The following is a 49355-nucleotide window of genomic DNA, read 5'->3' on the forward strand; positions in this document are numbered from 1 at the left end:
GTCTGTCATGCAGCGGATCCTCTTTGGGGGGATACGATGTTCCATGGCCATCCCACAAGAAAGCAAAAAAAAGATTGACAGAACTCAACCGTCTTTCATAATGGAAAAAAGAAAATCTGCGAATCGTTTTGGATTCTTTTTCAGAAGACCGCTTTTCCTCTCATCCACAAAGCGGTCTTTTTTTACGTCCTGTCGGGTGCGGTTTCCGCCGCATCGGTTCGTTCACACACCGCTGTTTTATCCTGCTGAGTCGAGACAGGCGATTCCGAAGGGCTGATTTCTCCGAAAAGGTACTGAGCAACGGCCCGATAGTCGTCGGCCCCATGACAGGATGGTTCATATTCGAAGATGGTTTTGCCGTAACTGGGGGCCTCCGCGAGCTTGATGTTGCGGCGAATCTGAACAGGCACCACAGATGCTCCGGACCAGGGCGTTCGGTTCTGCCGAGCGGATTCGAGAAACCGCTCGATGTCATTCTTGACCTCCGCGGACAGACTGGTTCGGCTGTCATACATGCACATCAGAATCGCCTTGACCCGAAGGGCCGGATTGATTCGCTGATTGACCAGCCGAATCGTCTGAAGAAGTCGGCCGAATCCCTGCAGGGCCAGAAAATGCGGCTGGATGGGAATCAGTACTTCCTCCGCCGCCGCCAGGGCATTGAGCGTCAGCAGCCCCAGCGACGGGGGACAATCGATGAAAACATAATCAAACTGCTCGCGAAGCGGCTCGAGGGCGTTACGGAGAATCGTTTCCCGTCCGACCTCATTGACCAGCTCCGTTTCAGCTCCGACTAAATCAATCCCGGAACTGAGCAGCCAGAGATTAGGGCGGCTTTGAATCAGGGCTTCCTGAACACTCCGTGTGCCGGTCAGAACCGAATAGGAACCGGAGGGAGAGGTCTCGGCATCGGCCCCCAGATGAATCGTCAGGTGGGCCTGCGGGTCCAGGTCAATCACGAGTGTACGTTTGGCGGACTGAGCCAGGACCGCCGAGAGATTAGCGACCGTCGTCGTCTTGCCGACGCCGCCTTTCTGGTTCAGGACCGCCAGAATCCGGCAGGATGAAGAGGGACGGAGGGGGGCTTCAGGGCTGGACATGGCTGACCGTTCCTGATTCTTTCTTGCGACGGTACACGGCATCAAGTACCCCATTGACAAAACGGGGAGACTGGACGCCGCCGTATTTTTTGGCCAGTTCAATGGCCTCGTTGATGGCGACTTTTTCAGGGATATCCGGACAGAACAGCAGCTGATAAACCCCCAGGCGGAGGATGCTTCGGTCCACCATGGACAGCCGGTTCACGTTCCATTTTTCAGCCGAGGCGGCGATTTCCTCATCGCAGCGGCGCCAATGTTCCCAGGCCCCCCGCGTCCACTGTTCGGCCAAGTGCACAACAAGCTCGTCATCGCTGTTTTCCCGGAAAAAACGAGCCAGCAGAGGCAGGACCTGCTCGCCCTGCACATCCAGCTGGCAAATGGCCTGTATCGCTAATTCCCTGGCTCTGCTTCTGCGATCCACCGCTCATCCCTGAAAAAAATGTGAAAAGAACATTCTGATTTCCACGGCCTTTTAAAGGCGGCTGAGGAGGTCGGCCATCTCCATTGCCGCCATGGCGGCAGCAGCGCCGGCATTGCCCTGCTTGGTGCCCGCCCGTTCGATGGCCTGCTCGAGCGTCTCACAGGTGAGCACCCCGAAGATAGCCGGCGTTTTGCACTCAAAATTGATTTGCCCGACACCCCGGCTGATTTGCTGACAGACGAGGTCATAATGGGTGGTTTGTCCGCGGATAACGGCCCCCAGGCAGATGACGGCAGCGTATTTTCCGCTGTCGGCCAACCGGCGGGCCACCGGAGTAATTTCGACGGTCCCGGGAACCCAGACAACCGTTATCTGTTCATCTTTGGCTCCATGACGCTGCAGGCAGTCAATCGCCCCGCCGAGCAGACGGGAGGTAATGAATTCATTGAATCGGCTGACCACAATCGCATACTGGCCGCTGCCGGCTGTTAACTGACCTTTGATTTCCTGAATCATATGCTCTGCTCCCAACCCAAAGACTTCACCCTTTGTTTCCTGCGGTCTCCTGAAGCCGATTTTTTATCGGACGCCTTTTTGCACAAACCAGAACGGACCTGAAAAAAATCCGGACCGTGCTGTTTCTTAACTTATGCGATTATAAGGGCTTATCCGGAGTAAGGCCAGAAAAAAGTTTTTGCAATCCTCAAAAACGCCCTTGTCAGAAACCAACCCGCCGTTTGAGCCGATACAGAAACGGCAGACAGCCCGCCGCCGGGCAGCTGCGATGAGAAGAACAGCAAGGCCTTCAGGAGAAAGCACTTATGATAAATGAAAACTCGTTTCGCGACCCGGATGAGCACCCGTGGGACCAGGCCGACGTGATTGCCTGCGAGGCCTTTGAACTGTATGAAAAAGGGCAGATGCAGGAGGCCCTCGAAAAGCTCACAGAGGCCATCGAAATGAATCCGTCTTACGGGGCCTGGTATTTTAACAAAGGCCTGACGCTGGATGCACTGGAGCGGTATGAGGAGGCGATTGAGTGCTACCTTCGGGCGATTGAACTGTGCGGGGAGGATGTAGAGATTCTCAACTCCCTGGCGGTCGATTATACACGAACCTGCCAATATGACCTGGCGCTGGAGATTTTTGAAAAAATCGAGGAGATGGACCCGGGGTATGAGCCCTGCTACTGCAACCGGATTATTACCTATACAGAACTGGAACGATATGACAAGGCAGAGGAGATGTTTTATCTGGCTCAGCAGATTGAGCCGGATTGTCCCATCTGCTTTTACAATATCGGCAATGCCCTGTTCAGCCAGGGACGCTATGAGCGGGCGATTTGGTGCTGGCAGCGAACCGCCCATCTGGATGGGAATCATCCGCAGATTTATTATCGGATTGCCCAGGCGTGCTGGGCGGCCGGACGCCGGGAGGAGGCCCGTGAGTATTTTTTGAAGGAAATCCGCCGGGAGCCGGGGAATCTGGAGGTGATTCTGGACTTCGGGATTTTCCTGCTCCAGCAGGGGGATATCGAAGCGGCCAAAGAAAAATTCAATCGGCTGCTCGAACTGGAACCGGAGTATGCGCCGGCCTGGTTCTATAAGGGCGAACTGGTCCTGAATCTGGGCCGGCCGGAAGAGGCGATTGAGTATTATCAGCGGGCCCTCGGAGCAGACCGAAAACTGAAAGGCCCCCGTTTTCGTCTGGCTCAGCTTTGTGCAGAAAAAGAACCGGAGAAGGCGATTCAGTACCTGCATCAGGAGATAAGCACGGATTTGGATGAGCCGGATGTCCTGCTGGCAATGGGCTGGCTGAGCGCCCGGCTGGGGCAGCACGAGACGGCCTGCCGGTGTTTTCTGCGGGTGCTGGACCAGGACCGGATTGAACCGCTGGCGTTCTACGGACTGGCCCTGTGTCTGGCGGTGCGGCGGGAATACGATGCGGCCGAGCAGTGCCTCAAGCAGGCCGTGTCGCTCAAGCCCGACCTGCCGGCGTTTCATCTGGCAGGCGCCTGGCTGAGCCTTCAGCAGCAGCAGTGGGAACAGGCCCTCCGGCGGGCGGAACTGGCCCTCGAAATTGAGCCGAAAAATCGGGCCCTGCAGAAATCCTGTCGGCAAATCCGACGCGCAGTGCAGGCGGTAAAATACAGAACGAAAATTAATAATCTACTCTCCAAAGCCCGCCGGCTTGTCCGCTTCAAACACACCCAATCCCTCTGCGCCGGCAAACCGCCCCGATAAGGCCGCACGACCATCCTCCGTCCGAAGGAAACGCTCCTCCTCTCTTCTCTGATGACTGATAACTGACGACTGATAACTGACGACTGATAACTGACGACTGATAACTGATTTTTCATCCTCCCCCCTGACCGCCGGAGTCCGCTCCTTTCGGCAGGGCAATCGGGATCGTCAGCGAAAAGACTGAGCCCTTCCCCACTTCGCTTTCCACCTCCACCGTACCGGCCAACAGTTCCGCCAGCTGTTTGCAGATGGCCAGCCCCAGCCCTGTGCCCGGCTCTTTTCGGGTCAGGGAGCCGTCCAGCTGGCGAAACTTCTCAAAGATATGCTCCTGCTGGTCCTTCGGAATGCCCGGCCCGGTATCGGCAACCGAAATACGGACGCTTCGTTCATCCGGCCGGCTGACATGAATCTGGATGCGGCCCTCCTCCGGCGTAAACTTAACGGCATTGCTGAGCAGATTGTACAGAATCTGCTGGACCTTGCCCGGGTCCGTCTGAACCAGCGGCAGATTGTCCTCCATCAGAAGCCGAACCTTCAGCCGCTTCTGCTCCGTCAGCGGAGAAAAGAACGCCACCAGCCCCTCGCACAATTCCTTGATACTGGTTTTTTCGATGTGCAGAACCATTTTGCCGGATTCCGCCTTGGCCAAATCGAGCAGGTCATTGATGAGATTCAGCAGCGACCGACCGCTGGTGATGATGTTTTCCGCCCAGCGGCGGCACTTGTCCGGGTCTGAGGCCGGCTTCTCATAAAGCAGCTGCGCAAAGCCCAAAATGGCATTCAGCGGCGTGCGGAACTCATGCGACATATTCGCCAAAAACTCACTCTTGAGTTTGTTGGCCTTGTACAGCTCGATGTTCTTTTCCGACAGCTCGGCAATCTTGGCGTCCAGCTGCCGATTGGCTTCCTGCAGTTTCTGCTGCGACTGAAGCAGATTGTCCAGCATATGATTGAAGGCATCCGAAAGCCGTTCAAATTCATCACCGGTGCGGATGGCGCTGCGAATCTCCAGATTTCCCTCGGCAATATTGTTCACCAGTCCGCGCAGCTGCCGCACAGGGCGAAGAATCACCCGCTGGGTAATCATATAAAACGCGATGACCGCACCGGTCCCGGCAATCAGGCCGGCAAAAATCACACACAGCTGATTCATCAGGGCCGTGCGGGCCGTCTCACGGGGCAGCATCCGCACCACCAGCACCCCGATTTGCTGATTGAGGTTAAACGGGGCGGCCGAGCCGTCTTTGGAATGACACTGCAGGCAGGTATCTTTGGCCCGAACGAGCCGAAGATAATGATTGCGGGGCGGGCGGGCATGCTCTTCATACCAGGCGGCGTCCTGCACATGTTCATCCTCCAGCAGCTCCTCCAGCTTCTCCCGCTGCGCAGGGGTCAGGGCTTCCAGGGACTTCCGCTGCTGCTCCGTCTGGTCCAGACGAATCCAGCGAACCACATATTCATTCGGGTCCGCCGGATGGCCCAGCTCCGTCAGAAGCGGCCGTCCCCCCTCCCGCGCGGAGATTTGCTGGAAGTGCCGCTCAAAAATCAGTTCTGTGATGGCCCGCCCGGCATCCAGCACACTTTTCTGAGCGAGCTTTCCCATCCAGAAATAGGGAATGGAAAGAGCCAGGATCAGCGTCAGCAGCATCGCTCCCCCGAACAGCAGCCGGCACTTCTCCGCCAGGGACAGCGAACGAATCCGAACCGACCGGACGGCTTCCGCAGCCGCTCGAGACAGCCATGACCGCAGAGACTTCATTCGTTACTGCATTTCCGCCTGATTCTTGGGCTCCTGATGATGCCGCTGAACGCGAAGATTCAATTCCTGCAGCTGGGCGGGGTCCACATCGCTGGGCGCCCCAGTCAGCAGACACTGGCCCCGCTGGGTTTTCGGAAAGGCAATCACATCCCGAATATTATCCGTACCCGTCAGCAGCATGACCAGCCGGTCCAGACCGAAGGCAATCCCGCCGTGCGGCGGCGCCCCGTACTCGAGGGCCTTCAGGAAAAATCCGAACCGCTCTTCCGCCTGCTGACGCGTGATTTTCAGCAAATCAAACACCTTGGCCTGGACAGCCGGCTGGTGGATACGAATTGAGCCCCCGCCGACCTCCGAACCGTTGACAACCAAATCATAGGCCTGGGAGCGGATATGGGCCGGGTCGGTATCCAGTTTGGGCAAATCCTCCGGAACCGGAGCCGTAAAGGGGTGATGCATCGAATCATACCGCTTTTCCTCCTCATTCCACTCAAACAGAGGAAAATCCACCACCCAGGTAAACCGAAAATCATTCTCTTTAATCAGACCCAGCTCCTTGCCCAGCCGCACTCGAAGCGGCGCCAGGGCCTTGTTGACTATGGCCGGTTTGTCCGCCACCAATAGAATCAAGTCATCCGCTTTAGCCTCAAACCGTCTCAGAATCTCCTGCTGCTGCTCGGGCGTAAAGAACTTCACCAGATTGCTTTTCAGCTCCAGCCCATGTCCCGATTCTGAAGGGGCTACTTTAAACCAAGCCAGTCCTTTGGCCCCCAAATCAGTAACAAAATCCGTCAGGGTTTTTTCAATATCGCTTCGGGAATATTTGCCGCCTCCGGGTGCACAGAGACCCTTGACGATTCCGCCCTTCTGGACGGCATCCGTAAAGACTTTGAACGAACAGGCCGCCGCGATATCACTGATATCCTTCAGTTTCATCTCAAACCGCAAATCCGGCCGGTCGATGCCGTATTCCTCCATTGCCTGCTGGTAGGTCATCCGCGGCACCGGCAGCGGGACCTGAACCCCCAGAATCTCCTGGAAAATGCGGGCAATCAGCCGCTCATTGACCGTCATCACATCGTCCGCGGTCACAAAACTCATTTCGACATCAATCTGGGTAAACTCCGCCTGTCGGTCGGCCCGCGGGTCCTCATCCCGAAAACAGCGGACAATCTGGAAATAGCGTTCACAGCCGGCCACCATCAATATCTGCTTGAACAGCTGCGGCGACTGCGGCAGGGCATAAAACATCCCTTTGCACAGCCGGCTTGGAACCAGAAAATCCCGCGCCCCTTCCGGGGTGCTTTTGCCCAGCATGGGCGTTTCCACTTCCCAGAACCCCTGCTGGTCAAAATAGTCGCGGGCAATCTTGGCTACCCGGTGACGCACCTGCAGCCGCTTCTGCATCGAACGGCGGCGCAGGTCAATATACCGATACGCCAAACGCAGCTCTTCATTGACCTGCTCGGCGTTATCCGGGTCAAACGGCGGGGTCTTGGCGGTATTCAGGACCGTCAGCCGATGAATCACCACTTCAATCTGTCCGGTGTCCAGCTTCGGATTTTCCAGTCCGGCCCCGCGGGCGCGGACCTTGCCTTCGCAGGCAATCACCCATTCACAGCGAAGGGTCCTAGCCAGCTGGTGACTGTCCGCATCGCATTCCGGGTCAAATACAATCTGAACCAGACCGCTGCGGTCCCGCAAATCCACAAAAACGAGATTGCCATGATCGCGGTAGGAATTGACCCAGCCGCAGAGTGCCACTTCCTGACCAATATGCTCCGGCCGGAGCAGACCGCAATGATGTGTTCGTTTCAAATTGCCCACCTTTCCATACTCAACCAATTTGACAGTTCCTGCCGTTTGACAAACTGGGCAGGATAGCCCAAAAAGCCGCTTTCGTCAACGTCCATTCCGCAAATTTAGACCACAGCCCCCTTCCATATATTTGCCCTTTTGTCAAATCCGGCTGAGTTAAAAATCTCTGTATGCCGCCCAGCCGGCTCCTATACAAAATGTTCAGAAACCGTAAGATTTTTTCTTTTATCGGACCTCGCTGATTTTCCCTCCTAACCCCTTAAGATTTATTGATTTACCATTCTTTTTCGTGTAAAATGCAGCCATATACATACGGAGTCTTTATGCAGATTCTACCTCAATGGGGCCAGAAACATTTTAGGGAGAAATCCATGAACCGAGCTGGGAGGCCGAAAGTACACTGCCGCTTTTCTGTTCACAAACTTCAGACAGTCCATATCTCCGGACTGGCCTGCGGATTCCTGATTCTTCTTGCCGGCCTTCTGTCGGCCGCCAAAGAAGAGTTTGCTGAACCCGCCGTCAGCCCTGAACAGGAAATCCTCGAAAAAATTGCCGAACAGGAAAAAAAGACTGAAACCAAAACAACACAGGCCAAAGGAAGAATCTCTCCCGAAGCCCTCGTCGAGTTTCTGCCTGCGGATGACACGCCTCGTTATGCCGTCCGGCAGATTCAGATTCAGGGAAATCGGGTTCTGACAACGACAGAACTTCTCCAAGACATTCCGGTTGTTTTTGACAGCACCGGACGCTATCAGCTTCCTGCGGAGCCGGCTGCCCTCTATGATTTCCGGGACATTCGGCGTCTGATTGCCCAGCCCGGAGAAGCCGGAACCGTCTCGGCGCGGACCATTCAGGGGCTGACCCAATATCTCCTTCAGGTGTATCAGAAGCACAACTACGCGGGTATCTATGTCTATGTCCCCGCAGAGGCCTTCGGCCCGGACGGGGCGATTCGACAGGGAATCCTGCCGATTCAAATTCTCGAGGCCCGGGTTCAGACGGTCAGCCGTCAGTCATTCACGCCGGACCTGCAGCCCGCTTCCCGAACCTATCTGCGCGAAGGCCTGATGGAGGAGTGGTCCCCCGTCAAAAGCGGCACCGTGCTCAATCAGAAAAAACTCAACGACTTTCTTGGGGTGATGAATCTCAATCCGGACCGGTATGTATCCGCCCTGATCAGCAAAGGCACCGAGCCCAATGCACTGTCGGTCCAATACAATGTCTATGAAGCCAACCCCTGGCACTGGTTCCTTCAGGTGGACAATTCCGGAACCGACGACCGCAAATGGGCCCCGCGCATCGGCTTAATTCACACGAATGCTCTCGGGTTTGACGACCGGTTTACCGCCATTTATCAGGCCAAGCCCGAGCGCGGTTTCGAGGACGAATTCTCCGTGTACAGCAGCTACGACTTTCCGCTGCTGACGCCGTTCCTGAGGGCCAGTCTGTTCGGGGCCTACAGCGAATACAACAGCCAGGGCCTGGGTACATTTGATTTTCTGGGTCGCGGATATTTCTACGGCACGCAGCTGCGCTGGCATGCTCTCCAGCACAACGGCTGGTTCTTTGACGTGACCGGCACCCTCATTCAGGAGGAAAGCCGGACCAGTCCGCTGCTTGTGCAGACCTCCGAAGTCCGGATGGACCTGTGGGGCTGGGGCGTCGAACTGTACAAGACCGAAGACCGTGCCGAAACGTTTGTGAGCTTCTCCCAGCTGCAGTCGTTTGAAACGTCCGGCGATTTCCTGACCGTTCGCGGGTCCGGAGCCGCTGATGAGGATTTTGCTGTGTACACGGCCGCTGTACGTCACAGCCGATACCTGGATGCGGGCAAAGTGCACCGGCTCAGCGGGTCGTTCTCCTGGACGGGTTCCGACGGACGGATGGTGCCTTCGCGGATGTCCGCCTTCGGCGGGATGTACACCGTTCGCGGATACGACGAATACGAAGTCATTGCCGACGGCGGTATTCTGGCTTCGCTCCAATACGAATATGACCTTGTTCAGGCCGACCGGGTCCGCAGCGGAAATGACCGCTCCGCCGCGTCTGAGCCCAAACCGTTTCTGCGCAAACTGGCACCGGCGGTGTTTCTGGACTACGGCCAGGCCCGTATCAGAGATGCTTTGCCTTTTGAACAGACGGATACGGAGCTGTGCTCCATCGGCGGCGGACTCATCACCGAGCTGGGAACCCATCTGACCGGCACTGTGTATGCCGGCTATCCGCTGATTGCCACGGAAAACACTCGGGAAGGGAAAGGTCGGCTGCATGCCGGCATTTTGATACGCTGGTAAACCGTCAAAAAAAGATTCGAACGAACCAGAACAATCTTTCAAGAAAAAATAAATTGAGGGGAATACAATGAAAACTTTTGCTCAGTCTCTTTCGGCTCTCACGGTGCGTCAGGCCACTTCTCTTCTGCTGATTGTCTGCACGCTTCATCTGAACATCGCTCAGGTCCGGGCGATGAGCGGAGCGGAGCCGCAGACCGGCAATGTCTCTGTCGGTCCCATCGCCGCCGAGGGCGTAACCACCGTAACGGTCAATGCCGGTGCCGGTCCCGCCAAGGCCGTCATCAACTGGCAGGACCTGAACATCAGCGACAAGCAGACCCTGCAGTTTGTCCGGGACGGCGGAGCATTTGTCGTCCTCAACCGGGATTTGCAGTCGTCGGCCACCCGTATCGACGGCACCATTCTGGGCAATCAGGGACATATCATCATCGTTAATCAGAACGGCGTCGTCTTCGGCCCGACCGCTTCGGTTCAGGCCGCCAAGTTCACCGCCGGTGCGATGACCATCAGCGACCAGGACTTCCTGACTCAGGACACGCTGAAGTTTATCGTCACCGACGGAGCCGTCAAAAACCTCGGCACCATTACCGCCGAGCAGGTGGCCCTGATTGGACGGGAAGTCATCAACCGCGGAATCATCCAGACCCCGGCCGGCGGCTTTGTCCTGCTGGCCTCGGCGGATGAGGTCTATCTGGCCGAGAGTCAATCCAGCCCCGTGCGGGTCCGGCTGGCTTCCGCTCCGGAATCCTCCGCCCTTGTCGTCAATGAAGAGAACGGGAAAATCGAATCTCCGGCCGGCACCATTATTCTGGCCGCCGGCGACCTGTACGTACAGGCCCTTGATGACCTCAAAGGTCTGGGGGCCTCTGTGCAGACTGAAACAGGCCGCGTCGGCCAATTCGGCACGGTCTCGGCGGATGCTCAAGAAGGAAACGGAGGCCGGGTCGCCCTGACGGCGGGGGAAGCGGTCATTCTCGGTTCGGAGAGTGTTACCTCCGCTAACGCCGCCCAAAACGGCGACGGCGGACAGGTGATTGTCTTTTCACCGCAGACCGCTCTGTTCAGCCAGGGTGCTCAAATCCAGGCCAAAGGCGGTTCGGAATCCGGCAGCGGCGGTTTTGCCGAACTGTCCGGCAAAGCTTATACCGAAACGGCCGGCGATGTGGATTTGACGGCCGCCAACGGCCGCAAAGGAACCTTCCTCCTGGACCCCCGAAACATTAAAGTCGTCGCCTCCGGAACCGAAGAAGGCATCTTCTATAATTCCTCCGACATCTGGAAACCGCTGGACAGCGATTCCGGCGACAACCAGTATTCGCGCCTGCCGATTGAAAAACTCGAGCAGTATCTGTCCTACAGCTCGGTCATTCTTGAAACCGATTATTCGAGCCGCTGCGAATCCCAGACCGGATGGGTCTGGTTCGATGCCGGACGGGATGTTCAGAACAGCGCCGATACATCCCTGACCGTCAATGCCAAGAACTGGATTAAACTGGACAGCGGAATCCGCTTTACCGGCTCCGGCGATATTACGTTAAATGCCGACACCGACATTACAGTCAACTCGGCTGTTCAGACCGGCGGCACACTGAACCTGAACGCCGACCGCCATATCACCGTCAACGCCCCTCTGACCGCCGGCGGAAATATGAACCTGATTGCGGATAACAACCACGACGTCAACGGCGATTTGAAAACCTCTGCGGCGGCTCCGCTGACCGCCTCCGGCCATATTGACCTGAAAGGCAATGATATTGATCTGGGTGCGGCCGTGACGGCCGGCGGAAACCTGACTATCACAGGCCGGGATTGTCTGAATCCGGAACCGGTCTGGGGCAACATCCATGCCCGCAGCACCCTGACCGCCGGCGGCAATATTGAAATCTCCGTCACCGGCGAAGAAGAACTCTATCAGTGGGTTCCGACCGGCTACTACTCCGGCTATTATATCACAACAATCCGATACAACCCCGGCACGATTACGCTGGACGGCGACGTGACCGCCGGCGGAAACATCGCCCTGTACAATGACACCTATGCGACCAATGTGACCGGAAACGGCGTGACCCTGCAGGCCGGCGGCGATATCCTGCTGAAAAATGACGGAATCCCCAGCTCGGAAAAAGACAACTGCACCCTGCTGCAGGGCGAACACTATCTGGCCCTGATTGCCGGCGGTCAGATTCAGGCCGAAAACACCCTCATTCAGGTGACCGGCAGCACGCTCAAACTTCAGCAGACGCCGGACCTGAATCTGAAAAACTTCACCTTCGGCAATCAGAACAACACCGATCTGATTGCCAACAGCACAGGCGGCTCCGTCATCATAGTTGATGCCGCCAACGGCGGAAAAAACCAGAATGCCGCCGACCAGTGGAAATCCATCGAATCCACAGCTCAGCAAAACATCACCCTCCAGGGCAGCGGAGATATTCGAACCAAGACGCTGCGGGCCTATGAAGGCAGCATCCAGGTCACGTCCTCCAACGGCGACATTCTCGGCTCGGAAACGATTGCCGCTGACCGCGGGAATATTACCCTCCAGGCCAAAGACGACATCATTCTGGCCAAAGACGTCACCGCCGGCGGCAACATCAAAATGTCCGCCTCCGACTATACCATTTATCTGGGAGGCAACACGACGGCGGCCGGATATGTCTGGCTGACCGCCAATACGCGTCTGAACGGCACCGGCGACCAAAAAATTCAGGCCGGCACCTGGATGCGGGCGGACGGCTCTGTCCGCAAGACAACCGCCGGCGATTTGAATCTGGCCGGCGGCAGCGGAATCTACCTGGCCGACGATGTCAGCACCGTCTGGGGAGACCTGATTTTTGAAAATCCCGTCATCGCCTTTGGACTCGGGCATCAGACGTTTGATGCGGACGGCAGCGGGAAAAAACTGACTGCAAAGGGTTCTATTCAGAAAACAAGAGCCGGCGATTTGACGCTCGACGGCGGCTGGAACGCCGGATATGAGATTGAACTGGGCGGCGACGTGACGGTCAGCAGCGGCAGTCTGTATCTCGGCGAGAACGGCACCTTCCACGACAAAACGCTTGCCGCCGCCGGCAGCAGACTCCAGGCCGCTAAAGGCGATATCCGCGCCGCCAATACCCTGACCGGTCTGGGTGATCTGACGCTTCAGGCGGGGGATGATATTCTGGTTTACGGCGACCTGAACGCCGCCGGACATCTGGCGATGCAGTCGGGCATGGTTGCCGGCCAGGCCTCCGAGATGACGGTCTATGGAAATGTCACCGCCGCCGGTATGAATCTGCGGGCCGGAAACGGGGCACTGGACGGCTACCTTTTGGATACCATTACCATCCACGGCGACACCCAGGCCCTCCGCGGCAGCATCGATATGATTTCCGATGACCATATCCGGCTGGACGGACAGGTCTTTGCCGCCGGTCACATCGGACTGTATGCCAACGCCGACAAATCCAAAGGCGGGCAAATCGGTGATGTTCGGGTCGGCGGCGACCTGACTGCAGGCCGACACATTCAAATCGACGCTGCCGAGAACACGATTTATCTGGGCGGCAGCGCCTATGCGATTGACTATATTCACCTGATGGCCAATACAAAGCTGAACGGCTTCGGCGACCAGGTTCTTCATGCCGGCCGCTACATTCAGGCCGACGGGTACGTCCGCAAATGCACCGCCGGCGACCTCTGGCTGTGGGGACTGGGCTTCAATGAGCTGTTCCGCTCGATCGACCTGCGGCACCAGAACAGCGGGCCGGCCCTGAGCACCCATCAGGGCAATCTGTGGGTCCTCGGCAAACACGATATTCAGATTGCCGGCGACATCACCACCTTCGGGCCGGACGGTTCGGGCTGGACTCCCACGGCCGGCTGCTTCTACGGCGTCTGGCCGACCGGCGGCGTGCTGCTGTACTCGATGACCGGACGTATCTACTCCGGCACTTCGGAGGGGCTGAATGTGAATATTACCGGCAGCTCCGACCACAAAGCCGGATTGGGTGTGGTCAACCCGCTCTACTACTTCAAAAACGGCTCCCAGGTCGAGCAGTTCGACCGGCTGGCGATTGCGGTTATCAGCGAGGAGAACCTTGTTCTCGGCCCCTCCGGCTCTCTGAACGCCTTCGGCAGATACTACAGCGATGTGGATGACCGGGATACCCTTTTCCTGCTCGACAGTCCGGCGGAAATCGGCGGCTATGACCGCAACCCGGGTGTACCTTTTGATGCAGCCGTCTATCTGGCCAGCACGGCCGGCAATGTTCAAATGGATATGAAAACCCGGATTCGCTCTTGCGAAGACGCACCTGTTCTTCCCGTCGCCCTCGCGGATGAAAGCCCTGACGGAATGGTGCCGGTCGAAGAAACCGTGCAGCTTGTGTCCAAAGGTGCGATGGTTATCGACGCCTATGATTCTGTTCTTCCCTTCGGGACAGACTTCAGGATTTCGCTGGCCGGCAACGGCATCACCAGTGATGTCGGCGACCGCCTCGAGGTTGTCTCCCGCATCACCGAATGGCGGGCGGACGCCTATGGTCGTCTGCCGTATGCCGACCCGGCGGAAGGGGAAGGCCCGTTCCCGGCCGGATACAACTATGTCCTCCGCGGAGCCGGTCTGGAAAACCCGGAGATTACGGACGGTCGGGCCTGGGTTTTTGATGAGCCGGAAACGCCGGTGCCTGCCGGCGAAGTCGCTCCGCTCTATCGGCCGGAAGAACCGCGTCTGGGCGGCTGTCCGGTGGAGATGGACGCGGCGGCGGCGGAGCTGGGCATTCATTCCGACCAGCTCCAGGTGGCGATTGCCAACTCGCTGGCCCTGAACCCGACCCTAAACCCCTGCAGTGCCTGTGCTCAGCTGATTGGCGCTGCCAATATCCTCAAGGACAGCGAGCGGATGGCGGCTGTTGCAGCCGTTTTCGAGCAGATTGCCCCGGCGGATATGCCCTTCACGCCTGAAATGGGTGCGGTCATTGCTTCAGCCTTTGCCCAGCAGGCCCAAACCGACACACGGTACGCCTCTGCAATGGAGTTTGTGGATGCGTTTGTTCGGTACGTCACCATCCTCGATCGTCAGCTTCAGGCCCCCATCGGCGACCCGGTGGCCTTCGCCCTGAACCGATACGGCAGCTCGCTGATGAGCCGCAACAGCAACATTGCGGCCTATCTGCTGATGCAGATTCAGCAGTAAACGACCCCACCCTGAATGAAAAAGCCCTTCGGACCAAACCCCGAAGGGCTTTTTTCTTTAACCCCTGATTACCTGTCTTCTTGTATCCCTGTATTCCTTATTTTTGATACGCTATCGGCACCAGGCACAAAAACCGAGCAGGCATCGAAGAGGACAGATTCCGAAACTGATGCACCTCATTGGCCGCCACCAGCAAGGCATCGTGAATCTTTAAGGGCACTGCGCCATCTTCTCGAACAACGGCCACTTCCCCACTCAGCACCAAAACCTCATGTTCAAAATTATGCCGGTGATAAGGAGTATGCCCGCCGGGCTCCAGTTCAAACACCCGCATGGCAAACGTCGGGGCCTGCTCCTTCGGGCCGAAAACCACTCGCACCTTGACATCCTTCGCCCCTTCCATCTGAACGGGTTCTGCCGGCACACTCTCGATATTCTTGATAATCATTCATCTGTTCCTTTCTTTCCTTTTTTTGTCTGATTTAACCTGTCTGTCCTTCACTCTGTCCGAAAATCCGCTGTCTTCTTTATCGGACTATCCGCTCTGTTTTGGCTCTTTTTTTCATCGGGAATCGCCCTCGAGTTAAGCAGTTTGCCTATTTTGTCGTCCTCTCAAATGTTATGTAGATTTTACACAGGATGGCTAAAACAGGCAAAAGAAAGGATTCATTCATTTTATGAGAATGTCTGCCAATACATCCCGTTGGGTCAGTCTTTTGAGTTTTCTGCTCTTGTCCGCACCTCTATGGGCCTCTTTTCAATCAGACCAGCCCCTTTCTCGAAAACTCCGCGGCATCGCCCGCCTGTATATGGCCTACGGGGAGTATAATAAGGCCGAAGGGTATCTGCTGCGTGCCCTCCAGTCCAGCCGGTCCGATAAAGCCTCCGAGAGCGAAACAGCCGTTTGTATGGTTGATTTGGCGACGCTTTATTCGTATCAGGACCGATTAGCCGAATCTGAAGAGCTTTTTTGGAGGGGCTTGGCTGCTCAGCAGAAGGCCCTCGGGCCCGACCATCCTTACGTGGCCCATACCCTTCGGAACCTCACGGCCGTCTATATTCGCCGGCATCAGCTGGACCGAGCGGCGGAAACCCTCGAATGGGCCTTTGAGATTATTCTGAAACATCACACACCCGACAACCGAATCGTGACCCCTTTTTATATCGATCAGGCCGTTCTCCTGACCCGAATGGGGGTTTGGGATGAGGCGGAAGCAATCTTCCTCGATATGCTCGAAAGAGTCTGCGCTGATTTCGGCCAAAACCATCTTTATACTGCCCAGGTGCGGAAAGGACTGGCGGAACTTTATTTGGAAACCGGGCAATACAGCCTGGCCGCCGAACAGATGGAACAGGTTTTGACGATTCAGCAGAGTATTTACGGACAAACGCATCGCATGCTGCTGGATTCCTATCTGCTCGGGGCAAAAATCTGCCGGCTTCAGGGGGATTTGCAGCAAATGCAGGCCTATTTTGACAAAGCCCTGTCCGCGGTGCTCCCTTCCGGGGACATCATTGCAACAGCCCGTCTTTACGAACAAATGAATCATATTCGCTCTGCGGACTTTATCGCCGCCGCCGTCAAAAACGATACTCCCGCTGAATCCGCCGGATAATTGGCTTACTTTTTCTCGATTTCCCTCTTTTCTCGGACACCCTATATATTGTACGTTGTCTATTTCGCCCATTTCCCCAAAAACGGACAGCACTTCTTTTAAATTAGGACAGGTAAAAAACCAGATTTTAGACTTGCCGGATTGATTTTCTGATAAAAACAGGAGAAAATCGGAGCGAAATATCGCTTCTCAAAACTTGCTCTTTTTTTAAAGATTCGAACCGTATGACGCCGATAACAGCATAGTCAATGAGAAAAAACAGCCCGGACGCAGCAAGCAGACATACAATATATTGTGGTCTTCTGAAAATCAGAAGAAAACTCCTCAGAAAAAGGATTTGAGGGACCCGAAAAAACGGCTCCGGAAAGCCGGGAATCTTCAGGTCCGATAAGGAATGTCGGAGAAGAATTCCAAACGCTGTCAGGTATCACAATATGCAGAAAAAAAATCCTCAACCCCGTTCGACCAGCCGCCCCCTATCGGAAATGACCAATATGTCTGGACAGGAATGGATGAATCTCGACCTCGATGAGCTGCTTGGCGAGCCCACGCTGGAACATCTCCAGGCCAACCCCATCGGCCGTCTGCTGCAGCTGATTGCTTCCCTGCCGGAAGTCCGTCAGGAAAAAGTATTGCGTGCCCGAAGGGAAATTGCAGAAAACAACCTGGATATGGACCGTCGGCTGGATGCGGCCTTAGACCGCATTCTCGAAGAACTCATTATTGATGAATAGCCGATTGAACAGAATCAACGGCTATAAGCAGACAAACCTGTGTCCGCTGCAGTTTTTTTGTCGAAAGCCCGCCCCCCTTTTTCACATTCGAACGATTAATCCGGCTCCGGCGTATCCAAATCCACCGGCTGATACCCCGGCTGTTTGGATTTTTCTACTTCCTGATGATAAGCCGCGAGAATGGCATCCTGAATTTTTTTCCGGCAGGCCGCATTAATGGGGTGAGCAATATCCGCATGAAGCTTCATCCGTCCCTGCTGGTCCTGCTTGACGCGGTTGTCCTGCAGTTTAGCACCGCAATTGCTGCAGAATTTGGCCTTTAAGCTGTTTTTCCCGCCGCATTTGCCGCAGTGATCGGACATCTTCCGGGACGGCATCGCCACAAAAAGCCCCCCCGCTCCTTCAATAATTTTGATGTCCCGCACGACAAACTCATTATCGAGCGTCATCGAGCAGAACGCCTTCAGCCGATCGTCCTGATTGGCCACAAGTTTGACTCTGACTTCGCTGATTTCCATAAGGGTGCCTCACGAACAAATTACCATCTATTGTTGTTGACAATCCGGCAAAGGATGCCGAGATTCCTGTCAAGGAGTTGCCGGCAGGTTTGGATTTTGGCGTCGCAGTCTTTTTCAAAGAGCATAAACATCGCCGAACCGCTTCCGCTCAAACAGACCTTTCGTGCACAGAGCCGCTCAACCTCGCCCTTCAGGTCCGCCAGCTCCCTGTGCAGATGGAAACAGCTTGTCTGAAGCATATTTGCGCATATTTGGGCCAGAGAATCAATACTCTTTTTTGAAAGTGCCGCATTTATTTGCATACGAAGGGAGTCGAAAAGGGCCGGCTCATGTTTATAATTTTCATAAACCCTTTTTGTAGAAACACTTATGTTTGGAACAATCAAAAGAACCTGAAAATCCGGAAAATCAAGGATTTTTTTGATTTTTTCGCCCCTTCCGGTGCAGAAAGCCGTCGGCCCATTCAGAAAAAAGGCTACATCACTCCCAAGGCGACACGCCATATCGTGAATTACGGATTCCGGCAGATTCAGCTCAAAAAAACGATTGAGGCCCAGCAAAGCCGCCGCCGCATCACTGCTGCCGCTTCCCAGCCCCGTCCCTGCCGGGATATTCTTGCACAGCGTAATCCGCACAGGCAGCGGCCTTCCGATATGGCCGCAAACCTGCTGCCAGGCCTTCCAGACCAGATTGTCCGGCCCTTCCGGAACCGCATAAGCCCCTTGGCAAATCAATTCGATTCCATCACTGTCAGACGGCTCCAAGAGCAGTTCATCCATCCAGTCAATCTTGGCCATCACCGTTTCCAGCTCGTGATAGCCGTCCGCCCGTTTGCCGGCCACCAGCAGCGACAAATTGATTTTTGCGGGCGCCCGCACCAGAAGCCCATTTTCTTTTTGTTCGAACTGACCGTACTGCTCCGCCGCTGCATCCATCGTGTTCTCCTTGACTTTTCCGGAAGCAGTATATATCATCCCCGCAAAAAGAAAAGGGTTCAGCGGGAGCCGGCTTTGGAACAAACACAATCTGCATCAGCAAATCCGCCGTCTTTGCCCTGGTGGCACTGGCACCGCCGGCTTTATAACTGGGTGATTCACTTTGCCGAAACCCCGCACGGTGAGAAGGCCCTTTTTCTGCTGAGCCTGGCCGAATCAAGTTTTTTCCCGATTCCGCCGGATGTGCTTTTGGCCCCGCTGACCCTCGGAGCCCCCCGCAAATGGTTTCGATTTGCTCTGTCCTGCTCGATTGCCTCCGTCGTCGGCGGCATCCTCGGCTACGCCATCGGGATGTTTCTCTGGTCGGGCATCGGAAACTGGGTGATGACCCATTTGGCCCCGCTGGGATTTACGGAAGCCAACTTTGCCGCGTTTCAGAGATGGTATGACCGGTATGATTTCTGGATTGTCTTTACCTGCGGTTTTACCCCGCTGCCCTATAAGGTGTGCACGATTACGGCGGGTATTGCACAAATCAATTTTGCGGGGTTTGTGGTTGCCTCGCTGATAAGCCGTTCGGCCCGCTTTTTCCTGATTGCCGGGCTGTTCGGCTGGAAAGGTCAGGCTATCCGTCCCTTCATTGAAAAATATTTCAACTGGCTGTCTTTGGCCTTTATTGTCCTGCTGGCCGGCGGTTTTGCCGCTCTCAAACTCCTCCGCTGAATCACCGAACTTTTCCTTACCCCCCCCTGTAAGTCAATCCAATTGAGCGGGCTGCTGCCGACATAGGCGTACAGATTCATCCCATCGATGTACCCCGCCGGGTCAGGCTGAAGAAACCGGCCCAGCTGCGGCGAATAATCACGCATCCGGGAATAATACAGCTGTGCTGTACTGTCCCACCGCCGGCACAATTGAAAATTGAAAATCGGCAATTGACAATCTGAAGCCCCCGGCCCGTACGAAGCATATGCACAACTTTGCACAATCCGCCCCTGCCTATCGAGCAAGATCTGAACCGGACCGTATTCCCCGCTGGATTCCCGTAAAATCTGTCCTTTCTAAACAGACTCCGTCCCCGTGGGTGCAAGGAAAGGTAATTCTTCCAATGAAGGACTCCTTATCCGTCTGCCTTGGCCCTGATTTTCTCCTGCCTAATTGTTTACGACCGACCGCTTTGAGGCGTACTCTTGGAGCTCGTGATTAAAAGTACCACGCCCCCATCCGAATCCGTCAAGAAAAAAACAAAAATTTAAACTCTTCCTCCCCACCGGGCAGAGTGCAAACAAAAGGTCTGATGGGATAGTGTGTGTATTCAGGAAGGTTTTGCGGCTTCGACGGCCGGGCTCGGCAGACTTTCCGGGTGAAAATGCAGTCGAAGCAGGGCCGAAAGCATCATAAAATCCAGATAATAGTCCAGCGCTTCCGGGTCGGCCTGAAGCCATTTTTCCAGCCGTCGGATAAAACGCTCCTCCAAAAGGCCGTCCTGCAGCTTCAGCAGCAATATCCCCAGCCGCTCCAGCCGCGGCGACGGCGGCGGTACCGGTTCAATCACTTCCGAAAGCAGATTGTTCAGCTCGTCAATCTGCGACTGTATCGACTGAAGCTTTTCCGATTCTTTTTCCAACCCTTTTCCCCTTTTTTATAACTCGACGTCCGATTGATTTGGACGGATACTCTCCTTTATTATCGGCAAACGCCCCGCCCCGCTGAACCAAAAAGAGACCCCCAAACAAGAACCGGACAATATCAGTCGGCTTTACCCCTTTCTTCTTTCAGCCCTCCAGTGTCTTGCCGTCCAGCACTTTCCACGGCAGACCGTACCGGTTCAAATCCTCCATAAACGGGTCGGGGTCAAACTGCTCCATATTAAAGACCCCTGCTCCCTTCCATTTGCCCTCGAGCATCATCTTGGCTCCAATCATAGCGGGCACACCGGTTGTGTAGGACACCGCCTGCGCGCCGACTTCGCGGTAGCATTCCGCGTGGTCGCATACGTTGTAAATCATCATCTGCCGGCGCTTGCCGCCTTTGACCCCGTCAAAGATGCACCCGATGCACGTCTTGCCCTTGTATGTAACGCCCAGCGAGCCCGGGTCCGGCAAAACGGCCTTCAGAAACTGCAGCGGAATTATCTTGTGCCCTTCAAATTCCACCGGGTCTATCCGCGTCATTCCGACATTCTGCAGCACCCGCAGATGCGTCAAATACTGCTCGCCGAAGGTCATCCAGAACCGAATCCGCTTCAGGCCCCGAATGTGCTTGACCAGCGACTCCAGTTCCTCGTGATAAAGCAGATACGATGCCCGCGGCCCAACCTCCGGATAGTCAATATCCTTGCGGATGCTCATCGGCTCAATCTCAACCCACCGGCCGTTCTCCCAGTATTTGCCCTTCTGCGTAATCTCCCGAATATTAATCTCCGGATTGAAGTTGGTGGCAAACGGATGCCCGTGCTCGCCCGCATTGCAATCCACAATATCCACGTAGTGAATTTCATCATAGAAATGCTTCTGGGCATAGGCGCAGAATACATTTGTCACACCCGGGTCAAAACCGCTTCCCAGCAGAGCCATAATCCCCGCCTTCGCATAGCGGTCATGATAGGCCCACTGCCATTTGTACTCGAACTTCGCCTCGTCCTTGGGCTCATAGTTGGCCGTATCCAAATAATGGGTCCGCGTCGCCAGGCACGCCTCCATAATCGGCAAATCCTGATACGGCAGTGCGACGTTAATGACCAGCTCCGGTCGGTGCTTTTGAATCAGCGCAGCAACCTGTTTGGCGTCATCCGCATCTACCTGTTCGGTGACAATCGGACGGCTGACTTCCGAAGCAATCTTATCACATTTGGCTTTGGTCCGGCTGGCCAGCACAATTTCGCTGAAAACCTGCGGCACCTGGGCACATTTTTTTACGACTACATTCCCCACTCCGCCGGCACCGATAATCAACACTTTCGCCATAAAAACCTCTCAGTTTCTGAATTCATTTTTTCCCGGTCTGTTCATCCCGAAATATATCGTCTCGCTCCGAAAAAGCCAGAGTTTTTTCATCGGGCGTCCCTGCAGAAACTTTCCCGCCGCCCGATTATCCGGTTTCCCGTGAGAAACGGAGTTTGTTTGAGTTACTCTTTCAAAACCAATGCGGCGGCGCCGGTGATGCGGCTGTGTTTGACGGCCAGGAGGGCTTCATTGGCCTGCTCGAGGGGGAAGGCGGTGACTTCGGCCTTGAGGCCGATTTGGGCGGCGATGCGGAGGAATTCGCTGCCGTCGGCATAGGTGACGTTGGCGGTGCTTTGGATGGTGCGCTCGGACCAGAGCAGCTCGGCATAGTCCATCGGGGGGATGGGGTTGATTTTGCGGATGGCGTTGATGACGAGCTTGCCGCCTTTTTGGAGGTTTCGCAAAATCAGGGGGATGGCCTGGCCGATCGGCGTAAAATCGATGACTTTGTCCATTTTTTGCGGGGGATTGTCTTCAGTATGGCCCGCCCAGTCGGCGCCCAGGCGGAGGGCCTGCTGCTGATGCTCCCGGTCGCGGCTGAAGGCGAAGACCCGGCAGCGGGGATACAGGGCCCGCAGGACCTGGATGGTCAGGTGGGCGGAGGCCCCGAAGCCGAAGAGGCCGATGATTTGGCCATCTTCGATTTGACAGAGCCGCAGGGCGCGATAGCCGATGACGCCGGCGCACAAAAGCGGGGCTGTGTGCAGGTCATCCAGCGAGGGCGGCAGCGGATGGGCAAAGGCAGCCGGGACAGTCATCCGTTCGGTGTATCCGCCGTCGGCATCCAGACCGGTCCAGAGGGCTTTTTCGCAGAGATTTTCCAGTCCGCGGGTGCAGAAGGAGCAGGTGCGGCAGGATTTCCACAGCCAGGTGACGCCGACGCGGTCGCCGATTTGAAAGTTGCCGACGCGGGGGCCTTTCGCGATGACTCGGCCGACCACCTGATGGCCGAGAATGCGGGGAAGCCCAGATACCGGCAGGCGGCCTTCGATTTCATCCAGTTCGGTATGGCAGACGCCACAGACACTCACCTCCAGGAGCAGTTCGTCCTCCGCGGGCTGCGGGTCGGGCATTTCGAGCAGACGAACAGGCTTCTGCTCAACGGGGGCGATTTCAGTGAGGGCGGCGGCTTTCATCCTGCAGATCCTTTAAGGCGGCGGCGAAGGTCTCATAGGCAGGCCGGTCAAACAGGCAAAAAACGACCCGCTGAAGGGAGGTTTGGGAATTGTTTTGGAGGAAATCGCGGGCGGTTCGGAGCAGAATGCGGGCGCAGCGGTCGATGGGATAGCCGAAGATGCCGGTGCTGATGGCACAGAAAGCGATGCTTTGGAGACGGTGCGTGTCGGCCACCTTGAGGGAATTCAGGGCGGCCTGCTCGAGTTTGCGGTCTTCGTCCCCTTCGCCCATTCGGGGGCCGACGGCGTGGATGACATAGCGGGCTTTGAGATTGCCGGCCCCGGTCAGAACCGCCCCGCCGACGGGAATAGGGGCTTTCCGGTCGCATTCCTCCTGGATGGAGGGGCCGCCCTTTCGGCGGATGGCCCCTGCCACTCCCCCGCCTAAAACCAGCTGGGAGTTGGCGGCATTGACGATGGCATCGGTATCCTGCTCGGTGATGTCGCCCTGCACCAGTTCAATGGTTTTGTCAGCGAGCGTCCATTTCATATTCGCGTTCTCCTGTATGCCCCCTTCTCCCTGGGCTTTCCTTGCTTTTTTAAGGATAACGTTTTTCTTGCTTTTTGGCAAAAGGATTGAGTACAATCCTGTTTTTATCTGAAAAAGATGGGTTTCGGGGTGTAGCTCAGTTTGGCCAGAGCGCCTGGTTTGGGACCAGGAAGTCGCAGGTTCGAATCCTGTCACCCCGAGTCAATTCTCTGCTGCGGCACGTGTTTTGCAATCTCCTCTCCTGCGAAGGCTGTCCCAAGAGGGTTTTGGGGACTGAACAGAAACAATTTTGCAGCAAAATGTCATTTATTCTACAAAATTGTAGGGAAAGGTGAATATGATGCGGATTCGCTGTCTTCGCCATGTTCCGTTTGAAGACGCCGGAGCGATTGAGGATTGGGCTGTTCATCGGGGATTTCCGCTCTGTTATACCTGTCTGGATGAAAACGAAGGGCTGCCCAAACCGGAAAGCTTCGACCTTCTGGTCGTCTTGGGCGGGCCGATGAATATCTATGAAGAAGAGCAATACCCCTGGCTTGCAGAGGAGAAACAATTTTTGAAAGAATGTGTCCGGGCCCGAAAAAAAATTCTGGGTATCTGCCTGGGGGCGCAGCTGCTGGCGGATATCTTGGGAGGAAAAGTTTCTAAAAATCCCTTCAAAGAAATCGGGTGGCATCCTGTACATCTTTCCAAAACGGCCGAACAATCGCCTGTTTTGCTGCGGGTTTTTCCGAAACGTTTTACAGCGTTTCAGTGGCACGGCGACACGTTTCATATCCCGCCGGGCGGACTGCACTGGGCGGAAAGCAGCGCCTGCCGCAATCAGGCCTTTCAATATGGAAAGGACATCATCGGTCTTCAATTTCACCTTGAATACACGAAAAACAACATCGAGAATATGCTTTATTACTGCTCCGATGAAATTATCGATTCCCCTTTTATCCAAAAACCAGAGATTATACGGAAAAGATACGACTATATTTCCCACATGAATGCCATGCTGTTTCGGTTTCTGGACGAATGGCTCGCACAGCCCCCCGGGATATCCTGACTGACCCCCCAAAAAAATAAATCTTCCCGGCTGTATTTCATATCTCATTTACTATCAAACACTTGAAGACAAAAGATTTTTGTTTTTTTGATTTGACTTGACAAGGTTTTCAGACAAATGTAATATAAAGTAAACGTTTACTGGAAGTTCTATAAAATTGAAAAGAGCAAGGGATTATGCCTGAAAAACCAATGCAGGCATTTTTTTGAGCAGCCGCCAGTAAACGTTTACTGATAGAAGAGAGGGAAAGCGAGGGACATTCAAACCATGGCCAAAAAACGCACCTCCATCCCGACGGTCCGCGAGATAGCCAGCCACTGCGGAGTCAGCAACGCCACTGTCAGCCGGGTTCTGAACGGCAACTATTCCAACGGATTTTCCGTCCGTGAGGAAGTGCGCCAGCTGATTACCCAGATGGCCGAGGAGCTGGGATATCGGCCCAATCTGGCAGCCAAGAATCTGGTCAAGCGTCAAACCAAAATCATCAGCATCATCGGCTACAATACGGTATTCGGCTGGCCGAGCAATATTTACCAGCTGACAACGGAAGAAGCCGTCCGGATGCTTCAGGACCACCAGTACGATGTGTGCTCGACGGCCCCGAACCTGCTGCGGGACGACACGGAACTGCCCCCCTGGCGGGTGGACGGGATTATTGTGATTCAGGAATGCTCCCCCCGCACCATCGAGGAGATGGAAAAAATCCGCCTGCCGTATGTGGTCATCAACGGCCCGCGCGGCTCGCTGGGTTCCTCCGTGATTCCGGATGACCCCGAAGCCACCCGGGAGGCGATTCGGTACCTGTACGAACTGGGACATCGGCGGATTGCCTACGCCGGACCGACCCCGCAGCACCGCAGACATTTCAGCATCGAAGAACGTCATCGTACCTATCTGGAGGAGCTCAGGCAGCGCAAGCTGGTCTGCATCAGCGGACATGATAAAGTGTTCGAGGACGGCGTGGCATTTCTCAAGCGGGCCGTACTGGAGGAAAAAGCAACGGCGATTCTGGCCTATGACCATGTGGTCGCCCTGAAGATTCTGCACGATGCGCCGACGCTGAATATCACCATTCCGGACCATGTCAGTCTGATGTGCTTCAATGATGAATACCTGTGCGATATCGTCAAGCCGGCCCTGACCACCATCGGCGCGCCGTCGCGAGAGATGGGCAAACTGGCGGCTCAGCTGCTGCTGCGTCAGATTGAGCTGCCGCCGGAGGAACGGAGCGGACAGACCGTCAAGCTCCAGCAGCATCTGATTATCCGTTCTTCGACCGGCCGTCCTTTCGGGTTTAAGGCATCCGAAGAAGTCAGCGGCACTGGCAGACGGCTGAGCGGCTACGATGAGGAAGTGCTGCCGGCACAGCGACAGTAACCCTGTGCCGTTGCAATACGAATCTTAGGGTCTGCGGAATATGGAAGACCTTTGCAGGGAAGCAGGGGCGGAAGACGGGTGACAGGGAAGAAAACGGGAAGAAAAGAGACAACAAAACTGGAGGCATTTTATGAAGAAGAAGAGAAGAGACTGTATCTTGTTCCTCTTGTGTCTGGTCCTGTCGGGGGCGGCCGGGGCGATTGAAATGATCAACATTGACATCAACAATTACAACAACGACACCGCCTACTCAGGCGCCGGCGCCTTCCCGGGCCGGACGGACTGGATTGTCTTCTACGGCGGCTGGGGCGTCGCGGTCGGCTCGCAGCGCTCGGCAGACCTCGTCAATCAGGGAGCCGGAAGAGCCCCGAGCACCTATGCCGCCCAGGTCTGGATTGGTGACGACGGACTGGGCCACGGCTACATCGGCTCCGGCGGAACCCTTCTGGAAGACGGATTTGTCAACAACAACCCGCGTGCTTCCGGCGCCACCCTCAAGGACCCGAACCTGGCTTTTATGGGACAAGGGGCTTACGGCGGCAATTTTGATGTGTACGTGTACGGACGCGAGGCCGGCGAGTTTATGATTGCCGACGGAAATGATGTCCTGGCCCGCCAGACCATCACCGGCGGACCGGCCCCGTTTGCTGAAGGGGTCAACTACGTCGTCTTTGAAAACGTGCCGCTGGGCAATCCGAATATGATTCGCCTGTATTATACCAATCAAATCAACGGCCTTCAGCTGGTCAGCCGCAAAAGGCCGTTTACCGTCATCCCGTCCAGCGACCCCAATGACAACTGGATTGACGCCCGCAACTATGATGTAGCCCGCGACACAAATGCCCGGGAGGGTGAAATGAACATCTACGGGCCGGATTTGGGCTCCTATGTGCACTATCTGGATACGGGCGAGTACATGATTTATGACATCTATGTCAGTCCGCAGGCTCAGGGTCTGTACAATCTGTCGGCCGACTTTGTGACGAACTGGGGAGCCGCCGGCCTTCAGATGTATCTGAACGATGCTTTGCTGGGCACGCTGACCCAGGTTCAATACCAGGGCGACAACAGTGTTTACCCCTCTCTGGAAACGCTGCCGGTCAATTTGTTCGCCGGCACGCACCAGCTGAAATGGATGAATACGCAAAACTATTTTGACGTAGTTCGGCTCCGCCTGACCTATGTAGGGCCCATCACGCTGGCCACCTGCGAGGACGTGTATCTGTACAAGATGCAGCCGGCGGGTGATGTCAACCGGGACTGCCGGGTGGACCTGACCGACCTGGCGGCCGTCGCGGCCGACTGGCTGAGGGATTACAATCCGCGGCCTCAGTAATTACGGGAACAGTCCAGAAACGATTCATCCATTTGAAAACGAGGAGATGATACGATGAGTAAGACAATAAAAACCATTCTGAACGCGTGTATTCCCCTGTTTCTGTTCGCCGCCGGCCTTTCGTATGCGACGACCGTCATCGGCAGCTGGGAAGGAACGGCAGACGGCTGGATTGACTGGGGCAACAAGGAATCCATTGATTCGACGGCCAATATGCCGTCCAAATACCAATACGCAACGATTGGAGCTACCCGAGGCAGCCAGAGTTTAAAAGTCATTCAATCCGGATGGGGACAGAGTCTGGCGATTCAGCTGACTCCTGAGCAGCGAACCGTCTTCATGAACAGCACAACCTTTTCGATCGATGTGACGGTTGCTGCCAGCAACGGCCTGATCACTCAGGGATATTCCCAAATCAGCGAAGTCGTGATGAATGCCCCCGGCGCCGGCTGGACCGTTGTAGCCGGGAACAACCCGGTCAACTTTTACTGGTGGGCAGACGCTCCGCAGCGGACGCAGACCCTGACCATCGAATATTCTGATTTCCGAAACAGGATTACTACTCCGGACTACATCGAGATTATTTTTGCCCTGAATACCGGCGGCGGGGCTCCGCCGGAGATGTACTTTGACAACGCCCGGCTGACCGGCTCCACACGGCCTTATCGGGATTTGGTAATGGAGCTGAACCCGAGACTGTATCTGCGATTTGAAGGCCCGACGCTGGCAGACTCATCCACCTTTAACCGCTGGGTGCAGCAGCGTCCCGGCGCTTCCTTTGTCCAGAAGACCGGAATGGGCAACTGCATGTATTTCGACGGCAGCAGCAACGGCTGTGTCGCCGCTTCCGTTATCAGCAATCCGAGCTGGGGCGGTGTGTACGGCGACCAGTACGCGTTTGCCAAAGGACAGATTTCGTTTGAATTCTGGGCCAAGATTGAATCCATGTCTCAGTACGGAATGTTCTTCCAGCAAATCGGCCCCTGGGAACGGGAAGATTTCGCTCCGGGCATGGGGCAGATAGCAGAATCCGCCAATACGCTGGGCAATCTTCGAATCCTGAACGGCACAACGGATGCCAATGATTTGGATTTCTGGTATCCGGGTGTGGCCGTACCGACAGACGGACGGTGGCATCACTATGTCGTCACTTACCATGAGCAGTACGGCGGCGATCCGGACCTGATGCAGATTCAGCTGTTTGTGGATGGTTCGCTGGCCGGCTCGACCGTTGTCGGGCAGCCCGGATTGCCGGCCAAGCTGGGGCCGGAATTGGACCATCTGGTCATCGGCGGAGAAAACAACCGGGGATATGTCTATAACACCTTCAAAGGGTGGATGGACGAGTTTGCCATATATCCGATTGTGCTGGATGCCGACCGCGTAGCCCTGCACTATGCCCGCGGACGAATGGAAATTGAGCCGCAGAACTGTGAACAGGTCTTTCTGGTTGGACAGGGTCTGGCGGCGGACTTTAACCGGGACTGCGTGATTGACCTGAATGACCTGGCGTATGTCGTTCAGTCCTGGCTGGTGTGCAATGACCCGGCGCTCTTCGGCATCGACCCGAAATGCGGACCGACCTGGTAACGTGAGCAAACGGGAGCCGGTCTTTTCGCCGGCTCCCCTTGAAAAAACGGAAAGCGTGTGAGTGTGTGTGATTTGTACAACCGAGCCCTGAGGCGCAGGGCAAAAGAGAATGAGAACAAGAAACTGTTTTTGGAGGAAGGAAAATGAACAAGTGGATTGCCTTGGTTTTAGTGGGACTGATGCTCGGTGTTCAGGCCCCGGCTCTGGTTATCGGCAACTGGGAAGCTATGCCCAATTCCGGAGACGGGTGGATTGACTGGGGTCAGGGACAGGTTCCGATTGAGACCCTGCCGGCTAAATACAGCGTGGGAACCGTCGGGGTCACGCTGGGCAGCCAGAGTCTCCGCGTGGACCAGTCGGGCTGGGCTCAGGCGCTGGCCATCAAGCTGGATGCGGCTCAGCGGGCGGCCTTCATGAGCAGCTCCATTTTTGAGATTGATGTGAGTGTGCGGGCCAATGACGGTTCGATTTCCGGCGGATACAGCCAGATTTACATGGTGTATATGAATGCCCAGGGTGCCGGCTGGCAGGCGGTAACTGATACGGTACCGCTGAATTTTTACTGGTGGCCGGGCTCGCCGCAGCGGACCCAGACGCTCAGCGTGGATTACAGCGCGTATCGGGCTCAGGTTACGCCGAATCCCGGCTGGGTTGAAATCATTCTGGCGCTGAATACCGGCGGCGGCGCTCCGACGGATATGTACTTTGACAACGCCCGTCTGCTGGTTCCGGAACCGGCCACGCTGGCTCTGCTGGCAGCGGGTGCCCTGCTGAGCATCCGGAAACGGAAATAAGCAGGTCAGGAATTGAAACAGAACGGCGGCCCGGAGCAGCGGGAGGGCCGAATTCCGGGCCGCCGTCTTGAAATCAGGAAAATGCAGGTCCGCTCGAAGGACCTGAACGGCCATAGGGTGCCGAAACCAAAGAGAAGAGACGCAAGAAGAGAAGAGAGAGCGGATTATGAAGACAAAAAAGGCCTTTACATTAATTGAACTGCTGGTGGTCATTGCCATCATCGGGCTGCTGCTGGCTATCGTGATGCCTGCCCTCCGGCGTGCCAAAGAGATGGGGATGCGCATCCTGTGCACCAACAACCTCAAATCCATTGGGACGGCCAATCAGGTCTATGCGAACGAATACAAGGGTGCGTATGTCCCCCTGTGCTACCGAACCGCTTCCAGCAGCTGGCGTGTGGACTGGATTCGCAATGAGGCTTTTCGCGCCATTCTGGACATCGAAAGCCTGCGAAGCAGCGAAGAGCCCCGCTACTACGGCATTCCGAGAAAACTGATGTGCCCGGCGGATAAAATCAGCAAAGACATCCGCAATGTCAGCACCCAGGGGGTATTGACCAGCTACGCCATGAACTCGACCGAATGGGGCGGTTTTGATTACATCAACAATCTGACGTTCAACTCGTATATGGGCCATACCCTTCGAACGATGACTCTGCCGGCGGAACGAATGGCGTTTGTCGATGGAATAGACTGGTGGACCCACTGGTATTCCGCAGACCCTGCCAGAGGGTGGAATTTGGCCGGTCAGTTGTCCATTGAGGAATACAAGAGCCAATACAATCTGCATGGACCGGTGATTTACCGACACAGCGAAGGGGCCAACGTGGCCTTTTACGACGGCCATGCCGCATTCTTCCGGAAGGATGATTTGTTTGTTCGCGCCGATTACGAGAAAAAGCCCCAGCGCCCGGGTATGTGGGTGATGAATCTGCAGATGTTTTATGAACGCCACCACGGGTCGAAGTAAGCCGACCGACAAACCGGTCTTTTAAGGAAAGGCCTGTTTCGACGGCTGCGTCTCTTCGACGGTATCCTATGGCGAAATGCTGAGGGCCTGTGAAAAACAGGCCCTTTTTTTTAAAATTGGGAGATTGAAAAAAGATGCGAAGAGGAAAACGGACGTTTTGGCTTGCGGTTATCGGATGGATACTGACGGGCTCCTGCGCCCGGGCGGAGGACGGCAGCCGACTGTGGCTGCGGTATGACCTGCTCGAAGAGCCGCTGCGGCATTCTTATCAGGAACGGATTCGGGAGCTGGTCATCCCTTCATCGGAAGCATTTGCGGTTGTGCGGGAGGAGCTGCTGGAGGGGCTGACGGGTCTGCTGGGGCAAGTTCCAGCCGTCAGAGAATCCGTTTCACAAAACGGGGCTGTTTGGGTGGGGACGGCGCAAACCCTTCGGACGGACGCCTGTCCTGTCGATTTGTCCGAACTGAAGGAACTGGGCGAGGAAGGATTTCTTATCCGCTCCGTCAAAATAAACTCCAAGGATGTCGTCATTATTGCAGGCCAAACGGAACGAGGCGCTTTGTACGGCACCTTCTGTTTCCTCCGACTTCTGCAGACCGGCCGGCCGATTGACAATCTGGCTATCCGGGAAAAACCGCGGATTGCCCGCCGCCTCCTGAATCACTGGGACAACCTGGACGGCAGTGTCGAGCGCGGCTACGCCGGACGCTCTATCTGGAAATGGCAGGACCTTCCGGAACGGATAGACCCCCGCTATAAGGTCTATGCCAGAGCCAACGCCTCTCTCGGCATCAACGGAACCGTTCTGAACAACGTGAACGCTCAGCCCCAGATTCTGACAGCCGAGTATCTGAAGAAGACGGCGGCGATTGCGCAGGTGCTCCGTCCGTACGGCATTCGTGTGTATCTGAGCATCAAGTTTACGGCCCCGATGGAAATCGGCGGCCTTTCGACCTGCGACCCGCTGGAACCGGCTGTGCGGGACTGGTGGAAGGAAAAAGCCAAAGAAATCTATGCCCTGATTCCGGACTTTGGAGGATTTCTGGTCAAGGCGTATTCAGAAGGACAGCCCGGACCGCAGATGTACGGGCGAACCCATGCGGACGGTGCCAATCTGCTTGCGGAGGCGCTGGCACCGTTCCATGGGATTGTCATGTGGCGGTCGTTTGTATATGACCTGACCATTGATGAAGACCGAGCCAAATGCGCCTACCTGGAATTTGTACCGCTGGACGGGAAATTCGCTCCGAATGTACTGGTCCAGACCAAAAACGGCCCCGTGGATTTCCAGCCGCGCGAGCCGATTAATCCGCTCTTTGGAGCAATGCCGAAAACGCCGCTGGTGCTTGAACTTCAGATTACGCAGGAATACACAGGCCAGGCCAAACATCTGGTGTATCTGGGGCCGCAGTGGAAAGAGGTTCTGGAGGCCGACACCTACGCCTACGGCCCCGGAACCACGGTCGCCAGGATTGTGGACGGCTCGGCGGAGGGGCATACGCTCAGCGGAATCGCCGGGGTGTCGGGCATTGGGACGGATGCCAACTGGACGGGACATCCCTTCTCGCAGGCCAACTGGTATGCGTTCGGCCGGCTGGCCTGGGATTATACACTCTCGGCGGACGCCATCGCCCGGGAGTGGATTCAGATGACCCTCACACGCGACCCGAAGACACTCAACGTCATTGCTGAAATGATGGCGGGCTCATGGGAGGCCTGCGTGGATTATATGACGCCGCTCGGCCTGGCTCATCTGATGGCGGAAGGACACCACTACGGGCCGGCGCCGGATTATGTCCATCCGGTACGGCATGACTGGAGCTCCACCTATTATCATCGGGCCTCCAAAACCGGAATCGGTTTTGACCGAAGCTCCAAAGGAAGCAATGCCGTCAGCCAGTATCATCCGCCGCTGCGGGACCTTCTCGATGACCCGAAAACCTGTCCGGAAAAATATCTGCTGTGGTTTCATCATCTGCCGTGGGACTGGCGGATGAGCTCCGGACGGACGCTCTGGGAAGAACTGCAGGCCCGCTATCAGCGCGGCGTAGAATATGTGGAAGGGATGCAGCGGACCTGGAAAACACTGGAAGGCAAAATCGACCGGCCGATTTTTGAGGAAGTCAGCCGCCGGCTGGCCCTGCAGGCGGACAATGCCCGGCAGTGGCGGGATGTCTGCTTAAACTATTTCGGGCAGTTTGCAGCCGCATCCATTGAAAAAAAGGACGCACAACAGTAAAGTCATAGAGCCGAAAACAGCACAGGAGACTTTTATGGAAAACGGAGTGAAAAAACTTTCAATCGGCGAAAAAATCGGCTACGGTCTGGGCGATGCGGCCTCCAATCTTTTTTTCCAGATTTTCATCATTTACCTTTCCTATTTTTACACAGACGTCTTCGGGATTCCTGCAGCGGCGCTGGGAACCATGATGCTGGTGACTCGAATCTGGGACGCCGTGAATGACCCGATTATGGGGATGATTGCCGACCGGACTAATTCGCGATGGGGAAAATTCCGCCCGTGGCTGCTCTGGTGTGCGGTGCCGTTCGGCGTGCTGGGGGTATTGATGTTTACCACGCCGAATCTGGGACCGACGGGCAAACTGATTTGGGCGTATGTGACCTATACGGCGATGACGATGATTTATACAGCCATCAATGTGCCGTACTCCGCCCTCATGGGGGTCATCACGCCGGACTCGATGGACCGCACAGTGGTGTCCTCCTTCCGGTTTGCCCTGGCTTTTGTGGGGACCTTCAGCGTTCAGCTGCTTCTGACAAGGATGGTGCGGTTCTTCGGCCAAGGCAATGAAACCGTCGGTTGGCAATGGGCGGCGGTCGTTTTCTCCTGCGCAGCCGTCATTTTATTCCTGTTTACCTTCGCCACAACCCGGGAACGAGTGCAGCCGCCCAAGGGGAAAAATCCGATTCTTCACGATTTAAGAGATTTGTTTACCAATATCCCCTGGCTCCTGATCGGCGGAGCAACCGTCTTTCAGCTGGCCTTTATCGTCATGCGCGGCAGCTGCATCCCCTACTTTTTCAAATACTATATTCAGGATAGAGAAATCAGTCTGTTCGGGATGACCAAAACCATTCCTTATGACGACCTGTTTTCTTACTATCTGATGGCCGGCACAGTATTTACGCTGGCGGGGGCGGTCCTGTCCAAATGGTTCAGCCTGCGGTTGGGCAAACCCCAGACCTATTTATTCTTTTTAACCCTCTGCGGTCTGTCCACAGCGGCCGTTTATTTTCTGGATCGCGATAACCTCGGGCTGCTGCTGATTCTGCAGCTGATTGCCTCCTTTTCGGTCGGACCGGTCTCCGTGCTGCAATGGGCGATTTATACAGATACCGCCGATTATTCGGAATGGAAGAACGGCCGGCGTGCGACGGCTTTGATTATGGCCGCCTCGCTCTTTGCCCTGAAGATGGGGGTGGCTATCGGCGGGGCCCTGCTGGCATGGATTCTGGCGGCTTACGGATACAACGCCGAAAATGCGGAGCAGACTCCGACAGCCCTGACAGGCATTCGGATGAGCATGAGTCTGTATCCTTCGGTTTTCGCCTTTCTCGGTGCAGCCCTGATGCTCTTTTATCCGCTGAGCAATCAACGGATGAAGCAGATAGAAAGCGACCTGATTGCACGTCGAAAAGAATACGAAGGTCAATCAATCCAGTAATTTTTGTATGGAAAGGAATCAACAGATGAAGCAGGGGAAATGGAGCATTCTCGTAACGGCAGCCGTTTTGCTGGTTCACACCGTTCAGGCATCCGAAAAACAGGAGCCGGCTTTAAAAGACGTCTTTGCCGGCAAATTCCGAATCGGAACAGCCCTGAATGCCGAGCATATCCGGGGACGAATTCCTTCTGATACCGCCCTGGTTCTCAAACATTGCAACACCATCACAGCGGAAAATGAGATGAAATGGGAGCGGATCCATCCCAATCCGAATGAGTTTTCCTTCGAGCTGGCCGACAAGTTTGTAGAATTCGGACAGAAAAACAACATGTTTATTGTCGGCCATACCCTTGTCTGGCACAGCCAGACTCCGCGCTGGGTCTTTCAGAATCCTGAAGGCGGCCCGGCGAACAGACAGCTGCTCCTGCAGCGGATGAAAGAACATATCGAAACCGTAGTCGGCCGCTACAAGGGACGTGTCCACGCCTGGGATGTGGTCAATGAGGCCATCGAAGCGGACGGCAGTATGCGCAAGAGCCCGTGGCTGCAAATCATCGGACCGGACTACATCGCCCGGGCGTTCGAGTTTGCTCATGCGGCCGACCCGGAAGCGGAACTGTACTACAATGATTATGACGAGTGGAAGCCCGGCAAGCGGCAAACCATCGTCAGCCTGGTCAATGAACTGCGGGAGAAGGGAATCCGGATTGACGGAATCGGGATGCAGGGGCATTGGGGACTGGATTATCCGGAACTGGAAGAGGCCGAAAAAAGCATCGAAACCTTTGCCGCCCTTGGTCTGAAGGTGATGATTACGGAACTGGATGTGACGGTGCTGCCGCACCCCAGCCGACAAACCGGAGCTGATATTTCCCAGAATTACGAACTTCGAAGAGAGCTGAACCCCTGGCCGGATGGTCTGCCCGATGAAATGCAGGAAAAACTGGCCAAACGGTACGCGGATATTTTCGCCCTGTTCTGCAAACACGCAGACAAAATCGACCGGGTAACCTTCTGGAACGTCCATGACGGCAACTCCTGGCGAAACAACTGGCCCGTACGCGGACGGTCCGATTATCCGCTTCTGTTTGACCGCCAGGGCAAACCCAAGCCGGCCTTTTATGCCGTCGTAAAGGTTGCCGAGGAATGCAAATAACCAGCCGATGTATCCGGTGTTGAAATAAGAAAACCGCCTCTTGATAGGGGGTTAGGAAGCAGCGAAAAACTTCGTCCAAACTGGGGAAACATTTGACAAAAAGCCCTCCTCTGGCGGATAATTGATTTTAGAGAGAAGGGAGTTTGGAAAAAGGTGAAAAACCCAGAAAAGGGAGTTTCACCCATGAGTGAGTTTTTTTTCTTAATAACTGTCATACTGGAGAAAGAACAGCCAAAATGAAAACAGCTTCCAAGAGCAAACCATCCTATCTAAACTCTTCTCTGCCTGTGGAAAAAAGGGTCCAGGACCTTCTCTCGCGAATGACCCTCGAGGAAAAAGTGGCCCAGATGCTCTGTGTCTGGAATGAGAAAAAAACCACTCTGCTGAACGAAAAAGGGGAATTTGACCCGGACAAGGCCAAAGCCAGCTATCGAGAGGGTTTTGGTCTGGGGCAGGTGGGACGTCCGAGCGATGCCGGAGGCGGGACAACCCCGCGGCAGACCGCGGAACTGACCAACGCCATCCAGAAATTTTTTATCGAAAACAGCCGGCTGGGGATTCCGGTGGTTTTCCATGAAGAATGTCTGCACGGCCATGCGGCGCCGGAGGCCACCAGTTTTCCGCAGCCGATTGGGCTGGCGTCCACGTTTGACCCGGAACTGGCCGAGCGGCTGTATGCAATGACGGCCTATGAAGCCCGGGTGCGGGGAACGCATCAGGCCCTCACGCCGGTGGTGGATGTGGCACGAGACCCGCGCTGGGGACGCGTGGAGGAAACCTTCGGCGAAGACCCCTATTTGGCGGCGTGCATGGGGGCGGCGGCGGTTCGGGGATTTCAGGGAGACCGCAATTTCAAGGACAAAAAGCATCTGATTGCCACGCTCAAGCACTTTGCCGCCCACGGCCAGCCGGAATCAGGCACCAACTGCGCCCCGGTCAATGTGTCGATGCGAATTCTGCGCGAGGTGTTTTTGTACCCGTTCAAGAAATGCGTCGAGGCGGGGGTAGTGAGCGTGATGGCCTCCTACAACGAAATCGACGGCGTGCCCTCCCACGCCAACCGATGGCTGCTGCGGGAGGTGCTGCGGAAAGAATGGGGCTTTAAAGGATACGTAGTTTCCGATTACTATGCCGTCCGGGAACTGTATGACCGGCCCGGGCTTTTCGGCCATCACGTAGCGGCCAGTCAGAAAGAGGCCGCGGTGCTGGCGGCCAAGGCAGGCGTCAATATCGAGCTGCCGGAGCCGGACTGTTATCCGCATCTGGTCGAGGCGGTGCGGGAAGGCCTGATTGAGGAATCGGTACTGGATGAACTCATTGCCCCGATGCTCGAATGGAAGTTTCGGATGGGGCTTTTTGAAGACCCGTACGTGGACCCGGACGAAGCTGAAAAAGTCGTGGGATGCCCGGCCCATGCGCAGCTGGCCCTGGAGGCGGCCCGCAAGACAATTACACTCCTGAAAAACGAAGGCGGCCTTGCTCCGCTGGATTTGAAGAAAATCCGGACGATTGCCGTCATCGGCCCCAACGCCGACCGTGTGCTGTTGGGCGGATACAGCAGCACCCCCAAACATTTCGTGACAGTCCTGCAGGGCATCCGAGACTATGTCGGCGGACAGGCGGATGTGCTCTATCACGAAGGATGCAAGATTACGGTCGGCGGCTCCTGGGCACAGGATGAAGTGGTGCTCAGCGACCCGGCTGAAGACCGCAAGTCGATTGCCGAAGCGGTCCAGGTCGCCCGGCGGGCGGATGTCATCATTTTGGCCATCGGCGGCAATGAGCAGACCTCCCGCGAGGCCTATGAGAAGAACCATCTGGGCGACCGGGCCAGTCTGGAGATGGTTGGTCTGCAGGATGAGCTGGTTAACGCACTGGCGGAAACCGGCAAGCCCATTATCGCCCTGCTGTTCAACGGCCGGCCTTTGTCCGTCCGCAATCTGGCCGCCAAGGTGCCGGTGATTTTTGAGTGCTGGTATCTGGGGCAGGAAGCTGGACGGGCCGTTGCCGAGGTCCTGTTCGGACAGGTCAATCCGAGCGGAAAACTGCCGATTACAATTCCCCGTTCGGTGGGACATATTCCCGCCTATTACAACTACAAGCCGTCCGCCCGCCGGGGGTATCTCTTCGACGAAATCAGCCCGCTGTTTGCGTTCGGCTACGGGCTCAGCTATACGACGTTCCGATTCCAGAATCTGCGTCTGGAGAAAAGCACGATTCGCTCCGACCAGTCCACACGCGTTTTGGTGGATGTGACCAATACCGGCACGCGTGCCGGAGACGAAATCGTCCAGATGTACATTCGGGACTGTGTCAGTTCCGTAACGCGGCCGGTCAAGGAGCTGAAAGGATTCAAACGCATTACCCTGCAGCCCGGACAAACCCAAACCGTCGCCCTGCCGATTGAACCGGAGCATCTGGCGTTTTACGACATCCATATGAATTACACAGTGGAGCCGGGCGAGTTTGAAATCATGGTGGGCAGCTCCTCCCGAGACGAAGACCTGCAGAAGGTGATTCTGACGGTTCAGAAATAATCGAAAAACAACACGTCGAATAGAACAGACAGAAGAGAAGGGAGACACTCTATGCAGACACGCTGCGTTTTGTGGAGCTGGCTGCTCTGGACGGGGGCAATTTTTGCGGCGGACATCCCGCACCTGCGGCGAATCGGAGAGCAGTTTCATCTGTTCGTCGAGAACAAGCCGTTTCTGATGCTGGCCGGGGAGGTCGGCAATTCGGCGGCGACGGAGCTGTCTTATCTGGAACCCGCCTGGCCTCGATTTCAAAAAATGAATATGAACACCGTGCTGGTGCCGGTGTACTGGGACCTATTAGAGCCGGAGGAGGGCCGCTTTGATTTTTCGCAGGTGGACGGCCTGATTGAACAGGCACGGGCCCACCAAATGCGGCTGGTGCTGCTGTGGTTTGGGACCTGGAAAAACAGCATGTCCTGCTATGCGCCGGCGTGGGTCAAGCAGGACTGGCGGCGGTTCGAGCGCGTGCGGCTCAAAGACGGGCGGACACTGGAAATCTTGTCAGCCTTCTGTCCGGAGAATCTGCGGGCGGATGCGGCGGCGTTCCGCGCCCTGATGCGGCACCTTCGCCAAATGGATGAAAAACAGCAGACCGTCCTGATGGTGCAGGTGGAAAACGAAGTCGGAATGCTGGAGGACGCAAGGGAATGGGGGCGGGCGGCCAATGAGGCCTTCGCCGGCCCTGTCCCGAAGGAGTTAATGGACTATCTGGCCAGCCGAAAAGAAACACTGCATCCGACCCTGCAGGCCCTCTGGGCCAAGCGGGGCTTTCGCACCGAAGGCACCTGGCAGGAGGTCTTCGGCAGAGGGCTCGAAACGGATGAGATTTTTACGGCCTGGCACTACGGGCGGTATGTGCAGGCGGTCGCAGCAGCGGGCAAGGCGGAGTATCCGCTGCCGATGTTTGTCAATGCGGCCCTGAATCGTCCGAATAAAAAGCCGGGCGAGTACCCCAGCGGAGGCCCCCTGCCGCATCTGATGGACATCTGGAAGGCGGCGGCCAAAGACATTGATTTTCTGGCGCCCGATATTTATTTCCCGAATATAGCGTACTGGTGTGAATCGTACACCCGAACAGATAATCCGCTGTTTATTCCGGAAATCCGCAAGGGACCAGAATGCGGCGTACAGGTCTTTTATGCCGTCGGAAAACACCGGGCCATCGGCTTTAGCCCCTTTGCGATTGACACAGTCGATGAGAAGACGGCGGCGGCCCTCGGGCAGGCGTATGCAATTCTGGGGGGACTGTTCGGGGAACTGACATCGTCAAAAGAACCGCCGGCGATGTACGGGGTGCTTTTGGATAACGAGAAACCGGAAGAAACCATTCAACTGGGCTCATACCGAATCCGCCTCCGGCACGACTACACCTGGGAGTGGTCCGGCGGTGACTCAAAGGCCTATTCGTGGCCGCAAAAGGCCTATTCATGGCCGCCGGCGGGCGGCTTGGTTGCTCAGATCGGACCAGACACCTTTTGGGCCGCCGGACAGGGAATTATCCTGACCTTTCAATCCGCCAATCCAAACGAAAACGCCGGGATTTTATGGATTGAAGAGGGACAGTTCCGCAACGGGCAATGGGTGCGGACACGTTGGCTGAGCGGTGATGAAAGCCATCAGGGCCGTCACGTTCGCCTGCCGATGGGCGAATTCGGCGTGCAGCGGTTCCGCCTCTACGGCTATCAGTAAGACAGCAGCCAGTTGGCGGCAAATTCCGCCAGTTCCGTCAGGTCAATCCAGCAGTCGTCATTGATGTCGGCCGGCCCGCAGTCCTCACTCATCCACAGCCAGGCCAGCTCGGACAGGTCCGCCATATCCACGGAACCGCTCTGGAGAAAATCGCCGTACAGCCAGTTGATTGCCGCCGCCTGCACGACGAAGCCGAGAATAACCTGACGATTCACATTGGAGTGAGTCAAACTGGGAATTTCGGCCGCGCCGGTCGCTGATTTGTGCCCGACCACACCGTCAGCGGACGAAATTGTCAATTCCATTGCTTTTGTAAAGCCGTTGTTGACAGTGTAGGTTCCTTCATTCCCGCACGTTCCGGCCACAATCACCAAATCGCCTGCTTCCGTCGCCAAAGCGGAAGTGGTGATTGTACCGGAATTCGAGGCGTTGGAGGCTTTGGGGCCAATCGGCACTGCCTGATTGACGCCGGTCAGGAAAAGACTCGCATAGCCGGCACCGCTGCTGGGATTGGCGCTCCAGGAAGGCACAAAGGTATTGCCCGAGGCGGCGGCAATGCCCGCCTCATCGAGAACGAATACCGCCGCGTAGGCTCGTGACATCGTCCCAACACTTTGTTCAAGAATTTTGGTCATTGGCCGGCCGCCGTAGGTGACGCTGTTGAGCGTAATGGCCGATGAATGCTCTGCATGGGCTGTAAAAATCAGCAGCCGACTGCTTCCCGGCTCCGGAGCTCGACTCAGACCGCTTTGCCAGCCCGTCCCCAAGGGACTGACCGTCACACGGGGCAGCTGGGTTCGGGCCGAGCGAACATCCGACCAGTCCGTTTCATTCCGTCGGCTCGTATTGTCGCGTGCCTTGACGCGGAAGCGATAAAGCGTCAGCGGGGACAACCCCTGGGCCGTATAGGTAGTACCGGTCTGCCAGCCGCTGCTGGCGGAGGCATCCGTCGTGCACTCAAAGAAATACTCCACCGGCGGATTGTCGTCAGTGCAGGCCGCTGCCGTCATTGTAATGCGGTTGGCCCCAACCGCCGTCGGAGGCGTCAGCCACGCCGGAGTCGGTGTCGGCGGCAGCTCATCCAAAGCAAATGTGGCCGTAACGGTATAATCTCCATCCACAAGAACTGTCGTAGATGCGGCAGCGGGCTCGGCCACTTTGCCCGCATCCACAGCGGTTCCGGTCCAGCCCGTAAACCGATAATCCGCCGCCGCAGAGGCCGTCAAAGACACCTGTGTTCCATTTCCGTAGGAAAAGGTGCCTGTGCCGGGAGAAATGACCGTACCGCCCGGCGTGGACGAAACAATCAGCGTGCGGGAAGGCCCTGTATAGCCGGTCAGGGCCAGCGTCGTGACGGATTTGGGCGGGAGAGAAAGAGGCCCGCCGCTGTAAGAACCAAGGTTCACACAGTTTTGCGTCTGCGTGGTGCGATAGAGGGTTCCGCCGGTAACGGTGTATCCGGGAAACGCCGCTGATGCGTTTACTGTTGTGCTGTCGCTGGTGTTGATCAGGACGGCGGTCAGATTCTGACCGTCGGGGCTGATATAAGCAGATATCCGTATCATGGGCGCGCTGGAGGACGCCTCAATACGCTGCCAGCCGGAATGAATAAAGGCCGAAAAGTGCTTAAAACCCCAGTAGTCGGAGTTGATGGTGTAAGTAGAAGTGGAGTTAAGCGTAATCAGGCCTCCTTCATTGCCCCAGAATAAATCCCAATACAAATAGGCGCTGACCTGCTCGACAGTAAGGGCATTGTGCAAAAGCAAAGCGAGGTTGTAGGCATCGGGCCAGCTGCCGGCGGCCTTTTCGTATTCCGTCTGAAAGAGCGGCTTGGTGCCCCATTGAGCCCGGAAATTCTGCATCGCCGTCAGATAGGCATCGGGATTATCTCCGGCGTTGATATTGTAAAGATGATGAGCATACCCGTACACCTGGTCCTGATTGAACAACGCCGAGATGTAGGCCGAGGGACTGCTGCCGGCGGCACCGTACAAACCGGTGGTCTCCGGAGCCAGCATTTTGGGCATTGCCGTGCCGAAGCGGGCATACAGTTTATTGTAAACGGCCTGAAAGGCCTTGTTGTAGCCGGCATAGGTTGAAGTTTCGCTCGGTTCATACCGACAGGTATCCCAGGAGGCAGTCCAATCCGGCTCGTTCTGGATGCTGAGATAATCAATGTTCACTCCGAGATTGTTCCAGGCGGTAATGCTGTCGGCAAACCAGTCGGCCAGCTGGTCATAGGCATAATTGGAGGGGCCGCCGATGAGTGTTCCGCCGTTGGCGGTCTCTCCGTTGCTTTTGAGGTAGGCCGGCGGCGACCAGCAGGAAAGCAGAACCTTCAAAGGCCGCCCTAACGCAGCCTGGCCGGCGGAAATGATTTGGGCGGTGCGGCTCATATAATCCGCCCCGCCGGACTGGTTATAGGCATTGCGAACGCGGTATATATCCAGACCGAGGTCGCGGAACAGGAGGTTATACAGGGTCGCCTTCTGGGTATGTCCGGTGAGCATGCCCTCATACCAGGCGCCGGCGGCCCCAAACCCCTCAATCATTTGGTAGCGGGTCGTCGGGGAAATCTGAAGGGAGGCCTCATTGCTGACCGTCGGACCGTAAACAGAGGCATCGTCCACGAACAAATCGACGCCGGATGCAGGGCCTTCAAAATAGACCCACAGCTCCGTAAGCGTGCCGCTGACTGTGACGGTATAATTGCCGGACAGATACACCCAGCCGGTATTGTTGGCGGTGCCGCTTGCCACATTGGTGTAGGTTGTCCCGTTCCCGTCCGTCTTTTGGATAGAAACGATTACTGGAGCACTGGCCGTGCTGACGCGCACATAGCCGGAAATCTGATAGGTCTGCCCCACAACCACTTTGTCCATCAGGGTTTGCTGGATGCCCTGCCAGGTTGCCGTTCGTCCCGTTGCGCGGGCACTGTATGTGCCGGAACGGACCGGAGAGGTGACGGCACTGATGGTGCAGCCCCGGGCGGTCCAGCCGGCGGTGCCGCTTTCAAAACCGGGGTTGACAAGGACATTGGCGTTAGCCCACAGCGGCGAAGAAAAACACAGAACAAAGGCGGTCATAAAAGGAATGTGTTTGGGGCGCATCATTCATCACCTCTTCAGATAGCGGAATACAGCAGAAAACCCGACAATAAAAGACGGGAACAGGGATACACAATGCAGGCAGGCAATTTTTCCCATCTCTCTTCTCCCGGAACTTTTACTGAATCGAACGGCTGCCCCCGACGGCCTCCCCATGGCTCTGTTCAGTAAACGTTTACTTCTTCATTATCTATTTTCCGGTATGTCCTGTCAAGTCCAAAAGCCGAAAAGAACGATAAAATCCTTAATTTCCAAAAAAACGATTCATTTTGTGTCCAACTGCCCTGCCCGGCGGTATTACTAAAGGAGGAAACATCAAAATGCAGGAAAACGAATCAAAACAAACAATGTCAAATACCCAAAAACCCAAAGAAGAACTGTTTTTTCATCTGTTTATGACATATCAGAGGAATTTTTACGCCTATATCCTTTCCTCTGTCCATAACTACGCGGATGCCAATGACTTGCTTCAGGAAACCGCCGCCGTAATGTGGAGAAAATTTGACGAGTTTCAACAAGGAAGCAGTTTTTTAGCCTGGGGAATCACCATCGCGCAAAATTTGGTTTTAAAATTCTTTAACGAACATAAAAGGTCCAGAATCCAGTTTGATGATGCTCTGCTCAAAGACCTGGCCGATACGACCCTGGATGAAATGAAAGACGCCAATGCGCTGACCGAAGCCCTGCGGCAGTGCTTTCAGAAACTGAATGAAACAAACCAAAAACTGCTTCGGCTCCGTTATCAGGACGGTATGACTATCAAAGCAATCGCCGCCCTCGTTGGCAAGCCGGTTTTCGGAATGTACAAGGCCTTTGCCCGCCTTCAGGATGCCCTTCAGGTCTGCATTGAAAATACACTTCGCCGGGAGGGAGCGGTCGAATGAATGAGTCGATTCGGAAAGAACTGGCTGAACTGATTCAAATGGAGCTGGACGGAACACTGACCGACGAGCAGTTCAACCGGCTCTGCTTTCTTTTGAAAAGCTCTCCGGAGGCGCGGCGATATTACGGACGCACGATTTCCATTATTGCCATCTTTCACGAGCCCAGCGGGATTCAGCCGGCGCACACCGAAACAATGGCAGACCCGTCCGGCAGCTCTCTGGATGCAGCCTTCTGGAGAGAACTGGCCCTGAATGAACAAACCGCCGCTCCGGTTCCCATTGAAAAAACAGAGAAAACAGCGGACAGTCCCCCTGCCGCCGACAGAGCCGCAGGGCCTTCTTACAGGGTCAGCAGGCTTTCCTTGTATTCCCTGCTCGTTTCTTCCGCAGCGCTGATTCTGCTGATTTCTTACGCCCTGCTCGGGTCTGCCGGACGCGGCGTGGAAGTGGCAACACTCTCAGAGACTCTGAACGCGCAATGGGCCTCGCCTGAACGGGGACTTCGCGAAGGAAGCCGTCTGTGTACCCATACAAAACCGCTGCGGCTGGGAGGAGGAATCGCCGTGATTCAGTTTGACAACGGAAGCCGAGTGGTGCTGGAAGGTCCCGCCGAATTTACCCTGCTGACCGATGACCAGATTCAGCTTCGTACCGGCCGGCTATTTGCCTCCATCCCCAAAACAGCCGTCGGGTTTACCGTCAGTACACCTTTTTCCAAAATTATCGATTTGGGGACGGAATTCGGCATCAAAACCGACCTGGACGGAATGGAAGTTCACGTGATAGCCGGCAAAACCATGATGATTTCGGGCCCGGCCAAAGAATCCAAGAACCAATATGAAATCAAGGAAGGGTTTGCCAAGGCCGTCAATGCCGCCGGTGCCGTGCTGGATATCGCCCTGAAAAAAGAGGCCTTCGTGCGGCGAGTGAATCCGCAGACGCAGTTTGTCTGGAGGGGACAAAATGTAAATCTGGCGGATATTGTCGGCGGAGGCAGCGGCTTCGGAACCGGACGCATCGAGGCGGGCATTGACCCGCTCAACGGCCAGAAAGTGGAAAAAATCACCCCCCGCTACAGCATCAAAGGCAGCGGACGCTATGAACTCGTTCCGTGGAATCCCTTTGTGGACGGCGTTTTTGTGCCTGACCCGAGCTCCAAACCCGTCGTCGTCAGCTCTCGCGGCGATCTCTTTGACGAGTGTCCGGCAACCAACGGGGAATTCTGGACGGAAATTACCAACGGCGGGCAGTTGTCCGATCCGGTGGAATTGTCCAGTCCGCAGTTTCGGCTGAACGGCCAGGTCTATGGAACGGCGGACAATCCGGCCATTTTTATGCATGCCAATCTGGGAATTACATTTGATTTGCAGGCCATTCGCCGAACGCTCCCGAAACTGAAAATCAGCCGCTTTACGGCCCTGGCGGGCATCAGCGAAAACGGCCCGCGGCGAAGTCCCTATGCAGACTTTTGGGTGCTGGTGGACGGCAAAGTTCGGTTCTGCCGGCGAGGAGCAGACGGGACGGAGGTTTATTCGATTGAGGTAGACTTAAAAGAAAGTGACCGGTTCCTGACACTGGCCGTCACCGACGGCGGCCGTGAAAAATGTCTCTGGATTGACGGACAGCCCTATGTGCTGGACGGAGACTGGGGGCTGTTTGCTCTGCCCCAGCTGCATCTGCAGGCCGAATAAATAATCGCATGCTCGAAAAGCGTGTGAAGTGTGGAGTGTGTGATAGAGCAAAGAGGCAGCAAAATTTTTTTGGAGGAAAGGACCGATGAAAACAACATGGAAACTGGTCTTCTGTACACTCATCCTTGCCCTGACGGCCGTCGTTTGGGCGGATGAGCACAACTTCTGGATTCAGGGGAATCAAGGTTCGTGGAATGACCCTGCCAACTGGTCCAGAGGGGTGGTTCCGGATACCCTTCCGGCCGGTGACGGCGGAGGCAAATGTGTCGGGTTTGCCGGCAGCACATCCATCGCGAATGTAGGGGTCGGAGAGCTGGCGGAATTCGGCAGCAGCGCCTTCTGGTCCGATTTCTGGGGCCCGGAATGGGGTGCCACACTGAACATCAACGGCGGACGCTTTATTCATCGCGGATTTGTCGCGGCCCCGATCGGTGCGGCGGATGCTCCGTCCAACATCAATGTCTCCAACGGCGGATACTTCGAAGTCGGAGAACTGGCCCTGGGCGACAACTGGTGGTTCTGGGATGCACCGTATGCGAATCTGAATGTGTACGATTCGAGCACAGCCAGAGCCCGCGGCTGGATGTGGCTGGGCGGCAGGGTCAACCTGTATGACAATGCCGTTCTGACCATCGGCGGACTGGTGAATATGGCGGCTCATGGGAGCACGTATGCCCGCATCGACATCTGGAACAACGCCATGATGCTCATTCAGGGTTCCGCCGCCGGACGGGACCCCTACCAGGAAGCCCTCGGCTGGATTGCCAACGGTCAATTGATTGCTTTCGGCGGGGCCGGGCAGGTTATCGTGTCCCAAACCCCCAACGGCGTTCAGATTACCGCGATGATTCCCGAACCGGCTACGGTGCTTCTGCTGGGTCTGGGCGGACTGACGATGCTCCGCAAAAAAGGATAAAGGATAATAAGGATAATTGAAATCAAAGGGGTGCCGGTGCCTTTCAGCCGGCATCGGCCCCTTTTGGGCTGGATTTCAGAAGGATATCCAATAGGGACGTAAAGCAGTTTCTGCTTTTCAGGCGGCAGGGTCAAAAAAAATAGGGAAAGGCAAAAACAGAAAGACTGGATTTGCGCCTTTCTCCTTCGCTGAAGCTTCGGAGAACAAGTCGCGGGAATGATTAAAAACCAGTTGGTCAAAAAGCGGCGTACGAAAGCGAACGGAAATAATCGTACTATCGAACAGTCATAACATTTTTTGGAGGACGCAGTTATGAAAAGCTTCATTTCCTTTTTCCTTCTGTCGGCCGTGCTGGTGATACCGGCGCTGGCCGCGGATACCAACTGGACGGGTGCAGCCGGCGATGGGCTGTGGGTTACACCGGGCAACTGGTCCAACGGTGTTCCGCCGTCCAATCCAACCGTAACCGGAAACATCAATATCGGATATATTGCCGCCTCACCCGTGGTCACGATTCGGGCGCAGGACAATATTGTCTGCGGCAGCACCACCGTGCGCCCGACAGACCTGCACGGACCGAACTGGGGCGCCACACTGAACATCGACGGCGGAACCCTCACCCATCTGGGATTTGTGATGGCTCCGGTTGCCACCAGCGAAGCTGCCCGTTCGGTCATCAATGTCCGCAACGGCGGACGCCTCAGTGCAGTCAACCTTTGTCTGGGCGATAACTGGTGGTTTGTAGCGCCCTACGTGACAATGAACGTGTACGAAAACAGCACCGTCACCGTCAGCGATTATCTGTGGCTGGGCGGATATCTGAACCTGTACAGCGGGACGATTGATATTAGCAACGGGATGAATATGGCGGCCAATACCGCCTCGTACGGCGTGACGTGCCTGGACATCTGGGACGGAACCCTGATTCTTCGGGGCCAGGACCAGAGCGCGAATATCCCGACATGGATTGCCAACGGCTATCTGAAGGCCTATGGGACCACGCCGGGCAGCCGCGGCGGCGGAACCATTGTGGTCGATACGCAAACAATTCCGGGCGGAATGATTCTGACGGCGATTCCCCCGCTGTGTGCACGAGACCCGAACCCCCTGCCGCAAAATGCAGACGGCTCGGTCGGAACGCTCATCAATCCGACCCAGACGCAGGTGCAGCTGAACTGGAAAGCCGGCGTTGACCCCAACAATTTTTACCCGGTCAACCCGAAGATTCGGACGCACTATATCTGGATGGGCGAAAGCGAAACTTCCCTCAGCTATGTCGGCCAGGTTCCCCATACGGACTGGAACAATCCGAACGTTTCTTACACAATCACACTGGCGGAAGGACGCACGTACTACTGGAGCATTGAAGAGGGACTGGACAACGGCACAGGAAATGCCTATCCGTCGGGTGACCCCAATAACATTTTGGGGCCGATCTGGTCGTTTACAGCCAAGGGCGCAACGCCCCTGATTCTGGTTGACCCGGTGAATACGGTCGCTTCGCCGAATGCAGTCCTTTCTATCGTTGCCAATGACGTTGCCAGCACGTATCAGTGGTTCAAGGTGGGCACACCGGATATTCCGCTGACAGACAACAGCGTTTATTCGGGCACAACAACCACCACCCTGACGATTACAGCTCCCACCGTCGCCCACGAAGGACAATATTACTGCATTGCCTATAACGGCCTGACCCCGTCGGCTCCTTCGAAGGCGGCCTGGGTGTGGACAAAACGGCTGATGGGACACTGGAAGTTTGACGGCAACCTGCTGGATTCGGTCTCGGCCAGTGTGCCCGGCGCTCCGGCACATCACGGAACGATGGCCGGCGGCGGAACCGGCGTGGACACCTACGGAGCCGGCATCAACGGCAATGCCATCGTCTTTGCCAACACGGCGGATTATGTGGAAATTGACAATCCTGAATTCTTCAACTTCTACCCGCTCGGCTTTACCATCAGCTTCTGGTATAAAGAAAACAGCGCAGTCGGCTGGCGGCTTCCGGTTTCCAAGCTGGATGCAGGCACGGCGGGCTGGCTGTTTGGCGTGGACAAGGCCTGGCGCAATCAGGCAGTCTTCTTCTTTGATTCCAACAACAATCCGGCCTTCTGGGCGGACGGCAATCCGAACGTCGCTTTGGATGACGGACAATGGCACATGATTACGGCCGTTTACGACCCGCAGACAACCTCGTACACCATCTACACCGACGGCGACAAAAACGAGACAATTGTGCTGGATATTTCCGCAGCCCCGCTGGCGGCGGCCCCCTTGTCCATCGGCGGCCGAGCCACGGAATTGTCGGTTGACGGGGCTATTGACGACGTGCGGATTTACAGTTATCCTCTGACACCGGTTCAAATCGCTCAGCTGTATGTGGATTTCGAACCGAGCAAGTTCGTGTGTATGGAAGATGAGGAAGACCCGCTGACGGCGTTTGATTTGAACAGCGACTGCAAAGTGGATTTGGCTGATTTCGCCTTGTTTGCGGCCAAATGGCTGCAATGTCAGCGTTATCCGCAATCCGCCTGCGATTGATGTGAATTGCAGGGCGGCAACCCCAACCACACACTCCGGCACTTCGAGGCCGGAGTGTGTTTTTTTATTCAGACCGAAACCAGCGACGGCAGGGTTCGAACCGGAGTCTGTCGGACGGCCTGGGCAAAGTCGGCCTCTTCTTCAAGCGATTCAAAACCGATGGTGACGGCATCCACACAGCCCAGATTGAACACAAAATCAATGGTTTCGGCGCGTTTTTCGGGACTGTTTCGGAAGGCCCCTTCGCCGATCAGTTTCATCCCAATCAGCCCCTTGCCGTTTTCATGCGCCTGCCGAAGAACCGGAACCACAGCATCCGGCGAGCCGTCCATCTGGACGCCGAATGGATTGATGCGGGCGTGAATCGACTCCACCCACGGATGTTCAGCCGCTCTCTGCAGAGCCGCCAGCGAATGACAGGAAACGCCGTGTGCGCGCAGAAGGCCCTTTTCCTTCAGACGCCCCAGCACCTCCATTTCCTTCTCATACCGCGACGGCCAGTCCGGTTCAACCAGGCAATGAAGCAGAAGCAAATCGATATAGTCCGTTTGAAGCTCCTGCAGAAACCGATGCACAACCTGTTCCGTATCCGTCGGCTGTCCTTCCGGAAGTCCTCTGGTCCGAAGCCAGATTTTGGAAACCAGAACATACCGATCCCGCGGAACCCCCCGGAGGGCCTCGGCCAGATAAGAATGGCTGCCGTACAGGTCCGCCGCATCAAACCACGAAATCCCCCGGTCCAGAC

The 49355-nt window shown here is 55.9% G+C and carries 35 protein-coding genes and 1 tRNA gene; 22 read left to right on the forward strand and 14 right to left on the reverse strand.

Annotated features, from left to right (window positions below):
• Positions 1 to 182: 182 nt before the first annotated feature.
• From WHS88_10570 to ribH, 3 genes are read right to left on the reverse strand one after another with little or no spacing between them, the layout of a single operon-like run.
• On the reverse strand, positions 183 to 1100 hold the full coding sequence (locus tag WHS88_10570; GenBank protein ID MEJ5260619.1) for an AAA family ATPase: 918 nt from the start codon (positions 1098 to 1100) through the stop codon (positions 183 to 185).
• The gene (nusB, locus tag WHS88_10575) at positions 1087 to 1521 is read right to left on the reverse strand and encodes a transcription antitermination factor NusB (protein ID MEJ5260620.1); all 435 of its coding nucleotides are present in this window, start codon (positions 1519 to 1521) and stop codon (positions 1087 to 1089) included. The genes WHS88_10570 and nusB overlap by 14 nt, the downstream gene beginning before the upstream one ends.
• 51 nt (positions 1522 to 1572) lie before the next feature.
• Complete coding sequence (gene ribH, locus WHS88_10580; GenBank protein ID MEJ5260621.1) at positions 1573 to 2037, reverse strand: 6,7-dimethyl-8-ribityllumazine synthase; 465 nt, start codon at positions 2035 to 2037, stop codon at positions 1573 to 1575.
• A 305-nt stretch (positions 2038 to 2342) separates the two neighbouring features.
• Here ribH and WHS88_10585 point away from each other — a divergent pair, with 305 nt between their 5' ends.
• Positions 2343 to 3764, forward strand: coding sequence for a tetratricopeptide repeat protein (locus WHS88_10585; protein ID MEJ5260622.1), 1422 nt, complete (start codon positions 2343 to 2345; stop codon positions 3762 to 3764).
• A 112-nt stretch (positions 3765 to 3876) separates the two neighbouring features.
• Here WHS88_10585 and WHS88_10590 read toward each other — a convergent pair whose 3' ends face one another.
• Both WHS88_10590 and aspS read right to left on the reverse strand, forming a co-directional pair.
• On the reverse strand, positions 3877 to 5523 hold the full coding sequence (locus WHS88_10590; GenBank protein MEJ5260623.1) for a HAMP domain-containing sensor histidine kinase: 1647 nt from the start codon (positions 5521 to 5523) through the stop codon (positions 3877 to 3879).
• A 3-nt stretch (positions 5524 to 5526) separates the two neighbouring features.
• Positions 5527 to 7341, reverse strand: coding sequence for an aspartate--tRNA ligase (gene aspS, locus WHS88_10595; GenBank protein ID MEJ5260624.1), 1815 nt, complete (start codon positions 7339 to 7341; stop codon positions 5527 to 5529).
• 371 nt (positions 7342 to 7712) lie between these two features.
• Here aspS and WHS88_10600 point away from each other — a divergent pair, with 371 nt between their 5' ends.
• Together WHS88_10600 and WHS88_10605 are read left to right on the forward strand one after the other, a co-directional pair.
• On the forward strand, positions 7713 to 9635 hold the full coding sequence (locus WHS88_10600) for a ShlB/FhaC/HecB family hemolysin secretion/activation protein (GenBank protein MEJ5260625.1): 1923 nt from the start codon (positions 7713 to 7715) through the stop codon (positions 9633 to 9635).
• 67 nt (positions 9636 to 9702) lie between these two features.
• Positions 9703 to 14814, forward strand: a complete 5112-nt coding sequence (locus WHS88_10605; protein ID MEJ5260626.1) for a filamentous hemagglutinin N-terminal domain-containing protein — start codon at positions 9703 to 9705, stop codon at positions 14812 to 14814.
• A 97-nt stretch (positions 14815 to 14911) separates the two neighbouring features.
• On the opposite strand, the gene WHS88_10610 is transcribed toward WHS88_10605, so the two are convergent.
• Complete coding sequence (locus WHS88_10610) at positions 14912 to 15262, reverse strand: cupin domain-containing protein (protein MEJ5260627.1); 351 nt, start codon at positions 15260 to 15262, stop codon at positions 14912 to 14914.
• 229 nt (positions 15263 to 15491) lie between these two features.
• Here WHS88_10610 and WHS88_10615 point away from each other — a divergent pair, with 229 nt between their 5' ends.
• Both WHS88_10615 and WHS88_10620 read left to right on the forward strand, forming a co-directional pair.
• A complete protein-coding gene (locus tag WHS88_10615) occupies positions 15492 to 16430 on the forward strand; it encodes a tetratricopeptide repeat protein (GenBank protein ID MEJ5260628.1) in 939 nt (312 codons plus the stop codon).
• Between the two features lie 434 nt (positions 16431 to 16864).
• Entirely contained in the window at positions 16865 to 17164 is a 300-nt protein-coding gene (locus tag WHS88_10620) for a hypothetical protein (protein MEJ5260629.1), read from the forward strand.
• Between the two features lie 95 nt (positions 17165 to 17259).
• On the opposite strand, the gene WHS88_10625 is transcribed toward WHS88_10620, so the two are convergent.
• Positions 17260 to 17682 carry a SpoVG family protein gene (locus WHS88_10625; protein MEJ5260630.1) on the reverse strand — a complete coding sequence of 141 codons (423 nt, stop codon included), beginning with the start codon at positions 17680 to 17682 and terminating at the stop codon, positions 17260 to 17262.
• Positions 17683 to 17702: 20 nt separating this feature from the next.
• On the reverse strand, positions 17703 to 18617 hold the full coding sequence (gene ispE / locus WHS88_10630; GenBank protein MEJ5260631.1) for a 4-(cytidine 5'-diphospho)-2-C-methyl-D-erythritol kinase: 915 nt from the start codon (positions 18615 to 18617) through the stop codon (positions 17703 to 17705).
• Between the two features lie 75 nt (positions 18618 to 18692).
• Between ispE and WHS88_10635 the strand changes: the two genes are divergently transcribed.
• On the forward strand, positions 18693 to 19340 hold the full coding sequence (locus tag WHS88_10635; GenBank protein MEJ5260632.1) for a YqaA family protein: 648 nt from the start codon (positions 18693 to 18695) through the stop codon (positions 19338 to 19340).
• A 592-nt stretch (positions 19341 to 19932) separates the two neighbouring features.
• On the opposite strand, the gene WHS88_10640 is transcribed toward WHS88_10635, so the two are convergent.
• The 4 genes from WHS88_10640 to WHS88_10655 all read right to left on the reverse strand — a co-directional run bounded on the left by WHS88_10640 (position 19933) and on the right by WHS88_10655 (position 23287).
• Positions 19933 to 20244, reverse strand: coding sequence for a hypothetical protein (locus WHS88_10640; protein MEJ5260633.1), 312 nt, complete (start codon positions 20242 to 20244; stop codon positions 19933 to 19935).
• A 148-nt stretch (positions 20245 to 20392) separates the two neighbouring features.
• On the reverse strand, positions 20393 to 21583 hold the full coding sequence (locus WHS88_10645; GenBank protein ID MEJ5260634.1) for a saccharopine dehydrogenase family protein: 1191 nt from the start codon (positions 21581 to 21583) through the stop codon (positions 20393 to 20395).
• Positions 21584 to 21744: 161 nt separating this feature from the next.
• Positions 21745 to 22758, reverse strand: a complete 1014-nt coding sequence (locus WHS88_10650; GenBank protein MEJ5260635.1) for a zinc-dependent alcohol dehydrogenase family protein — start codon at positions 22756 to 22758, stop codon at positions 21745 to 21747.
• Complete coding sequence (locus WHS88_10655; GenBank protein ID MEJ5260636.1) at positions 22736 to 23287, reverse strand: macro domain-containing protein; 552 nt, start codon at positions 23285 to 23287, stop codon at positions 22736 to 22738. The genes WHS88_10650 and WHS88_10655 overlap by 23 nt, the downstream gene beginning before the upstream one ends.
• A 125-nt stretch (positions 23288 to 23412) precedes the next feature.
• On the opposite strand from WHS88_10655, the gene WHS88_10660 reads away from it, so the two are divergent.
• The 12 genes from WHS88_10660 (at position 23413) to WHS88_10715 (ending at position 39474) form a co-directional block, all read left to right on the forward strand.
• Positions 23413 to 23487: transfer RNA gene (locus WHS88_10660), tRNA-Pro, on the forward strand.
• Between the two features lie 137 nt (positions 23488 to 23624).
• Positions 23625 to 24338, forward strand: coding sequence for a type 1 glutamine amidotransferase (locus WHS88_10665; protein MEJ5260637.1), 714 nt, complete (start codon positions 23625 to 23627; stop codon positions 24336 to 24338).
• Between the two features lie 267 nt (positions 24339 to 24605).
• Positions 24606 to 25715: a LacI family DNA-binding transcriptional regulator gene (locus WHS88_10670; protein ID MEJ5260638.1), complete on the forward strand. Its 1110-nt coding sequence runs from the start codon at positions 24606 to 24608 to the stop codon at positions 25713 to 25715.
• A gap of 130 nt (positions 25716 to 25845) precedes the next feature.
• On the forward strand, positions 25846 to 27051 hold the full coding sequence (locus tag WHS88_10675) for a hypothetical protein (GenBank protein ID MEJ5260639.1): 1206 nt from the start codon (positions 25846 to 25848) through the stop codon (positions 27049 to 27051).
• A gap of 54 nt (positions 27052 to 27105) precedes the next feature.
• A complete protein-coding gene (locus tag WHS88_10680; protein ID MEJ5260640.1) occupies positions 27106 to 28641 on the forward strand; it encodes a LamG domain-containing protein in 1536 nt (511 codons plus the stop codon).
• 143 nt (positions 28642 to 28784) lie between these two features.
• The gene (locus WHS88_10685) at positions 28785 to 29435 is read left to right on the forward strand and encodes a PEP-CTERM sorting domain-containing protein (GenBank protein MEJ5260641.1); all 651 of its coding nucleotides are present in this window, start codon (positions 28785 to 28787) and stop codon (positions 29433 to 29435) included.
• Positions 29436 to 29601: 166 nt separating this feature from the next.
• A complete protein-coding gene (locus WHS88_10690; protein MEJ5260642.1) occupies positions 29602 to 30405 on the forward strand; it encodes a prepilin-type N-terminal cleavage/methylation domain-containing protein in 804 nt (267 codons plus the stop codon).
• A 134-nt stretch (positions 30406 to 30539) separates the two neighbouring features.
• Entirely contained in the window at positions 30540 to 32645 is a 2106-nt protein-coding gene (locus WHS88_10695) for an alpha-glucuronidase family glycosyl hydrolase (protein MEJ5260643.1), read from the forward strand.
• 34 nt (positions 32646 to 32679) lie between these two features.
• The gene (locus WHS88_10700; protein ID MEJ5260644.1) at positions 32680 to 34092 is read left to right on the forward strand and encodes an MFS transporter; all 1413 of its coding nucleotides are present in this window, start codon (positions 32680 to 32682) and stop codon (positions 34090 to 34092) included.
• A 25-nt stretch (positions 34093 to 34117) separates the two neighbouring features.
• Positions 34118 to 35248, forward strand: coding sequence for an endo-1,4-beta-xylanase (locus WHS88_10705; protein MEJ5260645.1), 1131 nt, complete (start codon positions 34118 to 34120; stop codon positions 35246 to 35248).
• A gap of 236 nt (positions 35249 to 35484) precedes the next feature.
• Positions 35485 to 37785 (forward strand): glycoside hydrolase family 3 N-terminal domain-containing protein, encoded by a 2301-nt coding sequence (locus WHS88_10710; GenBank protein MEJ5260646.1) that lies wholly within the window; start codon positions 35485 to 35487, stop codon positions 37783 to 37785.
• 51 nt (positions 37786 to 37836) lie between these two features.
• Positions 37837 to 39474 (forward strand): DUF5597 domain-containing protein, encoded by a 1638-nt coding sequence (locus WHS88_10715; GenBank protein ID MEJ5260647.1) that lies wholly within the window; start codon positions 37837 to 37839, stop codon positions 39472 to 39474.
• On the opposite strand, the gene WHS88_10720 is transcribed toward WHS88_10715, so the two are convergent.
• The gene (locus WHS88_10720; GenBank protein MEJ5260648.1) at positions 39468 to 42587 is read right to left on the reverse strand and encodes a carbohydrate binding domain-containing protein; all 3120 of its coding nucleotides are present in this window, start codon (positions 42585 to 42587) and stop codon (positions 39468 to 39470) included. The two genes, WHS88_10715 and WHS88_10720, sit on opposite strands and share 7 nt — an antisense overlap.
• Before the next feature lie 314 nt (positions 42588 to 42901).
• Between WHS88_10720 and WHS88_10725 the strand changes: the two genes are divergently transcribed.
• The 4 genes from WHS88_10725 to WHS88_10740 all read left to right on the forward strand — a co-directional run bounded on the left by WHS88_10725 (position 42902) and on the right by WHS88_10740 (position 48610).
• Positions 42902 to 43465: a sigma-70 family RNA polymerase sigma factor gene (locus tag WHS88_10725; GenBank protein ID MEJ5260649.1), complete on the forward strand. Its 564-nt coding sequence runs from the start codon at positions 42902 to 42904 to the stop codon at positions 43463 to 43465.
• Positions 43462 to 45156, forward strand: a complete 1695-nt coding sequence (locus WHS88_10730) for a FecR domain-containing protein (protein MEJ5260650.1) — start codon at positions 43462 to 43464, stop codon at positions 45154 to 45156. The genes WHS88_10725 and WHS88_10730 overlap by 4 nt, the downstream gene beginning before the upstream one ends.
• 85 nt (positions 45157 to 45241) lie before the next feature.
• Positions 45242 to 46072: a PEP-CTERM sorting domain-containing protein gene (locus WHS88_10735; GenBank protein ID MEJ5260651.1), complete on the forward strand. Its 831-nt coding sequence runs from the start codon at positions 45242 to 45244 to the stop codon at positions 46070 to 46072.
• Positions 46073 to 46384: 312 nt separating this feature from the next.
• Positions 46385 to 48610: a LamG domain-containing protein gene (locus tag WHS88_10740; GenBank protein ID MEJ5260652.1), complete on the forward strand. Its 2226-nt coding sequence runs from the start codon at positions 46385 to 46387 to the stop codon at positions 48608 to 48610.
• Positions 48611 to 48678: 68 nt separating this feature from the next.
• Here WHS88_10740 and WHS88_10745 read toward each other — a convergent pair.
• Positions 48679 to 49355: aldo/keto reductase (locus WHS88_10745; GenBank protein MEJ5260653.1), on the reverse strand; the 677-nt coding region annotated here is incomplete at its 5' end.

It is taken from the genome of Anaerohalosphaeraceae bacterium, from assembly GCA_037479115.1.
In the GTDB taxonomy this organism is placed as follows: Bacteria; Planctomycetota; Phycisphaerae; order Sedimentisphaerales; family Anaerohalosphaeraceae; genus JAHDQI01.

Excerpts from the sequence above, each read along its gene's own strand:
- ribH (MEJ5260621.1), bottom strand. The coding sequence starts at position 2,037 with ATGATTCAGGAAATCAAAGGTCAGTTAACAGCCGGCAGCGGCCAGTAT.
- WHS88_10710 (MEJ5260646.1), top strand. The coding sequence starts at position 35,485 with ATGAAAACAGCTTCCAAGAGCAAACCATCCTATCTAAACTCTTCTCTG.
- WHS88_10720 (MEJ5260648.1), bottom strand. The coding sequence starts at position 42,587 with ATGATGCGCCCCAAACACATTCCTTTTATGACCGCCTTTGTTCTGTGT.
- ispE (MEJ5260631.1), bottom strand. The coding sequence starts at position 18,617 with ATGGATGCAGCGGCGGAGCAGTACGGTCAGTTCGAACAAAAAGAAAAT.
- WHS88_10740 (MEJ5260652.1), top strand. The coding sequence starts at position 46,385 with ATGAAAAGCTTCATTTCCTTTTTCCTTCTGTCGGCCGTGCTGGTGATA.
- WHS88_10570 (MEJ5260619.1), bottom strand. The coding sequence starts at position 1,100 with ATGTCCAGCCCTGAAGCCCCCCTCCGTCCCTCTTCATCCTGCCGGATT.
- WHS88_10610 (MEJ5260627.1), bottom strand. The coding sequence starts at position 15,262 with ATGATTATCAAGAATATCGAGAGTGTGCCGGCAGAACCCGTTCAGATG.
- WHS88_10620 (MEJ5260629.1), top strand. The coding sequence starts at position 16,865 with ATGCAGAAAAAAAATCCTCAACCCCGTTCGACCAGCCGCCCCCTATCG.
- WHS88_10715 (MEJ5260647.1), top strand. The coding sequence starts at position 37,837 with ATGCAGACACGCTGCGTTTTGTGGAGCTGGCTGCTCTGGACGGGGGCA.
- WHS88_10665 (MEJ5260637.1), top strand. The coding sequence starts at position 23,625 with ATGATGCGGATTCGCTGTCTTCGCCATGTTCCGTTTGAAGACGCCGGA.
- WHS88_10625 (MEJ5260630.1), bottom strand. The coding sequence starts at position 17,682 with ATGGAAATCAGCGAAGTCAGAGTCAAACTTGTGGCCAATCAGGACGAT.
- WHS88_10590 (MEJ5260623.1), bottom strand. The coding sequence starts at position 5,523 with ATGAAGTCTCTGCGGTCATGGCTGTCTCGAGCGGCTGCGGAAGCCGTC.
- WHS88_10585 (MEJ5260622.1), top strand. The coding sequence starts at position 2,343 with ATGATAAATGAAAACTCGTTTCGCGACCCGGATGAGCACCCGTGGGAC.
- WHS88_10675 (MEJ5260639.1), top strand. The coding sequence starts at position 25,846 with ATGAAGAAGAAGAGAAGAGACTGTATCTTGTTCCTCTTGTGTCTGGTC.
- WHS88_10600 (MEJ5260625.1), top strand. The coding sequence starts at position 7,713 with ATGAACCGAGCTGGGAGGCCGAAAGTACACTGCCGCTTTTCTGTTCAC.
- WHS88_10650 (MEJ5260635.1), bottom strand. The coding sequence starts at position 22,758 with ATGAAAGCCGCCGCCCTCACTGAAATCGCCCCCGTTGAGCAGAAGCCT.
- WHS88_10685 (MEJ5260641.1), top strand. The coding sequence starts at position 28,785 with ATGAACAAGTGGATTGCCTTGGTTTTAGTGGGACTGATGCTCGGTGTT.
- WHS88_10690 (MEJ5260642.1), top strand. The coding sequence starts at position 29,602 with ATGAAGACAAAAAAGGCCTTTACATTAATTGAACTGCTGGTGGTCATT.
- WHS88_10705 (MEJ5260645.1), top strand. The coding sequence starts at position 34,118 with ATGAAGCAGGGGAAATGGAGCATTCTCGTAACGGCAGCCGTTTTGCTG.
- WHS88_10695 (MEJ5260643.1), top strand. The coding sequence starts at position 30,540 with ATGCGAAGAGGAAAACGGACGTTTTGGCTTGCGGTTATCGGATGGATA.
- WHS88_10735 (MEJ5260651.1), top strand. The coding sequence starts at position 45,242 with ATGAAAACAACATGGAAACTGGTCTTCTGTACACTCATCCTTGCCCTG.
- WHS88_10680 (MEJ5260640.1), top strand. The coding sequence starts at position 27,106 with ATGAGTAAGACAATAAAAACCATTCTGAACGCGTGTATTCCCCTGTTT.
- WHS88_10700 (MEJ5260644.1), top strand. The coding sequence starts at position 32,680 with ATGGAAAACGGAGTGAAAAAACTTTCAATCGGCGAAAAAATCGGCTAC.
- WHS88_10655 (MEJ5260636.1), bottom strand. The coding sequence starts at position 23,287 with ATGAAATGGACGCTCGCTGACAAAACCATTGAACTGGTGCAGGGCGAC.
- WHS88_10730 (MEJ5260650.1), top strand. The coding sequence starts at position 43,462 with ATGAATGAGTCGATTCGGAAAGAACTGGCTGAACTGATTCAAATGGAG.
- WHS88_10615 (MEJ5260628.1), top strand. The coding sequence starts at position 15,492 with ATGAGAATGTCTGCCAATACATCCCGTTGGGTCAGTCTTTTGAGTTTT.
- WHS88_10645 (MEJ5260634.1), bottom strand. The coding sequence starts at position 21,583 with ATGGCGAAAGTGTTGATTATCGGTGCCGGCGGAGTGGGGAATGTAGTC.
- WHS88_10725 (MEJ5260649.1), top strand. The coding sequence starts at position 42,902 with ATGCAGGAAAACGAATCAAAACAAACAATGTCAAATACCCAAAAACCC.
- WHS88_10605 (MEJ5260626.1), top strand. The coding sequence starts at position 9,703 with ATGAAAACTTTTGCTCAGTCTCTTTCGGCTCTCACGGTGCGTCAGGCC.
- WHS88_10670 (MEJ5260638.1), top strand. The coding sequence starts at position 24,606 with ATGGCCAAAAAACGCACCTCCATCCCGACGGTCCGCGAGATAGCCAGC.